We start from the raw sequence: 47,631 nt of genomic DNA on the forward strand, positions 1-47,631 counted from the left end.
TGGCAGCGGGTGGGCGACCTGGCGGTCGACGGGCGGCCGGTGCCGGTGTGGGTGCTGGGGTCCGGCCCGGACGCGGTGGTCCTGGCCCGGGACGAGGCCGCCGCGGCCGACGGCCTCGCCCACGCGGCGGGGCGCTGGGCGCTGCGGCGGGCCGCGGCGGCGGTGCTGCTGGCGCCGGACGCGGCGTCGGCCGACGCCGTCCTGGCGTCGGAGCTGCCCGGCCTGTGACCCGGCCCCCGCGACGAGCGGGGGTCAGCCCCGGTGCAGCAGCGGGTCGTCGGGGTCGGCGCGCTCCCCCGCGTGCCGGCGCCGCCGGCGCGCGACGACCAGCCCACCGACGAGACCGAGCGCGAGCCCGGCCACGCACGCGCCCAGCCAGTTCCCCCGCCCCGCCTCGCGCAGCGCGGGCACGGCGAGGCCCGCGACCAGGGCCAGCGCCCACGCCAGCGTGCCCACGAGGACGGGCACCCGGTCGTCGTGCTGCAGCGGCGCGGGCGGTGGCGCGGCCTTCGACGGCGGCAGGTGGAGCGGCACGCGTCCAGTCTGCCCCGGCGGTGGCGGGGCCACCCCCTACCGGGAGGTGACGCCGGGACGGCACCGCGGGGTGACGACGCGGACCCGGCGGCGGTCCTACGGTCGCCCGGTGGAGGTCTGGACGCAGGTCGGGGCGGCGCTGTCGTCGGGGCTCGAGACGGGGGCGGGTGCCTGGACGTACGCGGCCCTGCTGCTGGCGATGGTCCTGGAGGGGCCGGTGGCCACGGTCGTCGGCGGTGCGCTCGCCGGAGCCGGGCACGCGTCGCTGCTCGCGGTGTGGCTGCTGGCGGTGGGCGCGGACCTGGTGGCCGACAGCCTGCTGTTCGCCGTGGGCCGCGCCGGTCACCACCCGCGGGCGGCGCGCTGGCTGCACCGCCTGGGCCTGCACGGCGAGCGCCGCGAGCGGCTGTCGCGCCGGGCGCACGAGCACCTGGGCTCCCTCGTGGTGGGCGCCAAGCTCGTCGACGTGGGCGCGGTGCCGGCGTTCCTGGCCACCGGGCTGGCGGGGGTGCCGTTCCACCGGGTGCTGGGCTGGAACGCGGTGTGCACGGCGGTGCGGGCCGGGGCGCTGGTGGCGCTCGGCGTGCTGGCCGGCCGGCACGCGCAGGCGGTGCTGGAGCACTGGTGGGCGGCGCCGCTGGCCGGGCTGGCGCTGGGCGGGAGCGTCCTGGCGGTGCGGGCGCTCGTGCTGCGGGCACGCTCCGCGGCGGGACGGCGGGGGGTGGCGCGTGCGGCGGCGTGAGCGGGCCGGCGACCCGGCCGGCGACCCGGCGGGCGGCGGGGCGCGGCGGCGGCGCTGGCGCGAGCGCCGGCAGCGGTGGCGGGCCGCGCACCGGGAGCGCCGCGAGCGGGCGCGGGTGCGCCGGGAGCGGCTGGCCCGGCTGCTGCTGCCGTGGCCGCTGCTGACGGGCCTGGCCGTCGTCCTGGCCAGCGTCGCGCTGCCGGTGCTCAGCGGCGTGCACGACGCCCCGCTGGTGCCGGCCGCGCTCGTCACGACGCTGGCCGCGGGGGCGGTGCCGCTGGCGCACGCGCGGCCCCGGGCGGCCGTGGCCGCGCTGCTGCTGGCCACGGCCCTGACACCGCTGGTCGCGGCGACGGACGTCAGCCCGTGGCCGTGGACGGTGCCGACGCTGCTGACGGCGTGCGCGACGCTGGCCGTGCTGGGGGTCGGCGGGCGCTGGCGCCCCGCCCTGCTGGGCTGGTGGGGGTCGGTGACGCTGGTCGTGCTGTCGGCGGCCGTGCTGGGCAGCCTGCCCGAGGCCTACGGGAGGGCCCGGGAGGTGGAGGCGGAGGTGCTGGCGGTGTGGTCGTCGAACACGGCGGCCGCGCTGGCGCTGGGCGGCGCGGCCGGGCACTGGTGGCGCACCCGCGGCGTCGTGGAGCGCTACCGCCGGGACCGCGAGGCCGAGCAGGCGCGCCGGGTGCTGGTGGAGGAGCGCAACCGCATCGCGCGCGAGCTGCACGACGTGGTGGCGCACAGCATGTCGGTGGTGCAGGTGCAGGCGACCACGGCCGCCTACCGGCTGCCGGGCCTGGACGAGGCGGTGCGGGCGGAGTTCGAGGACATCGCGGCGCAGGCGCGCAGCGCGCTGCGGGAGATGCGCGGCCAGCTGGCGGTGCTGCGCGACGAGTCGCAGGCGGTGCTGCTGGCCCCGCAGCCGGGCGGGGAGGGCCTGGTGGCGGGGCTGGAGGAGCTGTGCGCGGGGGTGCGGCGCACCGGCTCGCGGGTGGACCTGGAGGTGGCGGGGGGCCGGGGCCTGGACGACCTGGGGCCGGGCACGGGCCTGGTGGTGCACCGCATCGTGCAGGAGGCGCTGGCCAACGTGGTGCGGCACGCGCCGGGCGCGGCCGTGGACGTGCGGGTGGGGACCCCGCCGGGGCTGGTGCGCGTGGAGGTCGTCAACGCCCCCGCCCCGGACGCGCGCGGCGCGCGGGCGGAGACCGGGGACGCCGGGGAGGGCGGTGGCCACGGGCTGGTGGGGATGCGGGAGCGTGCGTCCCTGCTGGGCGGCCGGGTCGGTGCCGGGCCGCTGCCGGACGGCGGGTGGCGGGTGGTCGCGGAGGTGCCGCGCACGGCGCGGCGGGAGGGGGCGTGAGCGTGGGACCGGGGACGGGCGCGGAGCCGGGGTCGGGCGCGGTCCGCGTGGTCGTCGTGGACGACCAGGCGATGATCCGCGCGGGGTTCACCGCGCTGCTGGGCGCGCACCCGGGCATCGAGGTCGTGGGCGAGGCCGCGGACGGGGCGCGGGCGCTGGAGGTCGTGGCGCGCACCGGCCCCGACGTGGTGCTGATGGACGTGCGGATGCCGGTGCTGGACGGCCTGGAGGCCACCCGGCGGCTGCTGGGCGGGGCGGGCCCGCACCCGAAGGTGCTGGTGCTGACGACGTTCGACGTGGACGACTACGTCTTCGAGGCGCTGCGCGCCGGCGCCAGCGGGTTCCTGCTCAAGGACGCCACGGCGCCCGAGCTGGTGCACGCCGTGCACCGGGTCGCGGCCGGCGACGCGCTGCTGGCGCCCGCGGTGACGCGGCGCTTGGTGGAGCACTGGGTGCGGCACCAGGAGCGGCCCGCGCCGCCGGCGGCGGCCGCGGCGCTGGAGGGGCTGACCCCGCGCGAGCTGGAGGTGCTGCGGCTGGTGGCGCGGGGCCTGTCCAACGGCGAGATCGCCGCCGAGCTGGTCATCGCCGAGCAGACGGCCAAGACGCACGTCAGCCGCGTGCTGACGAAGCTGGGCCTGCGCGACCGCGTGCAGGCGGTGGTGCTGGGGTACGAGACCGGGCTGGTCGGCCCCGGCCGCTGACCCCGGCCGCTGGACCCGGTGGAGCAGTACCCCGGGAGTACGCGGGCGGTACCGGGGAGGCACGGCGGACGTCCGGCGTCGCCCCGGTGACGGACGCGGGAACACCTCCCGCGGGCGACGACGGGGCCCGGTCCCGGGCGGTGGGATCGCAGGTACCGGCGGCCCCGCCGGGAGACCCCCGACCCCGGGAGAACACCGTGAAGGTCCTCGTCGTCGCCGACACCTACTCTCCCGACGTGAACGGCGCCTCGACGTTCGCGCAGCGCTTCGCCGCCGGGCTGACGGCCCGCCACGAGGTGCACGTCCTGGCCCCGGCCCGCCGCTGGCGCAGCGGGTCCGCCGTCGTCGCCGTCGCACCGGGCCGCGCGCTCGTCGAGCACCGGGTCCGCGCGCTGCCCGTCGTGGCCGGCGGGACGGGGTTGCGGTTCTGCCCGCCCGCCGGCCTGGGCCGCGCCGTGGACGCCGTGCTGCGGCGGGTGCGGCCCGACGTGGTGCACGTGCAGAGCCACTTCCTGCTCGGCCGCGCGGCCGTGGCCGCGGCCCGGCGCGCCGGGGTCCCCGTCGTGGCCACGAACCACTTCATGCCGGAGAACCTCACCCACCACGTCCCGCTGGGCGCGCGCGCCCAGCGGCGCCTGCACGCGTGGGCGTGGGCGGACGCGGCGCGGGTGTTCGCCGGCGCCGACGTGGTCACCGCCCCCACCCCGTTCGCGGCCCGGCTCGCGGAGTCCTCGGGGGTCCCGGGCCCCGTGCTGCCGGTCTCGTGCGGGCTGGACCTGTCGCGGTTCTCCCCCGACGCCGACGGCTCGCGGCGGCGGGTGTTCCGCACCCGCTACGGCGTCCCGGACCGCCCCACGTTCGCCTACGTGGGCCGGCTGGCGCCGGAGAAGAACGTCCACGAGCTCGTGGACGCGCTGGCGCTGCTGCACCGCGCGCGCCCGGAGCTGGACGCCCAGCTGCTGCTGGTGGGTGACGGCGCCGAGCGCCGCGGGCTGCTGGCGCGGGCCGCGCGCGCCGGGGTCGCCGACCGCGTCGTCACCACCGGTTTCGTGCCCGAGGAGGACCTGCCCGCCGCCTACGCGGCGGCGGACGCGTTCGTCAACGCGGGCACCGCGGAGCTGCAGAGCCTGGTGGTGCTCGAGGCGATGGCCTCGGGGCTGCCGGTGCTGGGCGTGGCCGCGGGGGCGCTGCCGCACCTGGTGCACGAGGGCCGCAACGGGCACCTGTTCCCGCACGGCGAGCCGGCGGTCCTGGCCGACCGGCTGGGCGCTCTCCTGGGCGCCGGCGCGGCGGCGCGGGCGGCGCGGATGGGCCGGTGCAGCCGCGAGGTGGCCGCCGCGCACGACCTGGCCGCGACCCTGGCGCGGTTCGAGGAGCTGTACGGCGCGCTGCTGCGGCCGGCGGACGTGCGGGCGGGTTCCGCGGCGGCGGTGGCGTCTGCTGGGATGGCCGCATGAGCGACACCGCGGCCCGTCCCCGCACCGCCCTCGTCACCGGCGCCAGCAGCGGCATCGGCGCCGCGACCGTGCGGGCCCTGGCCGCGGCCGGGTTCCGCACGGTCGCCGCGGCCCGGCGCGTGGAGCGCTGCGAGGAGCTGGCCGCGGAGGTCGGCGGGCGCGCCGTGCAGCTGGACGTCACCGACCCGGCGTCGGTGGCGGCGCTGGCGCAGGCGGTGCCGGAGGTCGACGTCGTCGTGCACTCGGCGGGCGGGGCGTTCGGCACCGACCGCGTCGAGGACGGCGACCCGGAGGGCTGGCAGCGCATGTACGACGTGAACGTCGTCGGCGTGCTGCGCGTGCACCAGGCGCTGCTGCCGGCGATGAGGCGCGGCGGCAACGGCCACGTCGTCGTCCTGGGCTCCATCGCGGGTTTCGAGGTGTACCCCGGCGGGGGCGGGTACACGGCCGTCAAGCACGGGGTGAACGCGCTGTGCCGCACGCTGCGCCTGGAGCTGCTGGGCGAGCCGGTGCGCGTCACGGAGGTCGCGCCGGGGATGGTGGAGACGGAGTTCTCGCTCGTCCGCCTGGGCAGCGAGGAGGCGGCGGCGAAGGTGTACGAGGGGCTGACCCCGCTGAGCGCCGAGGACGTCGCGGACATCGTCGCGTTCGCGGTGACGCGCCCGCCGCACGTGGACGTCGACAAGGTCGTGGTGCGCCCCGTCGCGCAGGCCGACGCCGCGCACGTGCACCGCGCGCGCGGCTGAGGGGCGCACCCCGGGGGTGACACGGGGTGACAGGGCGCGACCGGACCTCCAGGATGGGAGGACGGACGCCACCCAGCCCCGGAGGGACCCCCGTGGAGATCGCCGCCGACACGCTGCAGAAGGCCCTGCGGATCAACCTGGACCCCCGCTGGTACGGGACGATCGCCGAGATCGGCGCGGGCCAGGAGGTGGCGCGCTGGTTCTTCCGCGCCGGCGGCGCCGCCGGGACCGTGGCCAAGTCGATGTCGGCCTACGACATGGCCGTCAGCGACGCCGTGTACGGCAAGTCCGACCGCTACGTGTCCCTGGGGCGCCTGCAGGCGATGCTGCAGCACGAGCTGTCCCTGAACGTGGAGCGCCTCAGCGACGCGCGCGGCGACGACACCTGCTTCTTCGCCTTCGCCGACACCGTCGTGGCCCGCAGCTACCGCGGCGGCAACGAGTGCCACGGCTGGATGGGGGTGCGGTTCCAGGCCCACCCCCACGACGAGCCCAGCCAGATCGTGCTGCACGTGCGGATGCTCGACGACGACGCGAGCCTGCAGCAGGAGGCCCTGGGCATCGTCGGGGTGAACCTGCTGCACGCGGCGTTCTTCGAGCGCCACGAGCCCGACCAGGTCGTGGCCAGCCTGCTGGACAAGCTGTCCACCGGGCGCATCGAGATCGACCTCGTCCAGTTCCGCGGCATCGAGTTCCGGCACGTGGACAACCGGGTGATGGCGCTGCAGCTGGTGCAGCTGGGCCTGTCGGGCGTGGCGATGTTCGGGCCCGACGGGGAGGTGCTGCAGCCGTCGGAGGCGCTGCGCAAGCGCGCGGTCCTGGTCGAGCGCGGCAGCTTCCGCCCCCCGACGGTCGTCAACGTCGACATGCTCACCTCGGCCGAGGAGAAGTTCCGGCAGGGCGACGTCGGGGACACGCCCGTGCTGGCGCTGTGCGAGCTGACGATGCGGAACCTGCGCGCGGCCGGCGACACGGTGGACCGCCGCGACTTCCTGGCCCGCGCCGACCTGCTCGGCGCGTGCGGCATGACGACCCTCATCACGGACTACTACGAGTACAACCGCCTCGCCGACTACCTCCAGCAGCGCACCAAGGAGCGCATCGGCATCGTCATGGGCGTCCCGAGCCTGGTGAACCTCTTCGACGAGGAGAACCACGCGCACATGCGCGGCGGGATCCTGGAGAGCTTCGGCAGGTTGTTCAAGAACGACCTGAAGCTGTTCGTGTACCCCATGCAGGACCAGGGGACCGGCGAGACGGTCACGGTGGAGGACATGGAGGTGTCCGACGAGCTGCGGCCGCTGTTCGACTACCTGGCCCGCCGCGGCAGCTTCGTGCACCTGGACAACTACCGGCCCGAGTACCTGCCGATCCTCAGCCGGGACGTGCTGCGCCGCATCGCGGCCGGGGACGACAGCTGGGAGTCGATGGTGCCCGAGGAGGTCGCCTCCACCATCGTCAAGCGGGGTTTCTTCGGGTACAAGCGCCGCGAGGACTGAGGCGGTCGGCGGGCCGCCGCGCCGGGCCGGGCCCTCAGCGCGGCGGCAGGGCCAGGGCGGCGGCCGGCACGGGGCGGCCGAACAGCCAGCCCTGCGCGCGGTCGCAGCCCATCTCGCGCAGGGTCCGCGCCTGCAGCTCGGTCTCCACGCCCTCGGCGGTGACGACCATCCCGTGCGCGTGGGCCAGCGCGATGAGCGCCTCGACGACGGCGTCGGCGCGCGCGGACTGCCCCAGCGGCCGCACGAACGACATGTCGATCTTCAGGAAGCTGAGGGGGAAGCGGTCCAGGTAGGACAGCGAGGAGTACCCGGTGCCGAAGTCGTCGAGGCCGACGCGGGCGCCGACGCTGCGCAGCTCGCCCAGGCTGGCCCGCGTGGCCGTCGACAGGTCGATGAGGGTGCGCTCGGTGACCTCGGCCAGCAGGGAGGAGCCGGCGGCGCCGGTGGCCTCGACGCTGTGGGCCAGCCGGTGCGCGAAGGCGGGGTGCTCCAGCGTCTTGCCGGAGACGTTGAAGCTGACCTGCAGCCCGACGCCCTCGCGCCGCCACTCGCGCAGCTGGCGCAGGACCTCGCCCAGCACCCAGGAGTCCACGTCGACGATGAGGCCGGTGTCCTCGGCGGTGTCGACGAAGCAGCCGGGTTCCAGGACGCCCTCGACGGGGTCGTGCAGGCGCACGAGCGCCTCGGCGGCCACGAGCCGCTCGTCGCGGAGGTCGACGATGGGCTGCCACACCACGCGCAGGCCGTCGGTGCGCAGCGCCCGGCGCACGCGGTGCTCGGCCTGGCGGCGCGACTCGGCGTCCTCGCGCATGACGCGGTCGTAGACGGCGACGCGGTCGCGGCCGGCGTCCTTGGCCCGGTAGAGGGCCATGTCGGCGCTGCGGAACAGCTCGTCGCTGGTGCCCTCGTGCCCGACGGCGACGCCGGCGGAGCTGGTGCACACGAACGGCTCGGCCAGGCCGGGCAGGGCGATGGGCGCGCGCAGCCGGCGCAGCAGGCTCTGCGCCATGACGGGCACCGCGTCGGGCCTGTCCACCCCGGGCACCATGAGCACGAACTCGTCGCCGCCCAGGCGCGCCAGGGTGGCGCCGGTGGGGGCGGCCTCCTCCAGCCGGGCGGCGACCTGGCGCAGCAGCGCGTCGCCGACCTGGTGGCCCAGGGTGTCGTTGACGAGCTTGAAGCGGTCCAGGTCGAGCAGGACGAGGGCGACGGCGCGCCCGGGCCCGGCGTGCTCGAGGGCCTCGGCCAGCCGGGCGTCCAGGACGGCGCGGTTGGCCAGGCCGGTCAGCGCGTCGCACTGGGCCAGGCGCACCAGCTCGCCGGTGGTGCGGTCGGAGGCGTCGGCGTCCAGCACGAGACCGCGCACGGTGGCGCCGCCGGCGCCCAGGGGGACGCTGACACCGATGAAGGTGCGCTCGGCGCCGTCGGGGCAGCGCACGCGGAACGGGTAGGGGGCCGAGCGCCCGAGGTGGCCGGCGGGGTGGCCCGCGGGGTCCTCGACACCGGTGAAGGGGGCGCGGTCCTCCGGGTGGACCCACGCGCGCCAGGTGTCCAGGTCGACGTCGGGCCCGGTGGCGGCCAGGCCGACCATCTGGCGCATCCGCTCGTCGAGCCGGACGACGCCGCCGGCGGGGTCCCACGTCCAGGACCCCAGCCCGGCCAGGTGCACCGAGCCGCCGAGCAGGGCCTGCGTGCACTGCAGCTCGCGGGTCAGGTCGCGGGCCTCGGCGGCGGAGCGCAGCGCCCGCCAGCAGGCGCCCGCGACGGCGACCAGGACGCTCACGCGGTCCGCGGCGTCCGGGACGCCGGGCGGGCTCCAGACGGCCAGGCGCGGGGTCGAGGGGTCGCCCGGCAGGAGGTCGAGGACGGCCGCGGGTCCCTGGCGGACCAGGTCCGCGCCGGGGAAGCGGCGGCCGGGCACGAGCAGGAGGTCGCCGCGGGCGGCCAGGACCTCCAGCTCGCGCTCGCGGGAGCGGGCGACGGGCTCGACGAGCAGGACGCGGCGGTACCCGGCCCGCTCCACCTCGACCACGAGGAGCTCGGCGAGCACGGCGGGGTCGGCGCAGGCCGCGAGGCGCTGGTGCGCGGTCGCCGTCGCGCCGGTGGTCCCGGGGCTGCCCGTGCCCGGGGTGGTCGCCGCGCGGAGCTGCGCCGCCGCAGCGCGCACCCGTGTCGCGGCCGCCGTCGTCCTGCTCACCGCTCGCCCCCGTCCACCACCGACCCGTGGAACTACTCAACGTGAGTGACTGTAACGCCCCGTGCAGGGTCCGCGGTACCCGACCAGTGATGGTTGCTGATGGCACTTAGCCTGGCTAAGGAGTAGCGTGGTCGGGTGACCACCTCCACCAGCGACCCCCCGGCGCCCGGTGGCGGCGCGGCGGCGCACGCGGGGACGGACGCGGGGACGGACGTGGGAGCGCTCGCGGCCGACGTGCGCGTCGCCGTGCTGCGCACCGCCCGCCGCCTGCGCGCCACCAAGAGCGACGACGAGCTGTCCGACGCGCAGTTCTCCGTCCTGGCCCACCTGCACACGCACGGCCCGCGCACCCCTGGTGAGCTCGCCGAGGCCGAGCACGTGCGCGCGCCGTCGATGACCCGCACGCTGGCCGCCCTGGAGGGCGCCGGGCTGCTCGAGCGCACCGCCCACCCCACCGACCGGCGCCAGGTGCTCGTGAGCGCCACCCCCGCCGGCCGCGCCACCGTCGAGGCCACCCGCGCCGCCCGCACGGCCTGGCTGGCCGCGCGGCTGCAGCACCTGTCCCCCGCCGAGCGGGAGGTGCTGGCCGAGGCCGCGCGCCTGCTGCGCGAGGTGGTCGCACCCGCGTGAACCAGACCTTCCGCTCCCTGCGCCACCGCGACTACCGCCTGTGGGCCTCCGGCGCGATCGTCAGCAACACCGGCACCTGGATGCAGCGCGTGGCCCAGGACTGGCTCGTCATCACGGTCCTGACCGACGGCTCGGGCACCGCCGGCGGCATCACCACCGGCCTGCAGTTCGGGCCGATCCTGCTGCTGGCGCCGCTGGCCGGCACCATCGCCGACCGCTTCCCCAAGCGCCGCACGCTGATGTTCACGCAGACCGCGATGGCGCTGCTGGCCGCCGCCCTCGGCGCGCTCGTCGTCTCCGGCGCCGCGCAGCTGTGGCACGTGTACGTCTTCGCCCTCCTGCTCGGCGTCGCCTCCGCGATCGACGGCCCGGTGCGCCAGACCTTCGTCAGCCAGCTCGTCCCGCGCGAGGACCTGTCCAACGCCGTCGGCCTGAACTCGGCGTCCTTCAACGCCGCCCGCCTGCTCGGGCCCGCCGCGGCCGGGCTGCTCATCGCCTGGATCGGCACCGGACCGGTGTTCCTCGTCAACGCCGCCACCTTCGCCGCGCCGCTGCTGTGCCTGGCGCTCATGCGCCCGGCCGAGGTGCCCGCCGAGGAGCGGCCCGGGCGCGGGGCCGGCCGCATGCGCGAGGGCGTGCGCTACGTGCTGGCCCGCCCCGACCTCGTCGCGGTGTTCGCCCTCGTCGGCGTCGTGGGCACGTTCGGGCTGAACTTCCAGCTCACCAGCGTCCTCATGACCGGGGTGAAGTTCGAGCGCGACGCGGCCGCGGCCGGGTTCGCCAGCACCATGCTGGCCGTCGGCTCGCTGGCCGGGGCGCTGCTGGCCGCGCGCCGCGAGCGGCCCCGCTACCGCCTGGTGTTCGGCGCCGCCGCCGCCTTCGGCGTCACCGCCACCGTCGCCGCGCTCATGCCCACCTACGAGCTGTACCTGCTCGTGCTGCCGTTCATGGGCCTGGCCTCGCTGACGCTCATGACCTCGGCCAACGCGACGGTGCAGATGAGCACCGAGCCGGCCGTGCGCGGGCGGGTCATGGCGATCTACATGGCGCTGTTCCAGGGCGGCACCGTCGTCGGCGGGCCGTTCGTGGGCTGGATGGGCACCCGCTTCGGCGCCGAGTGGTCGATCCTGGCCGGCTCGGTCCCCTCCCTGCTCGTCGCCGTCCTGGCCGCGGCGTACTTCGCGCGCCACGCCCGCGTGCGGGTGCGCTACCGGCTGCGCGAGCGCCCGCACCTGACCGTCGTGCCCGCCGCCGGCCGCGACGAGCGGGACGCCGCGGCCGCCTGAGCGGCCTGCTGAGCAGCGTCCCGGGAGCCCCGCGGGCGGGGGGAGGATGGGGCGGTGCCCGTGTCCGACCTCGCCACCGCCCTCGCCGACGTGCGCGCCCTGCTGCTGGCCCCCGACGACCTCGTGCGGGCCGTGGCCGCCGGGCGCCGCCGCGGGGTGGAGCCGCCCGCCGCCGAGCGCGTGGAGGTGCGCCCCGTCGCCCTGCGCGCCGGCCCGCACCTGCAGCTGGTCTCGCGCACCGGGCCGGTCGTCAGCACCGTCAACGCCCCGCTGGGCGAGCGCGCCGCGGCCGCCGTGGACGACCTGCTGGCGCAGCCGTTCGGCAACTTCCACGTCGAGACGTCCTCACAGGTGCTGCAGCTGCGCGTCACCAAGCGCGGCGAGGCGCAGGTGCACCGCTCGGCCACCAGCCGCCGCGCCGTGCAGGCCGGCCCGCAGGCGCACGACCGCACCAAGCAGCGGCTCGTCGACCCCGACGACCCGCTGTTCCGGGTGCTGGGCGCCGGCGGGGACAAGCGGCGCCAGGTCGACGCGTTCGTGCGCCAGCTGGCCCCGCTGGCCCCGCGCGCGCTGGACGCGGCCGCCGGGCGCGAGCTGCGCGCCGTCGACCTGGGCTGCGGCAACGCCTACCTGACCTTCGCCGCGCACCGCTGGCTGGCCGGGCGGGCCGGCGAGGACGGCGCGGCACTGCGCACCGTCGGCGTGGACGTGCGCCCCGACGTCGTGGAGCGCAGCGAGCGCCTGGCCGGCGAGGCGGGGCTGGCGGGGCTGTCCTTCGCCGTCGGCTCCATCGTCGACGCCGACCCCTTCGACGGCGAGGCGCCCGACGTGGTCCTGGCGCTGCACGCCTGCGACACCGCCACCGACGACGCGCTGGCGCGCGCGGTGCGCTGGGGCTCCCCCGTCGTCCTGGCCGCGCCCTGCTGCCACCGCGACGTGCAGCGGCAGATCGCCGGCGCGCGCGCCGACGCCGGGCGCGCGGACGCGGGCGAGCCGCTCGTGCGGCACCCGATCCTGCGCGAGCGGTTCGCCGACGTGCTCACCGACGCGCTGCGCGCGCTCGTGCTGCAGGTCCTCGGCTACCGCGTGGAGGTGGTGGAGTTCGTCGACTCCCGGCACACCCCGCGCAACGCGCTGCTGCGGGCGGTGCGCACGGGCGGCCCGCGACCGGAGCACCTGGCCGAGCTGGACGCGCTGTGCGCGCAGTGGGGCGTCGAGCCGGTCCTGGCGCGCCGGCTGGCGCCGCAGCTGGACGCCGTGCGCGCGGGCGCCTGAACCCTCCCGCCAGCCCCTCGCGTCAGTCCTGCGCGGCGGCCAGCGCCTGCCGCTCCAGGGCGGCGAGGTCCACGAGCAGGTCCGCGGCCCCGTGCAGGCGGTCGCTGAGGGCGTCCACTCCCGGGGACAGCACCGTCAGCTCCCCGCGGTCGGCCAGGTCGGCGAAGATCCCGTCGTTGCTGACGACCAGGACCTCCACGGGCCCGGGCACGGCCTCCGCGGCGGCCAGCAGCGCGTGGTCGGCGACGTCGGCGCCGTCGGCCACGGCCAGGGCCCGGGCGGCGAACTCCGCCAGCCAGGGGCGGGCCCGCGCCACCGCCCCCACCTGCCCGGCCAGGGCGACGTGGTCGGCCTGGCGGGCCAGCTCGACGACCAGCTCCATGCGCGCGCGCAGGCGGCCGCGCTCGGCGCGCAGGTTGTCCAGGTCGACCAGCAGCACCCGCGTCACCCCGCTGCCGGACCACACGGGGTACTCGCGCACCAGCGAGCGCAGGGCCGGACCCAGGACGCTCGGCGCCGGCTCGGGTTCCGGCTCGGGGTCCGGCGCCGTCTCCGGCTCGGCGGGCAGGTCGGAGAGCCGGACCCACTCGTAGTCGTCCAGCTCGCCGCGTCCGCCGCCCAGTCCCACGCGGGGATCGTCCCAGCACCGGGCCCGGGGCGCTCAGCCCGGTCGGCTCAGGCCGCGCTGTAGGTCAGGCAGCGGGTCTCGCCGCCCACGTCGCCGACCTCGACGGCCTGCGCGTGGCAGGTCAGGTCCTCGTTGTGCACGCAGTCGGCGAGCTGGCAGGCACCGACGTGCCCCTCGGGGGCGGTGCGGTGCTTGGTGGGGATGCCGAGGAAGGTCGCGCAGTGGTTCTGCCCGTGGTCGCCGACCGTGATGGCCGGGGCGTGGCAGCTCACGTCGGCGTTGAAGGTGCAGCCGCTGACGGAGCACTGGTGGATGGGGGTGAGGTCCAGGTTCACGGTCGCCATGCGTTCCACGGTATGGACGCCGGGCATTCCCCGCCACCTCCCGGGGCGTTTCCGGGAAAAGGTAGGGAAGGCGCGCCTCACCCTTTCCCAGGAATCAGGTCAGCCTTTCCTCAGCCCCTCCGCAACGCCCCCGCGACGTGGTCCACGCACGCCAGCAGGGCCCGCACGTCGTCCGGGTCGACGGCCGGGAACAGCCCGAACCGCAGCTGGTTGCGCCCCAGGCTGCGGTACGGGAAGACGTCGACGACGCCGTGCCGGCGCAGCACCTCCTGCACGGCGCCGGCGTCCACGGAGGCGTCCAGGTCGACGGTGGCGACGACCGCCGAGCGCGCGGCCTCCTCGGCCACGAACGGGCTGGCGTAGTCGCTGGCCTCCGCCCACGCGTAGACGGCCGCGGCCGACTCCGCGCAGCGCGCGGTGGCCCAGTCCAGCCCGCCGTTGCCCAGCAGCCAGTCCACCTGCTCGGCGAGGAGCACGAGGGTGGCGATGGCCGGGGTGTTGTACGTCTGGTCGCGGCGGGAGTTCTCCACCGCGGTGGCCAGGTCCAGCGAGGCCGGCACCCACCGGCCGCCGCGGGACAGCTCCCCCACCCGCTCCAGCGCCGCCGGCGACAGCAGCGCCACCCACAGGCCGCCGTCGGCGGCGAACGCCTTCTGCGGGGCGAAGTAGTAGGCGTCGGCCTGCGCGACGTCCACGGGCAGACCGCCGGCGCCGGAGGTGGCGTCGACGAGCACGAGGGGCCCGCCGTCGGCGGGGCCGGGCCCGTCGGGCCGGCGCACCGGCGCGGCCACGCCCGTGGAGGTCTCGTTGTGCGGCCAGGCGACGGCGTCCACGCCCTCGGCGACGGCGCCCAGGCGCGGCAGCGTGCCCGGCTCGCCGCGCACCACGACCGGCTCGGCCAGGAACGGCGCCGCGGCCGCGGCCGCGGCGAACTTGGCGGAGAACTCCCCCAGCACCAGGTGCTGGGACCGCTCGCGCACCAGGCACAGGGTCGCCACGTCCCAGAAGGCGGTGCTGCCGCCGTTGCCGAGGACCACCTCGTACCCCTCGGGCAGCGAGAACAGCTGCGCCAGCCCCTCCCGCACCCGCCGCACGAGCGACTTCACGGGCGCCTGCCGGTGCGAGGTCCCCAGCACCGCGCGGCCCGCGCGCGCCAGGGCGTCGACCTGCTCGGGGCGCACCTTGCTGGGCCCGGAGCCGAACCGGCCGTCGGCGGGCAGCAGGTCGGCGGGGATCGTGGTGTCGGCGCTCACGCGGGCGATCCTGCCGCACCGGCCGCACCGGCCGCCCCGGGCCGCCGCAGCCGCCGCCGGCGGCCGCACGGGCCTACGCTGGCGCGCGTGGCGGGCCGGGACGCTCCTGCGTGGCCGCCGGAGGACGAGGTGGCGCTGGCGCTGCCGTTCACCGGCCCGTGGCGGGTGCGCAACAGCCCGGCCCGGCGCGTGCCCAGCCACGGCACGGACCTGTTCGGCACCCGCTACGCGGTCGACTTCGTGGGCGTGGACGCCCGCGGCCGCGACGCCGCGCACCGCGACTGGCGCACCGCGCTGGCCACCGAGCCGCCGCAGCGCTTCGCCGCCTTCGGCCGGCCCGTCCTCGCCCCCGCGGCGGGCGTCGTCGTCGCGGTCCACGACGGCGAGGAGGACCACGGGGCGCGGCGCTCGCCGCCCGCGCTGCTGGCGTACGCGGCGACCCAGGCGGGCCGGGTGCGCGCCGGGACCGCCGCGGTGGCGGGCAACCACGTCGTGCTGCGCCTGCCGGACGGGCGGGCACACGTCGTCCTCGTCCACCTGCGCCGCGGGTCGGTGCGGGTGGTCCCCGGCCAGGAGGTGCGCGCGGGGCAGCGGCTGGGCGAGTGCGGCAACTCGGGCAACTCGACCCAGCCGCACGTGCACCTGCAGGTGGCCGACGGCCCGGACCCGTGGACGGCGCGCGCCCTGCCGGTGGTGTTCACCGGCTACCGCGAGCGGCGGCGCGGGACGACGCGGGTGCGGGAGCGGGGCGTCCCGGCCGAGGGCTCGGTGGTGGAGCCGCTCGCGGCGGGCGGCTGAGCGGCCGGCTCAGGCCGGCGCGGGCCAGGGCATGCGCGCGGTCAGGCGGTGCCCACCCGCGTGCGGGCCGTGCTCGAGCCGGCCGCCGGCCAGGTCGAGGCGCTCGGCCAGCCCGACCAGCCCCAGCCCGGAGCCGGGCGGGGCGCTCGCCGCGCCCGTGAGCAGCGCGCCGTCCGGCGCGTCGACGACCTCCACCACCAGCTCCCCGCCGGGCGCGCCCGCGACGGTGACGACGACGCGGTGGCCGGGGGCGTGCTTGCGGGCGTTCGTCAGCCCCTCCTGCACGGCCCGGTAGGCCGTGCGCCCCTGCAGGGCGGGCGGGACGGCGCCGTCGGGCAGGTCGGTGCGCAGCTCGACCCGGGTGCCGGCGGCGCGCGCCTCGGCGACGAGCGCCGGCAGGTCCGCCAGCACCGGCTGCGCGCGCCCGGCGGGGGCCACGTCACCGGCGCGCAGCACGCCCAGCACGCCGCGCAGGTCCTCCAGCGCCTCGTGGGCGCCCGCGCGCACGACGCCCGCCGCGCGGGCCAGGTCCTCGCGCCCCTCGCCGGCGGCGACCTCCAGGGCCCCGGCGTGCATGCTGACCAGGGACAGCCGGTGCGCCAGGACGTCGTGCATCTCGCGGGCGATGCGCGCGCGCTCGGCGTCGCGGGCCCGCTCGACCCGCAGCGCGTGCTCGCGCCGGTCGCGGGCGGCCTGCTCGCGCAGCGAGGCGACGAGCTGGTGGCGGGTGCGCGCGTACATGCCCCAGGCCACGACGGGCAGCACGAGCAGCGGTGTCAGGACCGCCACCACCCACAGCGGGACCACCGGGTCCGGCCACAGCAGCGCCTGCGCGACGGCCGCGGCCACGGTGCCCGCGGCGACCGCCGCCACGACGGGCCAGCGGCGGCGCACCGCCACCGAGAACAGCGCCACGACGGCCGCCGCGCCCGCGACGGTGGACAGGACCGACAGAGCCGTGAGCCCCGCGGCGACCGCCACGGGCCAGCGGCGGCGGGCCAGCAGGGCCAGGGTCGCGGGCGCCCCGAGCAGCAGGTCGAGGACGAGCACCGCGTCGCCGCGGGTGCGCGGGCCCAGCTCGGGGTCCAGCTCGACGCCGAGGAGGACGACACCGGCCAGCAGGACCGCGAGCACGAGGGCCAGGTCGCCGAGCAGCCGCAGCGCCCGGCGCGAGCGGGTGGCGGCGCGGGCGGCGGCGTCGGCGGGACCTGCGGACCCACCGGGGACGGCGCCGCCCGGGGCTCCCGGCCGCCCGTCCTCCCGGCCCTCGACCGCCACCTGGTCCAGCGCGCTGCTCACGGGTGCAGGTTAGGCGTGACTACCCTGCTCGTGTGGAGGACCCGTACGACCTGCAGCGCTTCGTCGACGCCCAGGACGCCGGCGGCCACGAGGCCGCCGTCGCCGAGCTGCGCGCCGGGCGCAAGCGCAGCCACTGGATGTGGTTCGTGTTCCCGCAGGTGACCGGGCTGGGCCGCTCGGCCACCGCGGTGGAGTTCTCGATCGCCGACCTGGACGAGGCCCGCGCCTACCTGGCGCACCCCGTCCTGGGGCCGCGGCTGCGCGAGTGCGCCCGCCTGGCGGCGAGCGCGGCCACCGACGACCCGGAGGCGCTGCTGGGGCCGACGGACGCGCTCAAGCTGCGCTCGTCGATGACGCTGTTCGCGGCGGCCGACCCGGACGAGCCGGTGTTCGCCGAGGTGCTGGAGAGGTTCTACGGCGGGCTGCGGGACCCGCTGACCCAGCGGGCGCTCGCCGACCGCGCCTGACGCGGCCGGCGGGCGCCCGGGCCGCCTACTGCCCGTCGCCGCCGGTGTCGCCGTCACCCTCGCCGGTGATGTCGACGTCGGAGGCGTCGGTGCTGTCCGGGTCGTCGGAGGTGGTATCGGGCGTGGTGTCGTCCGCCGCCTCGGCCTCCTCGGCGAACCCGGTGTCGTTGCCGTAGCCGGGTTCCGTGGGCGCCTCGGCGGCGCGCTCGGTCCCGGGCTCCTGGCCTGGCTGCGTGGTCACGCGGTTCCTCCTCGATCGACGGTCTTGCCGGTCCCCACCGGACCACCGCGACGCACCCTCCGCAAGGCGGGGACCGCGGCGGGGAGCGGGCTCACGGGCGGAACACCGCCCGCAGGCACCCGTCCTCCTTCTCCTTGAAGATCCGGTACCCCTCCACGGCGTCCTCCAGGGGCATCTCGTGCGTGGCCAGGAACGTCGTGTCCAGCTCCCCGGCGGCCACGTGCTCCAGCAGCCGCGGCACGTACCGCTGCCCGTGCTGCTGCGCGGAGCGGATCGTCAGCCCCTTGTTGAGCACCAGGCCCATCGGGAAGGAGTCGGTGAGCCCGTACACGCCGAGGACGGCGACGACACCGCCCTTGCGGCAGGCCATGACGGCCTCGCGCAGCGGGGTGGCGCGGTCGGTCTCCAGCCGCAGCGCCTGCTTGGCGCGGTCGACGACCTGCTGCACGCCCGTGCCGTGCCCCTCCATGCCGACGGCCTCGACGACCGCGTCGGGACCGCGCCCGCCCGTGGTGTCGCGCAGCACCTCCTGCACGCTGTCGACGGCCGTGTAGTCGATCGTCTCCGCGCCCACGTGCGTGCGGGCCGCCTCCAGCCGCTCGGGCAGCCGGTCCACGACGATGACGCGCCCGGCTCCCATGAGGCGCGCGCTGGCGGCGGCCATCAGCCCGACCCCGCCCGCGCCGAAGACGGCCACCGTGTCGCCGGGCGAGATGTCGCAGAAGTCCGCGCCCATGTACCCGGTGGGCACGGCGTCGGAGCAGAACAGCGCGGCCACGTCGCCGACGCCCTCGGGCACCGCGAAGCAGTTCACGTCGCCGAAGGGGACGCGCACGTACTCGGCGTGCGAGCCGGCGTACCCGCCGAAGGGGTGGGTGTAGCCGTAGATGCCGCCGCTGGGGTACCCGAGCAGCGGCTGCTGCGCGGCCGCGTTGGGGTTCGTCGTGTCGCACAGCGACCACATGTCGTGGCGGCAGTAGAAGCACTCCCCGCAGCCGATGAACGAGGGGACGACGACGCGCTCGCCCACGCGGGTGCGCCGCACCTCGGGGCCGACCTCGACGACCTCGCCCATGAACTCGTGGCCGATGACGTCGCCGGAGCGCATGCCCGGCAGGTAGCCGTCGACGAAGTGCAGGTCCGAGCCGCACGTCGTGGTCGCGCGCACCCGCAGCACGACGTCGTGCGGGTTGAGGACGTGGGGGTCGTCGACCGTCTCGACGGACAGGTCGTTCACGCCGTTCCAGCACAGGGCTCGCACGCCGGTCTCCGTTCCCGCGCGGTCAGCGCGACGCGGCGCGGTGCGCCGGCTGGGGGTCGATGGTGGGGATCTCCCCGGTGACGAGGAGAGCGCGCAGCCGGTACAGCAGCGTGAACGCGGCCGCGCCGGCGGCCAGGTCACCGACGGGGGCCTGCACGCGCAGGCGCACCTCGGTGCCCAGGTCGGCCGGGGCGGGCGCGGTGCCGACCTCCAGCAGGACGGTGCCCGCGGGCAGGCCCTCGGCCTCGCGGGTCGTGGTGTGCCGCAGCGCGTCCGGCTCCTCCTCGGCGCGGGTGGCGACCTCGCGCCCGCCCAGCGTCCAGGCCAGCGCGCCGTCGGCGGCGTCCTGGCGGACCTCGCCCAGCTCGCCCAGCAGCCGCGAGAGCACGTGCGGGTCGCGGCAGGCGGCGAGCACGTCGCCGGCCGGCCGGCCGATCGTCATCACCTGCTGCCCGCTGCTCGCGGCGTCCCCGCCACCCTCGCCCAGCACCGCACCCGCGGTGCCGGGGAGCACCTTGCCCGCGGCCGCGCGCACCCCGCGCACCGCCGTCCTGGCCGCCGCACCGGCCGCCGCACCCACGTCCACGTCGACTCCGTCCGCCGTCGGTCGTCCTCGCGGCGGACTGCTCCACCGCGGGCGACGCTACGACCGGCGGGGCCGGGCGGCACCTCGGCGCCGCTCGTCCCGGCCGGTCCCCGGCCGATGAGTCCGGCCCCCCGCCCGGGTCCACCGGCCGTGACGACCACCCGACCACCGGCAGGCGAGGGTCCGGACCCGTGGGCGGCCGAGCGGTGCGCGCTGCTGGACGCGCTGCGCGCCCAGCGCGCCCACGTGCTGGCCGCGCTCGACGGGCTGCCCGAGCAGGCGCTGCGCCGCCCGGTCCTGCCCTCGGGCTGGACGTGCCTCGGCCTCGTGCAGCACCTGGCGCTGGACGTGGAGCGCTTCTGGTTCCGCGCCGTGGTGGCCGGCGAGGACGTCGACCTCGCCGAGGGCGACGGGGCGTGGCGGGTCCCCACCGGCACGCCCGCCGCGGCGGTCCTGGACGCCTACCGCGCCGAGGCCGCGCGCTCGGACGCCGTCGTGGCCGCCACGCCCCTGGACGCCCCGCCCGCCCGGTGGCCGGCCGACGTCTTCCCCGGCCTGCCCCGGCGGGGCCTGCGCGCGACCGTCCTGCACGTCCTGACCGAGACGGCCTGCCACGCCGGCCACCTCGACGCCGCCCGGGAGCTCCTCGACGGCCACCAGCACCTCGTGCTCACCTGAGCCGGCGCCCCGCAGCCCCGTGCCCGGGCGCCACCCGCCCCGCCCCGACCTCCGGGCGGCAGCGGGAGCCGCGCCCTACCCTGGCGCCGTGGAGGACCCAGCGCAGCGCCGCGTCGACTACGGCGGACGCGACTTCGACGTCGCCGACCTCGCGCCCACCCCGCTGGAGCAGTTCTCCCGCTGGTACTCGCAGGCGGCGGAGCCGGGCGCGGCGGTCGGCGAGGTGAACGCCATGACGGTGTCCACCGCCGGGCCGGACGGGGTGTCCTCGCGCACCGTGCTGCTCAAGGGCGTCGACGGCCGGGGTTTCGTCTTCTACACCAACCAGCGCTCGCGCAAGGCGTCCGCGATCGCCGCCGACCCGCGGGTGGCGCTGCTGTTCTGCTGGCACGGACCGCACCGGCAGGTCGCCGTGCGCGGCGTCGCGTCGGTGCTGCCGCGCCCGGAGACGGAGGCGTACTTCGCCTCCCGCCCCTACGGATCGCGGATCGGGGCGTGGGCCAGCGAGCAGTCGCGGCCGATCGCCTCCGCGCGCGAGCTGCACGAGCGCGAGGCCGAGCTGCGCCGGCGCTGGCCGGACACCGGTTCGGCGGACGACGTGCCCGCCCCGCCGCACTGGGGCGGCTACCTCGTCGCCGCCCGCGAGGTGGAGTTCTGGCAGGGGCGCACCTCCCGGCTGCACGACCGCCTCGTCCACCTCAGCCGCGACGGCGAGCCCGCGCGGCTGGACGACCCCGGCGCCTGGCGCGTCGAGCGGCGCCAGCCGTGAGCGCCGCGAGCCCGTCCGGCGGGGACGCGGCGCACGCGCCGCTGCTGGGCCGCATGGCGCAGGAGGGCGAGACGGCGCTGGCGGTGCTGACGGTGGCCGGGACCGCCGCCGCGCTGGGCGGGGCGGGCGCGCTGGCGGTCAGCACCGAGCGGCTGTGGCTGGCGCAGCCGCAGCTGCTGGGAGGCCCCTCCGTCGCGTCGGTGCCGGTCTCCTCGGTCGGCGACGTGCGCGCGCGGCCGGTGCGGTTCCCGCGCGGCGCCCAGCGCCTGGAGGTCGTCGTGGACGGCCGGCCGCTGCGGTTCACCACCCGCGCCGAGCCGGGCGCGGTGGACGAGTTCGTCCGGGCCCTCGAGGCCGTGCGCGGGCGCTGAGCGCCCCGCGCGCGGGCCCGGTCAGCGGGCGGCGTCGGCCGCCTCGTGCTGGCGCCACGCCCGCAGCGCCAGCAGCAGGACGGCGGCCTGCTCGGGGACGGTGACGTCCAGGCCCGTGCACTCCGCGGTGCGCCGCAACCGGTTCAGGACGGTGTTGCGGTGGCAGTACAGGTGCCCGGCCGCCGCGGCCACCGACCCGGTCGCGGCGTAGGCGTCCACGGCCTCCAGCAGCCGCGCGCGCTCGGGCGGGGCCAGCAGCAGCAGGTCGGCCAGGACGTCGCGGGCCACGTCCTCGCGCACGGCGCCCAGCTGGTGCGCGGCCACGTCGAGCGCCGCCTCCGCCGGGCGGCGGGGGCCCGCCGGCCCGGGGCCCAGGCTGGCCGCCACCCGCTCGGCCACCCGCACGGCGCGCGGGACGCGCGCCACCCCGGCCGCCAGGGGCCCCACCCCGCACGCCACCTCGCGCAGCGCCGCCGGGACCACGGGGCGACCCGGGCCCTGCTGCGGCCACGCCCCCCGCCGCCGGCTGCCCAGGACGACGAGGGCGCCGCGCCACTCGTGCACGTGCAGCCCCTCGGCGCGGGCGCGGCGCACGAGCGCGGCCCCGTCCGCGGCGCGCGCGGGCAGGACGGCGACGAAGACGTCGTCGGTGCGGGCGGCCCCCAGCACGGTGGCGGCCCGGCCGACGAGCTCGTCGTCCTCCCCGTCGGAGTCCAGCAGGGCCTCGACGATGCGCCGGCGGTCCCGGTCGCGCTCGTACGCCAGCGCCGTGGCCGCCTCGTGGTACCCGGTCTGCACGTCGGCCGAGTGCTCCTCGACCGCCTGCCACAGCTCCACCGGCAGCTGCACGGCCGTCACGAGGGCGTCCGCGGGCAGCCGGTCCGCCAGCTCCTCCCACACCACCCGGAAGTGCAGGCGGGTGCCGGTGACCACGGCCGCCAGGGGGACGTCGATGCCCGCGCGGTGCCGGCCGACGTCGCGGGACAGCTCGACGAGGCGCTCGGGCACGGGCAGCTGCACGAGCCGGCGCAGCACCCGCTCGTAGGTGGCGACGGCGTCGGCGACCAGCCGGGCGCGCTCGACGGCGCCGTCGGAGTACGGGACCACCTGCACCAGCGCGGCGACGAACCGCTCGGCGAGCTCGTCGACCTCCCCGAGCAGCTCCAGCAGGACCGACCGGACGGCCGCGGTTTCGGCCACGTTTCCCGGGTTGTGCACCTGCACACCGTACGCGGCGGGAACCGCGCGGCGACGGCATTGCCCGCCCCCGGCGGCGACGGCGATCCTCGTGGCTCACCACCCCCCGGACCCCCGAGACGAGGTTCCCGTGTCGATGCTGCGCGTCGCGCTGGTGCAGGCCGCCTGGACCGGCGACAAGGAGAGCATGCTCAGGGCGCACGAGGAGTACGCGCGCCAGGCCGCCGACGCCGGCGCCGGGATCGTGTGCTTCCAGGAGCTGTTCTACGGCCCCTACTTCGGCCAGGTGCAGGACGCCGCCTACTACGAGTACGCCGAGTCCGTCCCCGGTCCCACCGTCGCCCGGTTCCAGGAGATCGCCGCGCAGACCGGCACGGTGATGGTCCTGCCGGTGTACGAGGAGGAGCAGCCCGGCGTCCTCTACAACACCGCCGCCGTCGTGGACGCCGACGGCCGCTACCTGGGCAAGTACCGCAAGCACCACATCCCGCACCTGGACCGGTTCTGGGAGAAGTTCTACTTCCGCCCCGGGAACCTGGGCTACCCGGTGTTCGACACGGCGGTCGGCAGGGTCGGCGTCTACATCTGCTACGACCGGCACTTCCCCGAGGGCTGGCGCGCCCTCGGCCTGGCCGGCGCCGAGATCGTGTTCAACCCCAACGCCTCCAAGCCGGGCCTGTCGAACCGCCTGTGGGAGCTGGAGCAGCCCACCGCGGCCGCCGCCAACGGGTACTTCGTCGCCGTCCCGAACCGCGTCGGGCGCGAGGTGCAGGAGTTCGGCGAGGACGCGGTCCCGTTCTACGGCACCTCCTACGTCGTGGACCCGCGCGGCAACGTCGTCGGCGAGCGCGGCAGTTCCACCGACGACGAACTGCTGCTGCGCGACATCGACCTCGGCCTGATCCGCGAGGTCCGCAGCGACTGGCAGTTCTACCGCGACCGCCGCCCCGACAGCTACGGCGACCTGGTGCGCCCGTGAGCCGCACCCTGATCGCCGGGGGCACCCTGGTCTCGGCCACCGGGGCGATCCCCACCGACGTCCTCGTCGACGGCGAGCAGGTGGCCGCGCTGCTGACCCCCGGCGGTGGCGACGCCTTCGCCGTCGACCGCCGGATCGACGCCACGGGGCTGTACGTCCTGCCCGGCGGCGTGGACGTGCACACGCACATGGAGATGCCGTTCGGCGGCACCGAGTCCTCCGACACGTTCGAGACGGGGACCCGGGCGGCCGCGTGGGGCGGCACCACGACGATCGTCGACTTCGCCGTGCAGCGCACCGGCGAGGTCGTCGAGGAGTCGCTGGCGCGCTGGCACGCCAAGGCCGAGGGGAACTGCGCCGTCGACTACGGCTTCCACATGGTGCTCGGCGGCGTGGACGAGGACTCCCTGAAGGCGATGGACTCCCTCGTCGCCCACGAGGGCGTCACGAGCTTCAAGCTGTTCATGGCCTACCCGGGGGTGTTCTACTCCGACGACGGGCAGATCCTGCGAGCCATGCAGCGCGCCCGCGAGAACGGCGCGATGATCATGATGCACGCGGAGAACGGCACCGCCATCGACGTCCTCGTCCAGCAGGCGCTGGCGCGCGGGGACGTCGACCCGGTGTTCCACGGGCTGACCCGCCCGGAGGCCATGGAGGCCGAGGCGGTCAACCGGGCCGTCCTGCTGGCCGAGGTCGCCGGCGGCACCCCCCTGTACGTCGTGCACGTGTCCGCCTCGCGCGCGCTGGCCCGCATCGCCGAGGCCCGCGCCACGGGCGCGAACGTGTTCGCCGAGACCTGCCCGCAGTACCTGTACCTGACGCTGGAGGAGCACCTCGGCGCCGGCGGGCCGGGCAGCTTCGAGGGCGCCAAGTACGCGTGCTCCACGCCGCTGCGCAGCGGGCGCGAGTCGCACGCCGCGGACCTGTGGCGGGGCCTGCGCACCGACGACCTCGCGGTCGTCTCCACCGACCACTGCCCGTTCTGCTTCGAGGACCAGAAGGAGCTGGGGCGCGGGGACTTCTCGAGGATCCCCAACGGGATGGGCGGCGTCGAGCACCGGCTCGACCTCGTCCACCAGGGCGTCGCCGACGGGAAGCTGTCGCTGCAGCGGTGGGTGGAGACGTGCTCGACCACCCCCGCCCGGATGTTCGGCATGTACCCGCGCAAGGGCACGATCGCGCCGGGTTCCGACGCCGACGTCGTGCTCTACGACCCGCGCGGCACCACCCGCATCAGCGCGGCCACCCACCACATGAACATCGACTACTCGGCGTTCGAGGGTTTCGAGCTGACCGGCGCGGTGCGCACGGTGATGTCCCGCGGGCGCGTCGTCGTCGACGCCGGCCAGTACACCGGCAGCCCCGGCCACGGGCGGTTCGTCCGCCGCGGCCTGTCCCAGTACCTGCGCTGAGCGCTCCCGAGGAGGAGGACCACCGTGGACTTCGGTGTCGTGCTGCAGACCACCCCGCCCGCCGCCCGGGTCGTCGACCTCGCGCGGCGCGCGGAGGCGTACGGGTTCAGCCACGTCTGGACGTTCGACTCCCACGTGCTGTGGGAGGAGCCGTACGTCGTCCACTCGGCCGTGCTGCAGGCCACCCGCAAGGTCGTCGTCGGCCCGATGGTCACCAACCCCGCGACCCGCGAGTGGTCGGTGACCGCCTCGACGTACGCGACCCTCAACGAGATGTACGGCCCCCGCACGATCTGCGGCATCGGCCGCGGCGACTCCGCGGTGCGCACCCTGTCGGGGAAGCCGACCACCCTGGCGGCGCTGCGCGAGAGCGTGCACGTCATCCGGGAACTGGCCAACGGCCGGCCCGTCGAGCACCGCGGGCAGACCGTCCGGCTGCCGTGGGCCGTCGACCACGGCCCGGCCCACCAGACCGAGGTGTGGGTGGCCGCCTACGGGCCGAAGGCCCTGCAGCTGACCGGGGAGGTCGCCGACGGTTTCATCCTGCAGCTGGCCGACCCCGACATCGCCGCCTGGACCATCAAGGCGGTCCGCGAGGCCGCCGAGCGCGCCGGCCGCGACCCGATGGCGGTGAAGGTGTGCGTGGCCGCCCCGGCCTACGTCGGCGACGCCTCCGGCGCCACGATCGAGCACCAGCGCGAGCAGTGCCGCTGGTTCGGCGGGATGGTCGGCAACCACGTCGCCGACCTCGTCGCCCGCTACGGCGAGGGCGGCTCCGGGGACAACCCCGTGCCGGCCGCCCTCACCGACTACGTGCGCGGGCGCGAGGGCTACGACTACAACCAGCACGGGCGCGCCGGGAACACCCACGCGCGGTTCGTGCCCGACGAGGTCGTCGACCGGTTCTGCCTGCTGGGCGACGCCGCCGACCACGTCGCCCGGCTGCGCGACCTCGCGGCCCTGGGCGTCGACCAGTTCGCCCTGTACCTGCAGCACGACGCCAAGGAGCAGACGCTGCGCGCCTACGGCGACGTCGTGGTCCCCGCCCTGGCGCCCGTCGTGACGGCCGTCTCGTGAGGGGCGGCGCGTGAGCGAGCTGCTCGCCACCGAGGCCGCGCGCACGCACCAGGTGCGCGAGCTGCCCCGCCCGGCGCGCGTGCCCGCCGCGGTGCGGCGCACCGCGACCGCGCTGCTGGGGGTGGCCGTCCTCCTCGTGCTCTGGGAGCTCTACCGGGCGCTGGGGCCGGTCACCGGCGTCGAGGTCGGCGGCCAGCGGGTCCTGCCCCGCGCCGACCCGCGCTCCATGCCGGGCGTCCTGGAGGTGCTGCGCACGCTCGGCGAACCGGAGGTCGCGGTCCCGGGCTCGCGCACCGTGGGGCAGGCCGTCCTGGCCGCCTGCTGGGGCACGTTCCGCACCGCGGCCGGCGGCTGGCTGCTCGGCGCGCTCGTCGGGATCGCCCTGGCGCTGCCCATGCAGCGGTTCCGCCTCGCCGAGCGCGGGCTGCTGCCGTGGGTGGTGCTCAGCCAGACCGTCCCCGTCATCGCCGTCGCACCGCTGGTCGCCGCCTGGGGCGGGCGCCTGCAGCTGACGCCGACGCTGACCTGGCAGCCGTGGACGTCGGTCGTCGTCATCTCCGCCTACCTGGCGTTCTGCCCCGTCGCCCTCGGCGCGCTGCGCGGCCTGCAGTCCCCGTCGCCGGCCGCGACCGAGCTGTTCACGGCGTGCGCGGCCACCCCCCGCCAGACGCTGCTGCGGCTGCGGGTCCCGGCCGGTCTGCCGTTCCTCGTCCCGGCGCTGCGCCTGGCCGCCGCGCAGGCCGTCGTCGGCTCGATCGTCGCGGAGATCTCCACCGGCACCCGCGGCGGCGTGGGCCGCCTCGTCCTGGAGTACGCCCAGCAGGCGACCTCCTCCCCCGGCCGGCTGTACGCCGCCGTCCTCGGCGCGGCCCTGCTCGGCCTGGCCGCCGCCGCCCTCGTCTCCGTCCTCGACGTCGCCCTGCTGCGGCGCCACCGCCCGCTGGAGGCCCCGCGATGACCGCCGCCGTCCGCACCACCGGCCTCGACGTGCGCTTCGAGACCGACCGCGGTCCCGTCCAGGCCCTGAGCGGGATCGACCTGGACATCGCCCCCGGGGCGTTCGTCTCCCTCATCGGCCCCTCCGGCTGCGGCAAGTCCACCCTGCTGCGCTGCATCGGCGACCTGGTGCAGCCGACCGCCGGCCACGTCACCGTCGGCGGCCTCAGCGCGCACGAGGCGCGCCTGGCCCACCGCTACGGCATCGCCTTCCAGTCCGCCGGGCTGCTGGACTGGCGCAGCGTGCAGCGCAACGTGGAACTGCCGCTGGAGCTGCACGGCGTCGGCCGGCGCGAGCGCGCCGCGCGCGCCCGGGAGCTGCTGGAGCTGGTCGGCCTGGGCGACGTCGCGCGCTCGCGGCCGGCGGAGCTGTCGGGCGGCATGCGGATGCGGGTGGCGATCGCCCGCGCGCTGGCGGAGGAACCGCCCCTGCTGCTGATGGACGAACCGTTCGGCGCGCTGGACGAGATGACGCGCGAGCACCTGCAGACCGAGCTGCTGCGGCTGCGCGAGCGCACCGGCACGACGGTCGTGTTCGTCACCCACTCCATCGCCGAGGCGGTGTTCCTGTCCACGCAGGTCGTCGTCATGTCCGCCCGCCCGGGCCGCGTCGTGCGCGTCGTGGACGTGGACCTGCCCTCGCGCGACGAGGACGCCCGCGAGCACCCCGCCTACTTCGCGGCGATCACCGAGGTGCGCGAGGCCCTGCGCGGGCGCTCCGGCTCCCCCTCGGCCTCCGCGACGACCGCCGCGCCCGCGGCCCGGAGCGCGGAGCGGTGAGCACCCGCGCGCAGCTGCTGCTGCCCCCCGTCGTCGTCGGCGTGGCGCTCCTCGTCGCCTGGCAGGTCGTCGTGGTCGCCGGCCGGGTCGCCACGTTCGTGCTGCCCTCCCCGCTGGCGATCGCCGCGGCGTTCGGGACGGTCGCCCCGGACGTCGCGCGGGCGGCCGCCGCGACGGGCCTGACGGCGGCGATCGGCCTGCTGGCCGGCTCCGTCGCCGGGATCGTGGCCGCGGTCCTGGCCGCGCGGCTGCGCCTGCTGGACGAGGTGCTCACGCCGCTGTCGGCGGCCGCGAACGCCATGCCGATCGTCGCCCTGGCGCCGGTGTTCAACGCGCTGTTCGGCTCCACCAGCCCGGTGCCGCGCCGCCTCGTCGTGGCCGTGGCGGTGTTCTTCCCGCTGTTCGTCAACACCGCGCGCGGGCTGCGCCGCGTCTCGCCCGTGCACGCGGAGCTGATGCGCTCCCTGGCGGTGGGCGGGTGGGCCGTGACCCGCCACGTGCGCCTGCCGGGGGCGGTGCCGTTCGTGTTCACCGGCCTGCGCCTGGCCTCCTCGCTGGCCGTCATCGCCGCGGTGGTCGCCGAGTACTTCGGCGGCCGCCAGGACGGGCTCGGCTCGCGCATCACCTCCGCCGCCAGCGCCACCGCCTACCCGCGGGCGTGGGCCTACGTCCTCGGGGCCGTCCTGCTCGGCCTCGCCTCCTACCTCGCGGCCCTGCTCGCCGAGCGGCTGCTGTCCCCCACGACCCCCTCCAGGAGGACCCGGTGACCCGCACCCCGACGATCGCCCGCCGCACCGCCCTGCTGGGCGCCGCCGGGGGCGCCCTCGCCCTCGGCGCCGCCGCCTGCGGCAGCGCCGACCAGGAGCAGCCCGCCGCCGCCGCGCCCGGCACCGACGGCCTCACCCCGGTGCGGCTGCAGCTGCAGTGGGTCACCCAGGGGCAGTTCGCCGGCTACTTCGCCGCCCTCGACCAGGGCTACTACGCCGACGAGGGCCTGGACGTGCAGATCCTCGAGGGCGGCGCGGACATCGTCCCGCAGACGGTCCTGGCGCAGGGCCAGGCCGACTACGCGATCGCGTGGGTGCCCAAGGCGCTGGCCTCCCGCGAGCAGGGCGCGATGATCACCAACGTGGCGCAGGTGTTCCAGCGCTCCGGCACCCTGCAGGTCTCCTTCGCCGACGCCGGGATCGGCGACGTGGCCGCGCTGCGCGGGCGCACCGTCGGCAACTGGGGCTTCGGCAACGAGTACGAGCTGTTCGCCGCCATGACGGCCGCCGGCCTGGACCCCAGCGGCGACGTCACCCTCGTCCAGCAGCAGTTCGACATGCTCGGCCTCCTGCAGGGCGACATCGACGCCGCGCAGGCCATGACCTACAACGAGTACGCGCAGCTGCTGGAGGCCGAGGACCCGGCGACGGGCGAGCTGTACCGGCCCGAGGACTTCACCGTCCTGGACTGGAACGAGGTCGGCACCGCGATGCTGCAGGACGCGGTGTGGGCCAGCTCCGACCGGCTGGGCGAGCGCGCCTACCAGGAGCAGACCGTCGCCTTCCTCAAGGCCAGCCTCAAGGGGTGGGCGTTCGCCCGCGACGAGCCGGAGGCCGCCCGCGACGTCGTCGTGGCGCGGGGTTCCACCCTGGGCGCCAGCCACCAGCTGTGGCAGGTGAACGAGGTCAACAAGCTCGTCTGGCCGGCCCCGGACGGCGCCGGGCTCGTCGACCCGGAGGCGTGGGAGCGCACGGTGCGCATCGCGCTGGAGACCCGCAACGCCGAGGGCCAGACCGTCATCAGCGCCGAGCCGGACGAGGAGGCGTGGACGGACGAGTACGTGCGCGAGGCGCTGGACGCCCTGCGCGCCGAGGGCGTGGACGTGACCGGCGAGGCGTTCACCCCGCTGACGGTGACGCTCGAGCCCGGCGGCGCCTGACGGGCGGCGGCTCACCGGGGCACCATGCCCCGGTGACCGCTGCCGCGACCGCTCCCGCCCGGTTCAAGGACCTGTGCCTCGACGCGCGCGACCACCAGGCGCTCGCCGACTTCTGGTGCGCGGCGGCCGGGTGGCGCCGCGTCCCGCTGCCCGGCGGCGAGCCGCGCCCGCCCGGGGACCCCGTGCTGCTGCGGGACCCCGCCGGGAGGGCACCCGACCTGTGGGTCGCGCCCGTGCCGGAGCCCAAGGCGGTGAAGAACCGGATGCACGTCGACCTGGTCGGCGACGTGGACGCGCTGCTCGCCCTGGGGGCCGCGCTGCTGCGCCGCCCCGACGAGCAGGTCGCCTGGACGGTGCTCGCCGACCCCGAGGGCAACGAGTTCTGCGTGTTCGCCCCGCCCTCCCCGGGTGCGGACGGCGGCCCGACGGCGTAGGCAGGGGGCGTGGACACGCGCGACCTGCTGCTGGAGGCCTACGGGCGCATCCCGCCCCTCGTGCACGCCGCCGTGGACGGCGCGGACGAGGACCTGCTGGCGGCCCGGCTGGACCCGGGGGGGAACACCGTCGCCTGGCTGGTGTGGCACCTGACCCGCGTCCAGGACGACCACCTGTCGGAGGTCATCGGCGCCGAGGACGTGTGGACGGCCGGGGGCTGGGCCCGCCGGTTCGCCCTGCCGTTCGACGACGCCGAGACCGGCTACGGCATGGGACCCGAGCAGGTCGGGCGGGTGCGGGCGAGCGCGGAGCTGCTCGGCGGGTACCACGACGCCGTGCACGAGCGCACCGCCGGCTACCTGCGCACGCTGTCCGCGGACGACCTGGACCGCGTCGTCGACGAGCGCTGGGACCCGCCCGTGACGCTGGGCGTGCGGCTGGTCAGCGTGCTGGACGACGACCTGGAGCACGCAGGGCAGGCCGCGTTCCTGCGCGGCACCCTGGAGCGCCGCTGACACCTCACCCGCCGGTCCCCGGACCCGCGCGGGGGTCGACGGCGGAGGACGGCAGCGTCCGCTCCAGGCGCAGCGTCCCCGCGCCGGCCAGCGCGGTGAGGACGGCCAGCGCCAGCCAGGGAGCGGCGGCGTCCACGGCGAACAGCGTCGTGAAGAACGCCGGCGCCACGAGCGAGGCGACGGCGAAGGAGTACTGGAAGCTCGCCAGGTAGCGCCCCCGCGCGGCCGGCGGCGCGGTGGCCGAGGCCAGCGCCGTGGAGGCGGGGGCGTGCAGCAGCTCGGCGGCCGTCGCGAGCAGCGTGACCGCCGCGAGCGCCACGGCCAGCGGGACCGTCGCGGCCGGTCCGAGGACCGCCAGGACCAGCGCCCAGAGCGTCCACAGGGCGGCCGCGAGGGCGACGACGCGGGTGCGCCGGTGCCGCGGCAGGCGGGCACCCACGGGTGCCGCCAGCGCGGCCACCAGCGCCGCGTTGCCGGCCAGGACGGCCGCGGTCAGCCACGCCGGTCCCAGCAGGTGCCGCTGCACCACCGTCGGCAGGGCCAGCCCGAGCAGCAGGCTGGCCAGCGCGAAGACGGTGTTGAGCACCACCAGGGCGAGGAAGGGCCGGTCGCGCACGAGGTCGCGGTACCCGCCCGCGAGCGCCGCCCGCCGGCCCGCGCGGGTGCCGGGCGCGCGCACGAACACGGCGATGAGGGCGGCGGCCAGGGCGAACCCCGCCCCGGCGGCCAGCGCCACCGCACGGTACGTGCCGGCGCGCCCGTCGCCGACGACGACGCCGGTGAGCAGGCCGCCCGCGGCCAGGCCCGCGGTGCGGGCACCGTTGGCCAGGGAGAACCACGCGTCGGCGGAGCGCCCTGAGGGGTCGCCGTCGGCGTGGTCGGCGACGAGGGTGAACACCGCCGACCAGAACGCGCGCACGCCGACGGCGACCACGGTCGCGGCGGCCAGCACCCCGGCGGCCGAGGTGACGTGGGCGTACGCGAGGAAGCCCGCGGCCTGGGCCAGCTGGGCGGCGACGACGACCGGGCGGGCGCCGACGCGGTCGACGAGGGCGCCCACCCACACCGGCACCGGCAGGGCGACCGCGTTCGCGACGGTCAGCAGGACGCCGAGCGGACCCAGCTCCACGTCGGTCGTGCGCAGGAAGAACACGAGGGACAGGGGCAGGAACAGCCCGTTGCCCAGGGAGTCCACGGCCAGGGCCGCGACCAGGACGGCTCCGCCGCGCGAGCGCCCGGGGGGCGCGTTCGGGACCACGGTCGGGCATCCTGCCCCGGACGCACGACGGCCCCCCACCCGTGCGGGTGGGGGGCCGTCGTCGCGGCTCAGATCAGAGACGCGTGACCTGGCTGGCCTGCGGGCCCTTCTGGCCCTGCGTGACCGTGTACTCGACGCGGTCGTTCTCCTCGAGCGAGCGGTAACCGCTGCCGGTGATCTCGCTGAAGTGGACGAAGACGTCGGCCGAGCCGTCCTCGGGGGCGATGAAGCCGTAGCCCTTCTCGCCGTTGAACCACTTGACAGTGCCCTGGGCCATGGTGGCCTCCTCTTGGTGTTGGTGCGCTCCCGCGGGGGGAGCTGGTCGTCGAGGGGCCTACCAGGTGGAAAGCTTCGCGAAACCCTCGAGAACATCCTCGGGGTGCTGTGAACACGTCGAGAACTGCGACTCGCCCACGACCGTAGCACCTCCTGGCAGCGGTGCCCACCGGTGGACCGGCCGGACCCGCCTCAGGCGCGCAGCTGCGCGGCCAGCGGGCAGCTGAACGGGTGGCGCGCCGCGAGCCCGACCTCGTTGAGGTACCGCACGATCGAGCGGTACGAGGAGAGCAGCCCCTCCTCGGTGTAGGCGATGCCGTGCTCGGCGCAGAAGCGCTGCACGAAGGGGCGCGCGCGGCGGAGGTTCGGGCGGGGCATGCTCGGGAACAGGTGGTGCTCCACCTGGAAGTTCAGCCCGCCCATGACCAGGTCGACGAACCAGCCGCCGCGCACGTTGCGGGAGGTCAGGACCTGCCGGCGGATGAAGTCGACCTTGGCCTCGCGCGGCAGGACGGGCATGCCGACGTGGTTGGGCGCGAACGCGCCGCCCATCGCCACGCCGAAGGCGGCCATGTGGACGCCGAAGAAGGCGGCGCCGCGGCCGGGGCCGAGCAGCAGCACCAGGGCCGCCAGGTAGACGGACCAGTGGGTGGCGATGAGGGCCACGTCCAGCCAGCGGCCCTTGGCGCGGCGGCTGGACGACACGAGCGAGCGGGCGCTGGCCGCGTGCAGGTTCAGGCCCTCCAGCAGCAGCAGCGGCAGGAAGAACCAGCCCTGGTGGCGGGTGAACCAGCGCAGCGGCCCGCGGCGGGAGGCCGCGGCCTCGGGGTAGAAGGAGATGACGTCCGACTCCACGTCGCCGTCGGTGCCGCGCTTGTTGGGCGCCTGGTGGTGACGGGTGTGCTTGCCCATCCACCAGCCGTAGCCCAGGCCGTTGAGCAGGGCCGCGAAGATGCGCGCGGCCCACTCGTTGCCCCGGTGCGAGGCGAAGATCTGCCGGTGCGCGCCGTCGTGGCCGAGGAAGGCGAACTGGGTCAGCACGAACGCCAGCGGAGCGGCGACGAGCAGGACGAGCCACGAGTCGCGCAGGAGGACCGCGCCGGTGACGACGGCCGAGAAGGCCGCGGTCGTGGCCGCGATGCGCAGCCAGTAGGTGCCGGTGCGGCGCTGCATGAGGCCGGCGGCCTGCACCTGCGCCGTCAGCTTCGCGTACGGGGTGGCGGGACGCCGGCGCTCGCCGGGCGCGGAGCCCCCGGGAGCCGTGGTGGTGGACGTGCTCATGCAGCCTCCTGGCCTGTCCTCGACCGGCCGTGACCGGTCCGTCGGTGCAGTGCCCGGGAGGTGGGACCCGTGGAGAGCACAGCGCGCGGGCGCCACCGTCGGCGGCGCCCCTCAGGTTAACGGCGCCCGGGACGGGGCTGTTCCACCGGACCGCGGCCCGGTGGCGCCCCCCGGCCGGGGCGCCACCGACCGGGTCATCCCCCTCCGCCCGCGGCACCCGGCGCGACTACCCTCTTGCGGTGCCCTCGCCGGGCACGACGACCGTCACGGGGAGAGACCGTCGAGTGAGCCAGTCCACCGCCCACGACCGCGCCGGGTCCGCGCGCGGGACCGGTCACGGCAGCGACGCCGAGGTGGCCCGCGAGGACGCGCACGTCGGTGAGCTGTACGCGCGGCTGGACGCGCTGCGCGAGCAGACGGCCGAGCAGCTGGCGCAGGTGCGCCGCACCCGGGCCACCGGCACCCACCAGAGCCGCTTCGAGCGCGACGCCTTCGCCACCCTGTACGAGGACCGCCTCGCCCAGCTGTGGTCGGTGGAGAACCGGCTGTGCTTCGGCCGCCTGGACCTGCGCGAGGGCGTGGCCGACCCGCGCCGCTACGTGGGGCGGCTCGGGCTGGCCGACGAGCGCGGCAACCAGCTGCTGGTGGACTGGCGGGCGCCCGCGGCGCAGGACTTCTACCAGGCCACCGCCGCCTCCCCGCGCGACGTGGTGCGCCGCCGGCACCTGCTGACGCGGGGCCGGCACGTCACCGGCGTCGACGACGAGGTCCTCGTGGCCGGTGAGGGCGAGCGCACCACGGGCGACGCGGCGCTGCTGGCGGCGGTCAGCGCGCCCCGCACGGGCCGCATGGGCGACATCGTCGCCACCATCCAGGCCGAGCAGGACCGGGTGATCCGCGCCTCCGAGCGCGGTGTCCTCGTCGTGCAGGGCGGCCCGGGCACCGGCAAGACGGCCGTCGCGCTGCACCGCACCGCCTACCTGCTGTACACGCACCGCGACCGGCTGGCGCGCAGCGGCGTGCTGCTGCTGGGCCCGAGCCCCGTGTTCCTGCGCTACGTCGAGCAGGTGCTGCCCGCGCTGGGCGAGACGGGCGTGGTGACGATGACGCTGGGCGAGATGCTCCCCGGCGTCGTGGCGCACGGGCAGGACGGGCCGGCCGCGGCCGCCGTCAAGGGCGACCTGCGGATGGTGGACGTCCTGGCCGCCGCGGTCGCCGCCCGCCAGCGGGTGCCGCAGCGCGCGGTGCGCCTGGACCTGGACGGCTCCCGCGTCCTGCTGCGCCCGGACGCGGTGGCCTCGGCCCGCACGCGCGCGCGGCGCTCGCGCAAGCCGCACAACGCCGCCCGGGTCGTCTTCGTGCGCGAGGTGCTCGACGGGCTCGTGCAGCAGCTGGCCCGCGCGCGCGGCGCGGACCTGGCCGAGGAGCGCGAGGACCTGCTGGCCGAGCTGCGCGCGTCCGTGGACGTGCGCCGCGAGGTCAACCTGTGCTGGATGCCGCTGACCCCGCAGAAGGTGCTGGCGGCGCTGTACCGCAGCCCGGAGCTGCTGGCGCGGGCCGGTCACGGGCTGGGCGACGACGAGCGCGCCGCCCTGCACCGCGAGGACGCGGCGGCGTGGACGGAGGCGGACGTCCCGCTGCTGGACGAGCTGGCGGAGCTGCTGGGGCCGCTGGAGGAGGCGGGCGCCGCCGAGCAGCAGCGCGCCGCGGACCGCGAGCAGCAGCTGGCCCACGCGCGCCGCGTGCTGGAGGACTTCGAGAGCTCCGGGGTGGGCAACCCGCTGGTCACCCCCGAGCTGCTGGCCGACCGCTTCTCCGCCGACGGGCCGACCGGGACGGTCGCCGAGCGCGCCGCCGCCGACCGCACGTGGGCGTACGGGCACGTGGTCGTCGACGAGGCGCAGGAGCTGTCGCCGATGGCGTGGCGGCTGGTGGAGCGGCGCTGCCCGTCGCGGTCGATGACGCTGGTGGGCGACGTGGCGCAGACGTCGAACCCGGCCGGCGCGCACAGCTGGGCCCAGGCGCTGAAGCCCGTGGTGGACGACCGCTGGCGCCTGGAGGAGCTGACCGTCAACTACCGCACGCCGGCGCGCATCGCGCGGGTGGCGGCCGACGTGCTGGCCGCCGCCGGGATCGACGCGGTGCCCCCCACGCCCGTGCGCGAGGGCGAGCACGACCCGGTGGCCGTCGCGGTGTCCGGGGCGGGTGACGTCGTGGCGGCCGTGCTCGCCGAGCTGGCGGACCTGGACGAGGGGCGGCTGGCGGTGCTGACGGCGGAGGCGGACGGCCCGATGGGCGCCGACGCGCTGCGCGCGGCCGTGGCCGCGGCGCTGCCCGCCGGCTCCGTGGCGGCCTCCGCGGACGACCTGGACGCGAGGGTGGGCGTCCTGGACGTGCAGCGGGCCAAGGGCCTGGAGTTCGACGTCGTCCTCGTCGTCGAGCCGGCCGCCGTGCTGCGCCGCCCGCGCGGGGCCAACGACCTCTACGTGGCGCTGACGCGCGCCACGCAGCGGCTGCTCCTGCTGCACGCCGAGCCGCTGCCGCCGGGCACGCGGTCGGTGCGACCGGCCCGGTAGGGGGCGCCCGGACCGGCGCTCAGCGGCCCGTCCACAGCCGCACGGCCAGCGCGAGCCCGGCCAGGGCGATGAGGACCCGCAGCACGCGCGCGTCGACGCGGCGCACGATCACCGGGCCGAGCCGGCCGCCGAGGTAGCAGCCGACGCCGAGCGCGAGGGCCGCGGCCCACTGCACCGGCCCGAAGAGGGCGAACCCGACGGCGGCGACGGTGTTCGCGGCGCCCGTCATGAGGTTCTTCAGCGCGTTGTTGCGGGCCAGCGACTGCTCGTGCAGGACCTCCATGAGCGCCAGCATCAGCACGCCCGCCGCGGCGCCGAAGTACCCGCCGTACAGGCCGACGGCGAACAGCGCCAGCAGCACCAGCGGGTTGCGCGCGGACACCCGGCCGGGCCGCAGGCGCTGCACCCGCGGCTGCAGCAGCAGCACGAGGGAGGCGCCGGCGACGAGGAAGGGGACGACGACCTCGAAGGTGTCCGCGGGCAGCGCGAGCAGCAGCGCGGCGCCGGTGGCGCCGCCCGCGGCCGCGACGGGCAGCAGCCGCGCCAGGCGGCGCCCCTGCCCGCGCAGCTCGGGGCGCGAGCCGGCCGCCGCGCCCACGGTGGTGCCGAACAGGGCGACGGTGTTGGTGACGTTGGCCGCCAGCGGCGGCAGCCCGGCGACCAGCAGCGCCGGGTAGGACACCAGCGAGGCCAGCCCGGCCGTCGAGCCGACGAGCCCGGCGCCCGTCCCGGCGAGCAGGAGCAGGAGCAGCTCGGTCGCGGGCACGGTGGACCAGGGTGCCGCACCGGGGCCGCCCGCCCGCGGCGAGGCCCACCGCCACGTCCCGCGACACGTCCACCGGGCGTCCACCTCGGGTCCACCGTCCGGGGCTCCCGCCGTGTCGGACCCCCGTGCTCTGCTGTGACCGTGACCACATCGACCGCCACCAGCTCCGTGCCCGGCGGGGTCGCGCCCGCCGACCTCGAACCCCGCCTCGCCGCCCACCGCGGCGAGCTCACCGGCTACTGCTACCGGATGCTCGGGTCCGCCTTCGACGCCGAGGACGCCGTCCAGGAGACGCTGCTGCGCGCCTGGAGGGGCATCGACGGCTTCGAGGGGCGCTCCGCGCTGCGCTCCTGGCTGTACCGGATCGCCACGAACGTGTGCCTGACGATGCTCGAGGGCCGCTCGCGCCGCGCGCGGCCGATGGACCTGTCCGCCTCGGCGTGGGAGCCGGTCGAGGCGTCGCTGGCGGCCCGCCGGCCGGAGGACACCTGGCTGGAGCCGATGGTCGACGCGCGGGTGCTGCCCGAGGCGGGCGACCCCGCCGACGTCGCCGTGGCCCGCGAGTCGGTGCGGCTGGCGTTCGTGGCCGCCCTGCAGCACCTGCCCCCGCGCCAGCGGGCCGTCCTCGTGCTGCGCGAGGTGCTGCGCTGGCGGGCCGAGGAGGTCGCCGAACTGCTGGGCACGACGACCGCGTCGGTGAACTCCGCCCTGCAGCGGGCCCGCGCCACGCTGGCCACCCGCCCCGACGTCGACGCCCCGCCGGCGCCGCTCGACGCCCGCCACCAGCGGCTGCTCGACGAGTACGTCGCCGCCTTCGAGAGCTACGACATGCAGCGGTTCGTGGCCCTGCTGGCCGACGACGTCACCCAGAACATGCCGCCGTTCGAGCTGTGGCTGGAGGGCGCGGACGACGTCGTGGCCTGGATGCGCGGCCCCGGGCGGCAGTGCGAGGGGTCGGTCCTGAAGCCGGTGGCGCTCAACGGGGGTCCCGCCTTCGCGCACTGGAAGCCGATCGGGCCCGGCGGCTCGCTCGTCCCCTTCGCCCTGCAGGCCCTGGAGCTTCGCGACGGGCGGATCCACCGGATCACCTCCTTCCTCGACACCCGCCTGTGGGACCTGTTCGGGATCGACCGCACGCCACCCGCCCGGACCTGACACCGGCGGGCACGCGGGGTGGGACAGTGGGGCACCGTCCACCACCCGTCGAGGAGGATCCGTGCCGAGCCCGAGCGCGCCCACCCTGGAGTCCGTCGCCGCGCGCGCCGGCGTCTCGCGCGCCACGGCGGGGCGGGTGCTGGCCGGGTCGACGAAGGTCAGCCCCGCGGCCCGCGAAGCCGTGCTGCACGCCGCCGCGGAACTGCGCTACGTCACCAACCAGGCGGCGCGGGCGCTGGTGACCCGCCGCAGCGGCTCGGTGGCGCTCGTCGTCGTCGAGCCCGTCGAGCGGTTCTTCTCCGACTCCTACTTCCCGCTGGTGCTCAGCGGCGCGCAGAGCGTCCTGGCCCAGCGCGAGGTGCAGCTGGTGCTCGTGACGCTGTCGACGGCCGCCGAGCGCGAGCGGTTCGAGCGCTACGCGCGCGGCGGGCACGTCGACGGCGCGATCCTCGTCTCGGTGCACGGGCCGGACCCGCTGCCGGACCACCTGCGCGAGGCCGGCATCCCGGTGGTGCTCTCAGGCCGCCCCTACGACGACGCCTCGGCGGTGCCGTGGGTGTCGGCCGACAACGTCGGCGGAGCGCGGGTGGCGGCGCGCCACCTGCTGGAGTCCGGCTGCCGGCGGGTGGCGACCGTGACCGGCCCGATGGACATGCGGGTCGGCCAAGACCGCCTCGCGGGGTTCGAGGAGGAGCTGCGGGCGCACCGGCGCCGGCCCTCGCGCCGGCTGGTCGCCACGGGCGACTTCAGCGTCGCGGGCGGGCGCGCGGCCACCGAGGAGCTGCTGGAGCGCCTGCCGGACCTGGACGGGCTGTTCGTCGCCAACGACCTCATGGCCGCCGGTGCGCTGCAGGCGCTGGCCGCCGCGGGCCGGTCGGTGCCCGGGGACGTGCGCGTCGTCGGCTTCGACGACGCGCCGCTGGCGGCGGCGGCCACCCCGCCCCTGACGACCGTGCACCAGCCGGTCGTCGAGATGGGCCGGGAGCTGGCGCGGATGCTGCTCGTGATGGTCGACGGCTCCCCCGCGCCCGCCCCGGTCGTCGTGGGCACCGAGCTGGTGCGGCGCGCCACCGCCTGACCCCGCCCCTCCCCCGTTCCTGCGCCCAGCCGTCCGGGCGCGGAGCCCCCGAGGGTCCGGGCGAGCAGTTCCCCCGAGGGTGTTGACACCCGACGCGGTACCCGACACTCTGGTGCGACCCCGTGAGAGCGCTCTCAATCTCACCGCACCACCGATGAGAGCGCTCTCTCGCACAGACCGATCGACGACGATCAGCCCCGACGGCGGGGCCTGCGAGGAGATCAGCCATGTCCCTGGAGAAGAAGACCCTGGCCGGTGCGGCTGCCCTCGTCTCGGGCGCCCTCCTGCTCACCAGCTGCAGCTCGGCCGGAGCGGACACCGAGAGCAGCGGCACCACCGCGGACGGCAAGACGATCATCAGCGTCTCGCTGTTCGGCACCATGGGTTTCGAGGAGTCCGGCCTGTTCGACCGGTACGAGGAGCTCAACCCCGACGTCGAGATCCAGTACGAGTCGACGCAGGGCGAGTCGAAGTACTGGCCGGCGCTGCAGACCAAGCTGCAGTCCGGCACCGGGCTCGCCGACGTCCAGGGCATCGAGGTCGCCCGCATCGCCGACGTCGTGGCCAACCAGTCCGACAAGTGGGCCGACCTGAGCCAGTTCGAGACCGCTGACCAGGTCCCCAACTACCTGGAGTGGAAGGCCGACGCCGCCACCACCGCCGACGGCAAGGTCCTCGCGCTGGGCACCGACATCGGCCCGATGGGCATCTGCTACCGCAGCGACCTGCTGGAGCAGGCCGGCCTGCCCACCGACCCGGCCGAGCTGGCCGCGGCGATGACCGACTGGGACGCCTACCTCGACCTGGGCCGCCAGTACAAGGCCGCTGCCCCCGCCGGCTCGGCGTGGACCGACTTCAGCGGCGGGCTCTACAACGCGATCGTCTCCACCGAGGAGACCATCTACTACGACGAGTCCGGCGAGCCGGTGTGGGACACCAACCCCGCCGTCCGCGAAGCCTTCGACACCGCCGCCGAGGCCGGCCAGGAGGGCCTGACCGCCAAGCTGGAGCAGTTCAACGACCCCAACTGGGACCCCGGCTTCGCCTCCGGGGCCTTCGCCACCATCGCCTGCCCGTCCTGGATGATCGGCTACATCAAGGGCAAGGCCGGTGACGCCGGTTCCGGCCTGTGGAACGTCACCTCGCTGCCCGGCGGCGCCGGCGGCAACTGGGGCGGTTCCTACCTCGCGGTCCCGGAGGCCTCGCAGCACAAGGAGGAGGCCGCCGCGCTCATCAAGTGGATGACCGACGCGGAGCAGCAGGCCGAGGTCTTCAACAACGTCGGCAACTTCCCCTCCAACACCCAGGGCATCGAGCTCGTCGGTGGCACGACGGACCCGTACTTCCAGGACGCGCCCATCGGCCGGATCTTCTCCGAGTCCGCGCAGGCGGCGCCGACCCAGATCCTCGGCGAGGGCGACGGCGTCATCAAGACGGCCCTGACCCAGGCCCTGCTGTCGGTCGAGGCCAACGGCGTCAGCGCCGACGACGCGTGGGCGAACGCCGAGTCCGAGATCAGCAACCAGATCGGCTGAGCCGAGCCGGACCCGGAGCCGGCCGACGGGACCACCCCGCCGGCCGGCTCCCCCTCCCCCGCCAGGCCCGTCGACCAGGAGACGACATGACCATCTCCAGCACCACCGCCTCACCGCCCGCGCCGGCCGGCCCGCCGCCGCGCGTGGTCGTGACGGAGAAGCTCACGTGGAAGCAGCGGCTGTTCCGCGCGGAGGAGAAGGGCGCCCCGTACGCCTACATCGCCCCGTTCTTCCTCCTCTTCCTCGCCTTCGGGCTGTTCCCGCTGGTCTACACGGCGTGGATCAGCCTCTACGAGCAGAAGCTGGGGTCGTCGACCTCGACGTTCGTGGGCCTGGACAACTACCGCTGGCTGTTCGAGAACGACAAGTTCTACAACGCGCTGTGGCGCACGCTCACCATCGGGATCCTCTCCACGGTCCCGCAGCTGATCTTCGCGCTCGGGCTCGCCCACGCGCTGAACTACCGGATGCGCGGGCGCAACCTCTTCCGCATCGCGATGATCATGCCCTACGCCACCTCGGTGGCCGCGGCGACGCTGGTGTTCGCGCAGATCTTCGGCCGCGACGCCGGGTTCGCCAACTGGGTGCTGTCGTTCTTCGGCGTCGACGCGATCGACTGGCGCAACGGCGACTTCACCGCCCAGCTGGCCATCGCCGTCATCGTCACCTGGCGTTGGACCGGCTACAACGCCCTCATCTACCTGGCGGGCATGCAGTCCATCTCGCAGGACCTGTACGAGTCCGCCTCGCTGGACGGCGCCAACCGCTGGCAGCAGTTCTGGCACATCACCCTGCCGGGCCTGCGCCCGACGATCCTTTTCACGGTCGTCGTCTCCACCATCGGCGCCACCCAGCTGTTCGCCGAGCCGCTGCTGTTCGGCGGCGGCACCGCCAACGGCGGCGCGCTGAACCAGTACCAGACCGTGACGCTGTTCATGTACCAGCAGGGCTGGACCTTCGGGTTCCTCGGGCGGGCCGCCGCGATCGCCTGGGTGACGTTCCTCATCATCATCCTGCTCGTCGTGGTCAACACGTCCATCGCCCGGATGCGCGACCGCGACCCCGCGCAGGCCGCCACCAGGAGGGCCCGCCGGGCCGCCGCGAAGGGAGCCCGCTGATGGCCGCCACCACGACCGCCGTGCAGCAGGCGTCGATCGCCGCGCCGGCGCCGGAGGGCCGCAAGCGCCGCTACCGGGCGCCCGACCAGGCCGGGCCGTTCACCTACGTCCTGCTGGCCGTGACGGCCTTCCTCTTCGTCGTCCCCTTCTACTACATGATCGTCGCGGGCAGCCGGCCCATGGCGGAGATGAACCAGACCCCGCCGCCGTGGCTGCCCGGCCCGGACCTGTGGTCGAACATGGTCAGCGCGTTCCAGCAGCAGAACATCGGCCTGGCCGTGTGGAACTCGTTCCTCGTCTCCACGGCGATCACCGTCGCCACCCTGCTGTTCTGCACGCTGGCCGGCTTCGCCTTCGCCAAGCTGCGCTTCAAGGGCCGCTCGACGTTCTTCGGCATCACCATCGCGACGCTGATGATCCCGCCCACGCTGGGCGTCGTGCCGCTGTACATGGTCATGGCCGACCTGCAGCTGACCGGCAACCTGTGGTCGGTGATCCTGCCGACGATGGTCACGGCGTTCGGCGTGTTCTTCATGCGCCAGTACCTCGTGCAGACGCTGCCCGACGAGCTGCTGGAGGCCGCGCGCATGGACGGCGCCACCTCCACCCGCACGTTCTTCAGCATCGTCCTGCCCATCGCCCGGCCCGGCATGGCCGTCCTGGGGATGCTCACGTTCATGACGGCCTGGAACGAGTTCTTCTGGCCCGTCATCGCGCTGAACTCCTCCAACCCCACCGTCCAGGTCGCGCTGAACAACCTCGGCAGCGGCTACGTCCCGGACCAGTCGGTCATCATGGCCGGCACCCTCGTCGGCACCCTGCCCGTGATCGTCGTCTTCCTCATCATGGGGCGGCAGATCGTCAACGGCATCATGGCCGGCGCCGTCAAGGGCTGACCCGCCCGCCCGTCCCAGCCCGAGACCCCACCACCCGAGAGGAGGCGGGCCGCGCCCCGCGGTCCGACCGGCATGACCACCACCGAAGAACCCGCCACCACGACGACCACCGCGGCCGTCCCCGCCGCCCGCCCCCAGCCGCGCGAGGGCGTGCGCGCCTTCCCGCCCGGCTTCGTCTGGGGCACCGCCACCGCCGCCTACCAGGTCGAGGGAGCCGCCGACGAGGACGGGCGCACCCCCTCGATCTGGGACACCTTCAGCCGCACCCCCGGCAAGGTCCTGGGCGGCGACACCGGCGACGTCGCCGACGACCACTACCACCGCTTCCGCGAGGACGTGGCGCTCATGCAGCGCCTGGGGCTGCGCGCCTACCGGTTCTCCGTGGCCTGGCCGCGCATCACCCCGCAGGTGAGCGCCGACGCCCTGGGCCCGGTCAACCCCGCGGGCCTGGAGTTCTACAGCACCCTCGTCGACGAGCTGCTCGCCGCGGGCATCGAGCCGGCCGTGACGCTCTACCACTGGGACCTGCCGCAGGCCCTCGAGGACGCCGGCGGCTGGACCAACCGCGCCACCGCCGAGCGCTTCGCCGAGTACGCGGGGATCGTCGCCGGCGCCCTCGGCGACCGCGTGAAGACCTTCATCACCCTCAACGAGCCGTGGTGCTCGGCCTACCTCGGCTACGCCTCCGGCGTGCACGCGCCCGGGCGCACCGACCAGGCCGCCGCCCTCGCCGCCGTGCACCACCTCAACCTCGCCCACGGGCTCGGCGCCAGCGCCGTGCGCGCCGCGGCCCCCGGCGCGCGGGTGGCGCTGACGCTGAACCTGGCGTGGGTGCGCACCGACCGCGGCACCGACGCCGACCACGACGCGGTGCGCCGCGTCGACGGCCTGCAGAACCGCGTGTTCCTCGACCCGGTGCTGCGCGGTCAGTACCCGGCCGACGTGCTGGCCGACACGGCCTCCGTCACCGACTGGTCGTTCGTGCGCGAGGGCGACCTGGAGCTGGTGCACCAGCCGCTGGACGTCCTGGGCGTGAACTACTACAGCCCCACCGTCGTGCGGCACTGGGACGGCGGGGCACCGCGGGCCGAGGCCGACGGGCACGGCGCCTCCACGCACAGCCCGTGGCCGGCGTGCGAGGACGTGGAGTTCCCCGAGCTGCCGGGGCACAAGACCGCGATGGGCTGGAGCGTCGACGCCCGCGGCATGCGCGAGCTGCTGCTGCGCATGCACGCCGAGCACCCCGGCCTGGAGCTGCTGGTCACCGAGAACGGCGCGGCCTACCCCGACGTCCTCGTCGACGGCCACGTCGACGACGCCGACCGGATCCGCTACCTGCGCGACCACCTGGGCGCCGTGCTCGACGCCGTGGAGGCCGGGGCGCCCGTGCGCGGGTACTTCCTGTGGTCCTTCCTCGACAACTTCGAGTGGGGCTACGGGTTCTCCAAGCGGTTCGGCATCGTCCACGTCGACTACGAGACCCAGGTGCGCACCCCCAAGGACAGCGCCTGGTGGTACTCCGGCGTCATCGGCGCCAACGCCCTGCCCGCCGGGGACTGAGCGGCGGGCGAGCGGCGGCGGGCGCCCGTACCCTCGTGCGGTGCCCGCCGCCACCCCGCGCACGCTCGCCGAGGACCTGCGGGCGCGCCCCGACGACGGGCTGGAGGAGCTGCTCGCCCTCCGGCCCGACCTCGTCTCGCCCCTGCCGACCTCGACGACCGCGCTGGCGGCGCGCGCGACGACCCGCGCCAGCGTCCAGCGGGCCCTGGACGCGCTGGACTCCCCCGCCCTGCAGGTCGCCGAGGTCCTCGCGGTCCTGCCCGGCCCGGTGGGAGTGGGCGCCGTCTCGCGCGCGTGGGGGGCGAAGGCCGGCGAGCAGGTGGACCGGCTGCGCCGGCGGGCCCTGGTGTGGGGCACCGACCGGCGCCTGCACCTGGTGCACGCCGTGCGCGACCTGCTGGGCCCGCACCCGGCCGGGCTGGGCCCGTCGCTGGCCGACGCCCTGGGCCGGCGCTCCCCGCAGCGGCTGGCCGAGCTGCTGGAGGACCTGGGCCTGGAGGTCAGCCACGACCCGGAGACGGCGCTGCCGCGGCTGGCCGCCCACCTCGGGGACGCCGACGTGCTGGCGGGTCTGCTGGAGCCGGCGCCCGAGGGCGTGCGGGCGCTGCTGGACCGCCTGACGTGGGGCCCGCCGACGGGCGCGGTCGAGCGCGCCGACCGGCAGGTGCGCACGGCCACGTCGAGCACCCCCGTGGACTGGCTCCTGGCGCGCGGGCTGCTGGCCGTGTCGGGGCCGGGCACCGTCGTCCTGCCCCGCGAGGTCGGCCTCGCGCTGCGCGGCGGGCGCGTGCACCGCGCCCCCGACCGCGAACCGCCGGCGCTGCCCGCGACGGCGCGCCGGCCCGCGCTGGTCGCCGGCGGGTCCGCGGAGGCCGCGGCCGAGGCCGTCCGCCTCGTCGACGCCCTCTGCTCGCTGTGGTCCAGCGCCCCGCCGCCGGTGCTGCGCGCCGGCGGGGTGGGCGTGCGCGAGCTGCGCCGCACCGGCACCGCCCTGGAGGTCGACGAGCGGACCACCGCGCTCGTCGTCGAGCTCGCCCACGCCGCCGGGCTCGTCGCCGACGACGGCGACGTGGAGCCGCGCTGGCTGCCCACCCCCGCCTACGACGACTGGCGCGAGGAGGACGTGCCGCGCCGCTGGCGCGTCCTGGCCGCCGCCTGGCTGGCGACCACCCGCGTGCCCGGGCTCGTCGGCAGCCGCGACGCCCGTGACGCCCCCCGCAACGCGCTGGGTGCCGACCTGGACCGCGCCGCCGCCCGCGCCGTGCGCCGGGAGGTGCTGGACCTGCTGGTCGGCGCACCGGTGGACCACGCCGTCGAGGCGGACGCGGTGGTGGCGCGGCTGCGCTGGCAGGCGCCGCGGCGCACCGGGCGGCTGCGCGAGGACGTGGCCCGCTGGAGCCTGGGCGAGGCCGGCTGGCTGGGCGTTCTGGGCGCCGGGGCGCTGTCGGCGGCCGGGCGCGCCCTGCTGGCCGGTGACGAGCAGGGCGCCGAGGAGGCGCTGGCCGCCGCGCTGCCCGTACCCGTCACCGAGGTGCTGCTGCAGGCCGACCTGACGGCCGTGGCGCCCGGCCCGCTGCGCGCCGACCTGGCGGTCCGGCTCGGCGCGGTCGCGCGGGTGGAGAGCCGCGGCGGCGCGACCGTCTACCGCTTCGACGACGCCAGCGTGCGCCGCGGCCTGGACGAGGGGCTGACCGCCGACGACGTCCTGTCCTTCCTGGCCGGGGTCTCGGCCACGCCCGTGCCGCAGCCGCTGGAGTACCTCGTGCGCGACGTGGCCCGCCGCCACGGCCGCGTGCGGGTCGGGCGGGCCGGGGCGTACGTGCGCGCGGAGGACCCGGCGCTGCTGGCGCAGCTCGTCGCCGACCGCCGCTGCGCCGGGCTGGGGCTGCGGCTGCTGGCACCCACGGTGCTGGCCGCGGCCGCCGGCCCGGAGGAGGTGCTGGCCGCGCTGCGCGCCGCCGGGGTCGCCCCCGCCGCCGAGGGCCCCGACGGCGAGCTGCTCGTGCGCGCCGCCGAGCAGCTGCGCACCCCGCCGCGGTCGGCGCCGCGCCCGGCGGCCGGCGAGCCGGGGCCACCGGCGCCCGTCCTGCTCACCGCGGCCGTGCGGGCGCTGCGCGCCGGGGACGAGGACGCCGCCGCCAGCGAGCAGCGCCGCGCCGCGCACGCCGACGCCCCGCCGCTGCCGCCGCTGGACCCGGCGACGTCCCTGGCGCTGCTGCGCGAGGCCGCCGGGCAGCGCCGCGCCGTGTGGGTCGGCTACGTCGACGCCGACGGCCTGGGCAGCCGGCACCTCGTCGAGCCGGTCGGCGTGGACGGCGGGCGCGTCACCGCCTACGACCGCGCCTCCGGTGCCGTGCGCTCCTTCTCGGTGCACCGGGTCACCGGCGTGGCCGCCGCCGGCTGATCCCGCGGCCACCCGGTCCGGCGGACAGCGCGGGCGCCGCGCCCGCCCGCGGGGCTACCGTCGGCGGGTGACGACGTCCCCGCGGCCCGCGCCGTTCCCGCCGCCCGCGCAGCCCGCCGCGCCCGGCCCCGCGCCCGGCGCGGCGCACGCGGTGCTGTGGACGGGCATCGGCTCGCTGGTGCTGCTCGGCACGGGCCTGGGGTGGCTCGCGGCGATCGTCGCCCTCGTCACGGCCCCCCGCGCGCGCCGCGCCGTGGCCGCCGCTGTCCCGCCGCCGGGGACGCCGCCGGGGACGCCACCGGCCGGGCGCGGGCTCGTCACCGCCGGCGTGGCGTGCGCGTGGGCGACCCTGGCGCTGACCCTGCTGCTCGTCCTGCTCGTCGTCGTGTGGGCCGCCGCGCTGTGGCAGCTGCTGCAGGGCGTCGCCCCCGCGCCCCTGGACGTCGGCGGCACCGTCAGCGCCTGAGCGCAGCGGGAAGCCGTGCGCCCGCCGCGCCGTTGCACCTCTGGAGCACCCCCGGTGACCACCCGGGAGGACCCGCCCCCGACCCCCTGGAGCCCCGGCCCGTGAACGACGGCCCCCTCATCGTCCAGAGCGACAAGACGCTGCTGCTCGAGGTCGACCACCCCCGCGCCGCCGCCGCGCGCGCGGCCATCGCGCCCTTCGCCGAGCTGGAGCGCGCCCCCGAGCACGTGCACACCTACCGGCTGACGCCGCTGGGCCTGTGGAACGCCCGCGCCGCCGGGCACGACGCCGAGCAGGTCGTCGACACCCTGCTGGAGTTCTCCCGCTACTCGGTGCCGCACGCGCTGCTGGTCGACGTCGCCGAGACGATGGCCCGCTACGGGCGCCTGCAGCTGGTCGCCGACCCCGAGCACGGCCTCGTCCTGCGCGCGCTGGACGCCCCCGTCCTGGAGGAGGTGCTGCGCTCGCGCAAGGCCGCGCCGCTGCTCGGGCAGCGCCTGGGCAGCGACACCGTGCTCGTGCACCCCAGCGAGCGCGGCAACCTCAAGCAGGTGCTGCTGAAGCTGGGCTGGCCCGCGGAGGACCTGGCCGGCTACGTCGACGGCGAGGCGCACCCGGTGGACCTGGCCGAGGACGGGTGGACGCTGCGGCCCTACCAGTCGCAGGCCGTCGACGGCTTCTGGCACGGCGGGTCCGGGGTCGTCGTCCTGCCGTGCGGGGCGGGCAAGACCCTCGTGGGGGCCGCCGCGATGGGGGGGGGGGGGGGGGCGCCCCGCCGCCCCCACCAAAAAAAACACAACAACCCCCCCCCCCCCCTCCCAC

At 76.7% G+C, this 47,631-nt stretch carries 48 protein-coding genes (1 of these 48 cut by a window edge); 34 read left to right on the forward strand and 14 right to left on the reverse strand.

The features are described from left to right. Positions 1–228: the final stretch of a sacsin N-terminal ATP-binding-like domain-containing protein gene (locus ACRYMY_RS04450; protein WP_432546062.1), read on the forward strand. The gene continues 2,772 nt to the left of window position 1, outside the view; only the last 228 of its 3,000 coding nucleotides appear in the window; the start codon falls outside the window, past its left edge; it ends in the stop codon at positions 226–228. A gap of 24 nt (positions 229–252) precedes the next feature. Here ACRYMY_RS04450 and ACRYMY_RS04455 read toward each other — a convergent pair whose 3' ends face one another. Next, a complete protein-coding gene (locus ACRYMY_RS04455; protein WP_432546063.1) occupies positions 253–534 on the reverse strand; it encodes a DUF2530 domain-containing protein in 282 nt (93 codons plus the stop codon). Positions 535–643: 109 nt separating this feature from the next. On the opposite strand from ACRYMY_RS04455, the gene ACRYMY_RS04460 reads away from it, so the two are divergent. The 6 genes from ACRYMY_RS04460 (at position 644) to ACRYMY_RS04485 (ending at position 7,036) form a co-directional block, all read left to right on the forward strand. Then, the gene (locus tag ACRYMY_RS04460; RefSeq protein ID WP_432546064.1) at positions 644–1,276 is read left to right on the forward strand and encodes a DedA family protein; all 633 of its coding nucleotides are present in this window, start codon (positions 644–646) and stop codon (positions 1,274–1,276) included. Further along, positions 1,263–2,630: a sensor histidine kinase gene (locus ACRYMY_RS04465; RefSeq protein WP_432546065.1), complete on the forward strand. Its 1,368-nt coding sequence runs from the start codon at positions 1,263–1,265 to the stop codon at positions 2,628–2,630. The genes ACRYMY_RS04460 and ACRYMY_RS04465 overlap by 14 nt, the downstream gene beginning before the upstream one ends. Further along, positions 2,627–3,334, forward strand: a complete 708-nt coding sequence (locus ACRYMY_RS04470; protein WP_432546066.1) for a response regulator — start codon at positions 2,627–2,629, stop codon at positions 3,332–3,334. Before ACRYMY_RS04465 ends, ACRYMY_RS04470 begins: the two co-directional genes overlap by 4 nt. Positions 3,335–3,531: 197 nt before the next feature. Next, positions 3,532–4,791, forward strand: a complete 1,260-nt coding sequence (locus ACRYMY_RS04475) for a glycosyltransferase (RefSeq protein ID WP_432546067.1) — start codon at positions 3,532–3,534, stop codon at positions 4,789–4,791. After that, on the forward strand, positions 4,788–5,537 hold the full coding sequence (locus ACRYMY_RS04480; RefSeq protein WP_432546068.1) for an SDR family NAD(P)-dependent oxidoreductase: 750 nt from the start codon (positions 4,788–4,790) through the stop codon (positions 5,535–5,537). Before ACRYMY_RS04475 ends, ACRYMY_RS04480 begins: the two co-directional genes overlap by 4 nt. 92 nt (positions 5,538–5,629) lie before the next feature. Continuing rightward, positions 5,630–7,036, forward strand: a complete 1,407-nt coding sequence (locus ACRYMY_RS04485; RefSeq protein ID WP_432546069.1) for a TonB-dependent receptor — start codon at positions 5,630–5,632, stop codon at positions 7,034–7,036. A gap of 34 nt (positions 7,037–7,070) precedes the next feature. On the opposite strand, the gene ACRYMY_RS04490 is transcribed toward ACRYMY_RS04485, so the two are convergent. Beyond that, complete coding sequence (locus ACRYMY_RS04490; RefSeq protein WP_432546070.1) at positions 7,071–9,233, reverse strand: putative bifunctional diguanylate cyclase/phosphodiesterase; 2,163 nt, start codon at positions 9,231–9,233, stop codon at positions 7,071–7,073. 135 nt (positions 9,234–9,368) lie between these two features. Between ACRYMY_RS04490 and ACRYMY_RS04495 the strand changes: the two genes are divergently transcribed. The 3 genes from ACRYMY_RS04495 to ACRYMY_RS04505 are packed head-to-tail and all read left to right on the forward strand — an operon-like array spanning position 9,369 to position 12,424. Further along, positions 9,369–9,863 (forward strand): MarR family winged helix-turn-helix transcriptional regulator, encoded by a 495-nt coding sequence (locus ACRYMY_RS04495; protein WP_432546071.1) that lies wholly within the window; start codon positions 9,369–9,371, stop codon positions 9,861–9,863. Continuing rightward, positions 9,860–11,149, forward strand: coding sequence for an MFS transporter (locus ACRYMY_RS04500; RefSeq protein ID WP_432546072.1), 1,290 nt, complete (start codon positions 9,860–9,862; stop codon positions 11,147–11,149). The genes ACRYMY_RS04495 and ACRYMY_RS04500 overlap by 4 nt, the downstream gene beginning before the upstream one ends. 54 nt (positions 11,150–11,203) lie before the next feature. After that, on the forward strand, positions 11,204–12,424 hold the full coding sequence (locus ACRYMY_RS04505; RefSeq protein ID WP_432546073.1) for a class I SAM-dependent methyltransferase: 1,221 nt from the start codon (positions 11,204–11,206) through the stop codon (positions 12,422–12,424). A 22-nt stretch (positions 12,425–12,446) separates the two neighbouring features. Here the strand turns inward: ACRYMY_RS04505 and ACRYMY_RS04510 are convergent, their stop codons facing one another. The 3 genes from ACRYMY_RS04510 to serC form a co-directional block, all read right to left on the reverse strand. Further along, on the reverse strand, positions 12,447–13,052 hold the full coding sequence (locus ACRYMY_RS04510; protein ID WP_432546074.1) for a hypothetical protein: 606 nt from the start codon (positions 13,050–13,052) through the stop codon (positions 12,447–12,449). 47 nt (positions 13,053–13,099) lie between these two features. Further along, complete coding sequence (locus ACRYMY_RS04515) at positions 13,100–13,396, reverse strand: DUF1540 domain-containing protein (RefSeq protein ID WP_369052411.1); 297 nt, start codon at positions 13,394–13,396, stop codon at positions 13,100–13,102. A gap of 110 nt (positions 13,397–13,506) precedes the next feature. Next, entirely contained in the window at positions 13,507–14,658 is a 1,152-nt protein-coding gene (gene serC / locus ACRYMY_RS04520) for a phosphoserine transaminase (protein ID WP_432546108.1), read from the reverse strand. Between the two features lie 78 nt (positions 14,659–14,736). Between serC and ACRYMY_RS04525 the strand changes: the two genes are divergently transcribed. Further along, positions 14,737–15,447 (forward strand): M23 family metallopeptidase, encoded by a 711-nt coding sequence (locus ACRYMY_RS04525; RefSeq protein ID WP_432546075.1) that lies wholly within the window; start codon positions 14,737–14,739, stop codon positions 15,445–15,447. A gap of 9 nt (positions 15,448–15,456) precedes the next feature. Here the strand turns inward: ACRYMY_RS04525 and ACRYMY_RS04530 are convergent, their stop codons facing one another. Next, positions 15,457–16,746: a sensor histidine kinase gene (locus tag ACRYMY_RS04530; protein ID WP_432546076.1), complete on the reverse strand. Its 1,290-nt coding sequence runs from the start codon at positions 16,744–16,746 to the stop codon at positions 15,457–15,459. A 32-nt stretch (positions 16,747–16,778) separates the two neighbouring features. Between ACRYMY_RS04530 and ACRYMY_RS04535 the strand changes: the two genes are divergently transcribed. After that, positions 16,779–17,213: a DUF1810 domain-containing protein gene (locus ACRYMY_RS04535; protein WP_432546077.1), complete on the forward strand. Its 435-nt coding sequence runs from the start codon at positions 16,779–16,781 to the stop codon at positions 17,211–17,213. 25 nt (positions 17,214–17,238) lie between these two features. Here ACRYMY_RS04535 and ACRYMY_RS04540 read toward each other — a convergent pair whose 3' ends face one another. From ACRYMY_RS04540 to ACRYMY_RS04550, 3 genes are all read right to left on the reverse strand, one after another. Further along, positions 17,239–17,454, reverse strand: coding sequence for a hypothetical protein (locus tag ACRYMY_RS04540; RefSeq protein ID WP_432546078.1), 216 nt, complete (start codon positions 17,452–17,454; stop codon positions 17,239–17,241). 91 nt (positions 17,455–17,545) lie between these two features. Further along, positions 17,546–18,715, reverse strand: coding sequence for a zinc-dependent alcohol dehydrogenase (locus ACRYMY_RS04545; RefSeq protein WP_432546079.1), 1,170 nt, complete (start codon positions 18,713–18,715; stop codon positions 17,546–17,548). A gap of 22 nt (positions 18,716–18,737) precedes the next feature. Further along, positions 18,738–19,301: a hypothetical protein gene (locus ACRYMY_RS04550; RefSeq protein ID WP_432546080.1), complete on the reverse strand. Its 564-nt coding sequence runs from the start codon at positions 19,299–19,301 to the stop codon at positions 18,738–18,740. Positions 19,302–19,451: 150 nt separating this feature from the next. Here ACRYMY_RS04550 and ACRYMY_RS04555 point away from each other — a divergent pair, with 150 nt between their 5' ends. The 3 genes from ACRYMY_RS04555 to ACRYMY_RS04565 all read left to right on the forward strand — a co-directional run bounded on the left by ACRYMY_RS04555 (position 19,452) and on the right by ACRYMY_RS04565 (position 21,119). After that, positions 19,452–19,979: a DinB family protein gene (locus tag ACRYMY_RS04555; RefSeq protein ID WP_432546081.1), complete on the forward strand. Its 528-nt coding sequence runs from the start codon at positions 19,452–19,454 to the stop codon at positions 19,977–19,979. 88 nt (positions 19,980–20,067) lie between these two features. Further along, positions 20,068–20,748: a pyridoxamine 5'-phosphate oxidase gene (gene pdxH, locus ACRYMY_RS04560; RefSeq protein ID WP_432546082.1), complete on the forward strand. Its 681-nt coding sequence runs from the start codon at positions 20,068–20,070 to the stop codon at positions 20,746–20,748. Then, positions 20,745–21,119: a hypothetical protein gene (locus tag ACRYMY_RS04565; RefSeq protein WP_432546083.1), complete on the forward strand. Its 375-nt coding sequence runs from the start codon at positions 20,745–20,747 to the stop codon at positions 21,117–21,119. The genes pdxH and ACRYMY_RS04565 overlap by 4 nt, the downstream gene beginning before the upstream one ends. 21 nt (positions 21,120–21,140) lie before the next feature. Here ACRYMY_RS04565 and ACRYMY_RS04570 read toward each other — a convergent pair whose 3' ends face one another. Next, on the reverse strand, positions 21,141–22,337 hold the full coding sequence (locus ACRYMY_RS04570) for a helix-turn-helix domain-containing protein (RefSeq protein WP_432546084.1): 1,197 nt from the start codon (positions 22,335–22,337) through the stop codon (positions 21,141–21,143). A gap of 115 nt (positions 22,338–22,452) precedes the next feature. Between ACRYMY_RS04570 and ACRYMY_RS04575 the strand changes: the two genes are divergently transcribed. The 9 genes from ACRYMY_RS04575 to ACRYMY_RS04615 are packed head-to-tail and all read left to right on the forward strand — an operon-like array spanning position 22,453 to position 30,440. Then, positions 22,453–23,295, forward strand: a complete 843-nt coding sequence (locus ACRYMY_RS04575) for a nitrilase-related carbon-nitrogen hydrolase (RefSeq protein ID WP_432546109.1) — start codon at positions 22,453–22,455, stop codon at positions 23,293–23,295. Then, positions 23,292–24,710 (forward strand): dihydropyrimidinase, encoded by a 1,419-nt coding sequence (hydA, locus tag ACRYMY_RS04580; RefSeq protein ID WP_432546085.1) that lies wholly within the window; start codon positions 23,292–23,294, stop codon positions 24,708–24,710. Before ACRYMY_RS04575 ends, hydA begins: the two co-directional genes overlap by 4 nt. A 24-nt stretch (positions 24,711–24,734) precedes the next feature. Next, positions 24,735–25,787 (forward strand): TIGR03842 family LLM class F420-dependent oxidoreductase, encoded by a 1,053-nt coding sequence (locus ACRYMY_RS04585; RefSeq protein ID WP_432546086.1) that lies wholly within the window; start codon positions 24,735–24,737, stop codon positions 25,785–25,787. Between the two features lie 10 nt (positions 25,788–25,797). Next, positions 25,798–26,745, forward strand: a complete 948-nt coding sequence (locus ACRYMY_RS04590; protein WP_432546087.1) for an ABC transporter permease — start codon at positions 25,798–25,800, stop codon at positions 26,743–26,745. Next, complete coding sequence (locus ACRYMY_RS04595; RefSeq protein WP_432546088.1) at positions 26,742–27,563, forward strand: ABC transporter ATP-binding protein; 822 nt, start codon at positions 26,742–26,744, stop codon at positions 27,561–27,563. Before ACRYMY_RS04590 ends, ACRYMY_RS04595 begins: the two co-directional genes overlap by 4 nt. Continuing rightward, positions 27,560–28,330: an ABC transporter permease gene (locus tag ACRYMY_RS04600; RefSeq protein WP_432546089.1), complete on the forward strand. Its 771-nt coding sequence runs from the start codon at positions 27,560–27,562 to the stop codon at positions 28,328–28,330. Before ACRYMY_RS04595 ends, ACRYMY_RS04600 begins: the two co-directional genes overlap by 4 nt. After that, the gene (locus ACRYMY_RS04605) at positions 28,327–29,490 is read left to right on the forward strand and encodes an ABC transporter substrate-binding protein (RefSeq protein WP_432546090.1); all 1,164 of its coding nucleotides are present in this window, start codon (positions 28,327–28,329) and stop codon (positions 29,488–29,490) included. The genes ACRYMY_RS04600 and ACRYMY_RS04605 overlap by 4 nt, the downstream gene beginning before the upstream one ends. 32 nt (positions 29,491–29,522) lie before the next feature. After that, positions 29,523–29,924, forward strand: a complete 402-nt coding sequence (locus ACRYMY_RS04610) for a VOC family protein (RefSeq protein WP_432546091.1) — start codon at positions 29,523–29,525, stop codon at positions 29,922–29,924. A 9-nt stretch (positions 29,925–29,933) separates the two neighbouring features. Beyond that, on the forward strand, positions 29,934–30,440 hold the full coding sequence (locus ACRYMY_RS04615) for a mycothiol transferase (RefSeq protein WP_432546092.1): 507 nt from the start codon (positions 29,934–29,936) through the stop codon (positions 30,438–30,440). A 4-nt stretch (positions 30,441–30,444) separates the two neighbouring features. Here the strand turns inward: ACRYMY_RS04615 and ACRYMY_RS04620 are convergent, their stop codons facing one another. The 3 genes from ACRYMY_RS04620 to ACRYMY_RS04630 all read right to left on the reverse strand — a co-directional run bounded on the left by ACRYMY_RS04620 (position 30,445) and on the right by ACRYMY_RS04630 (position 33,255). After that, complete coding sequence (locus tag ACRYMY_RS04620; RefSeq protein WP_432546093.1) at positions 30,445–31,698, reverse strand: MFS transporter; 1,254 nt, start codon at positions 31,696–31,698, stop codon at positions 30,445–30,447. A 73-nt stretch (positions 31,699–31,771) separates the two neighbouring features. Then, positions 31,772–31,975: a cold-shock protein gene (locus tag ACRYMY_RS04625; protein ID WP_369052430.1), complete on the reverse strand. Its 204-nt coding sequence runs from the start codon at positions 31,973–31,975 to the stop codon at positions 31,772–31,774. A 191-nt stretch (positions 31,976–32,166) separates the two neighbouring features. Further along, positions 32,167–33,255 carry a fatty acid desaturase family protein gene (locus ACRYMY_RS04630; protein ID WP_432546094.1) on the reverse strand — a complete coding sequence of 363 codons (1,089 nt, stop codon included), beginning with the start codon at positions 33,253–33,255 and terminating at the stop codon, positions 32,167–32,169. 284 nt (positions 33,256–33,539) lie between these two features. Here ACRYMY_RS04630 and ACRYMY_RS04635 point away from each other — a divergent pair, with 284 nt between their 5' ends. Then, positions 33,540–35,831: a HelD family protein gene (locus ACRYMY_RS04635; RefSeq protein ID WP_432546095.1), complete on the forward strand. Its 2,292-nt coding sequence runs from the start codon at positions 33,540–33,542 to the stop codon at positions 35,829–35,831. A 19-nt stretch (positions 35,832–35,850) separates the two neighbouring features. Here the strand turns inward: ACRYMY_RS04635 and ACRYMY_RS04640 are convergent, their stop codons facing one another. Continuing rightward, complete coding sequence (locus ACRYMY_RS04640; protein WP_432546096.1) at positions 35,851–36,597, reverse strand: sulfite exporter TauE/SafE family protein; 747 nt, start codon at positions 36,595–36,597, stop codon at positions 35,851–35,853. 141 nt (positions 36,598–36,738) lie between these two features. Here ACRYMY_RS04640 and ACRYMY_RS04645 point away from each other — a divergent pair, with 141 nt between their 5' ends. The 9 genes from ACRYMY_RS04645 to ACRYMY_RS04685 form a co-directional block, all read left to right on the forward strand. Then, entirely contained in the window at positions 36,739–37,752 is a 1,014-nt protein-coding gene (locus ACRYMY_RS04645) for a sigma-70 family RNA polymerase sigma factor (protein WP_432546097.1), read from the forward strand. Between the two features lie 61 nt (positions 37,753–37,813). Beyond that, on the forward strand, positions 37,814–38,830 hold the full coding sequence (locus tag ACRYMY_RS04650) for a LacI family DNA-binding transcriptional regulator (protein WP_432546098.1): 1,017 nt from the start codon (positions 37,814–37,816) through the stop codon (positions 38,828–38,830). A gap of 227 nt (positions 38,831–39,057) precedes the next feature. Further along, positions 39,058–40,365, forward strand: coding sequence for an ABC transporter substrate-binding protein (locus tag ACRYMY_RS04655; protein ID WP_432546099.1), 1,308 nt, complete (start codon positions 39,058–39,060; stop codon positions 40,363–40,365). Between the two features lie 86 nt (positions 40,366–40,451). Beyond that, a complete protein-coding gene (locus ACRYMY_RS04660) occupies positions 40,452–41,483 on the forward strand; it encodes a carbohydrate ABC transporter permease (RefSeq protein ID WP_432546100.1) in 1,032 nt (343 codons plus the stop codon). Next, complete coding sequence (locus tag ACRYMY_RS04665) at positions 41,483–42,379, forward strand: carbohydrate ABC transporter permease (protein ID WP_432546101.1); 897 nt, start codon at positions 41,483–41,485, stop codon at positions 42,377–42,379. The genes ACRYMY_RS04660 and ACRYMY_RS04665 overlap by 1 nt, the downstream gene beginning before the upstream one ends. 72 nt (positions 42,380–42,451) lie before the next feature. Continuing rightward, positions 42,452–43,939: a GH1 family beta-glucosidase gene (locus ACRYMY_RS04670; protein ID WP_432546102.1), complete on the forward strand. Its 1,488-nt coding sequence runs from the start codon at positions 42,452–42,454 to the stop codon at positions 43,937–43,939. 40 nt (positions 43,940–43,979) lie between these two features. After that, entirely contained in the window at positions 43,980–46,343 is a 2,364-nt protein-coding gene (locus ACRYMY_RS04675; protein ID WP_432546103.1) for a helicase-associated domain-containing protein, read from the forward strand. Positions 46,344–46,410: 67 nt separating this feature from the next. Then, complete coding sequence (locus ACRYMY_RS04680; RefSeq protein ID WP_432546104.1) at positions 46,411–46,809, forward strand: hypothetical protein; 399 nt, start codon at positions 46,411–46,413, stop codon at positions 46,807–46,809. 101 nt (positions 46,810–46,910) lie between these two features. Continuing rightward, the coding region (locus tag ACRYMY_RS04685; protein WP_432546105.1) for a helicase-associated domain-containing protein at positions 46,911–47,631 on the forward strand (721 nt) is incomplete at its 3' end.

Origin of the sequence: Kineococcus haloalkalitolerans (assembly GCF_050871905.1) — a bacterium.
In the GTDB taxonomy this organism is placed as follows: Bacteria; Actinomycetota; Actinomycetes; order Actinomycetales; family Kineococcaceae; genus Kineococcus.

Coding starts and splice junctions, on each gene's coding strand:
- ACRYMY_RS04480 (WP_432546068.1), top strand. CDS start 4,788: ATGAGCGACACCGCGGCCCGTCCCCGCACCGCCCTCGTCACCGGCGCC.
- ACRYMY_RS04515 (WP_369052411.1), bottom strand. CDS start 13,396: ATGGCGACCGTGAACCTGGACCTCACCCCCATCCACCAGTGCTCCGTC.
- ACRYMY_RS04575 (WP_432546109.1), top strand. CDS start 22,453: ATGCTGCGCGTCGCGCTGGTGCAGGCCGCCTGGACCGGCGACAAGGAG.
- ACRYMY_RS04595 (WP_432546088.1), top strand. CDS start 26,742: ATGACCGCCGCCGTCCGCACCACCGGCCTCGACGTGCGCTTCGAGACC.
- ACRYMY_RS04625 (WP_369052430.1), bottom strand. CDS start 31,975: ATGGCCCAGGGCACTGTCAAGTGGTTCAACGGCGAGAAGGGCTACGGC.
- ACRYMY_RS04630 (WP_432546094.1), bottom strand. CDS start 33,255: ATGAGCACGTCCACCACCACGGCTCCCGGGGGCTCCGCGCCCGGCGAG.
- ACRYMY_RS04655 (WP_432546099.1), top strand. CDS start 39,058: ATGTCCCTGGAGAAGAAGACCCTGGCCGGTGCGGCTGCCCTCGTCTCG.
- ACRYMY_RS04660 (WP_432546100.1), top strand. CDS start 40,452: ATGACCATCTCCAGCACCACCGCCTCACCGCCCGCGCCGGCCGGCCCG.
- ACRYMY_RS04665 (WP_432546101.1), top strand. CDS start 41,483: ATGGCCGCCACCACGACCGCCGTGCAGCAGGCGTCGATCGCCGCGCCG.
- ACRYMY_RS04670 (WP_432546102.1), top strand. CDS start 42,452: ATGACCACCACCGAAGAACCCGCCACCACGACGACCACCGCGGCCGTC.